This window comes from Dysgonomonas sp. ZJ279 (assembly GCF_011039205.1).
Classification (GTDB): domain Bacteria; phylum Bacteroidota; class Bacteroidia; order Bacteroidales; family Dysgonomonadaceae; genus Dysgonomonas.
The window spans coordinates 1-57,671 of sequence record NZ_JAAKEL010000020.1; the positions used below are offsets into that span (position 1 = coordinate 1).

56 protein-coding genes, 1 tRNA gene and 1 other RNA gene (1 of these 58 running past the window's edge) are annotated in these 57,671 nt (G+C 36.3%); 27 read left to right on the forward strand and 31 right to left on the reverse strand.

What is annotated here, in order from left to right; genetic code table 11:
* Positions 1 to 149 precede the first annotated feature (149 nt).
* The 7 genes from G7Y57_RS14715 to G7Y57_RS14745 all read right to left on the reverse strand — a co-directional run bounded on the left by G7Y57_RS14715 (position 150) and on the right by G7Y57_RS14745 (position 6,592).
* A tRNA-Gly gene (locus tag G7Y57_RS14715) sits at positions 150 to 222 on the reverse strand.
* Between the two features lie 114 nt (positions 223 to 336).
* Entirely contained in the window at positions 337 to 819 is a 483-nt protein-coding gene (locus tag G7Y57_RS14720) for a hypothetical protein (protein ID WP_165025779.1), read from the reverse strand.
* 76 nt (positions 820 to 895) lie between these two features.
* Positions 896 to 1,816 (reverse strand): tRNA epoxyqueuosine(34) reductase QueG, encoded by a 921-nt coding sequence (gene queG / locus G7Y57_RS14725; RefSeq protein WP_165025782.1) that lies wholly within the window; start codon positions 1,814 to 1,816, stop codon positions 896 to 898.
* Positions 1,813 to 2,388, reverse strand: a complete 576-nt coding sequence (locus G7Y57_RS14730; RefSeq protein WP_165025784.1) for a hypothetical protein — start codon at positions 2,386 to 2,388, stop codon at positions 1,813 to 1,815. The genes queG and G7Y57_RS14730 overlap by 4 nt, the downstream gene beginning before the upstream one ends.
* 14 nt (positions 2,389 to 2,402) lie before the next feature.
* Positions 2,403 to 3,308 carry a glycosyltransferase gene (locus G7Y57_RS14735; protein ID WP_165025787.1) on the reverse strand — a complete coding sequence of 302 codons (906 nt, stop codon included), beginning with the start codon at positions 3,306 to 3,308 and terminating at the stop codon, positions 2,403 to 2,405.
* A complete protein-coding gene (locus G7Y57_RS14740; RefSeq protein ID WP_165025789.1) occupies positions 3,308 to 5,902 on the reverse strand; it encodes a YfhO family protein in 2,595 nt (864 codons plus the stop codon). The genes G7Y57_RS14735 and G7Y57_RS14740 overlap by 1 nt, the downstream gene beginning before the upstream one ends.
* Before the next feature lie 30 nt (positions 5,903 to 5,932).
* Positions 5,933 to 6,592: an HAD family hydrolase gene (locus G7Y57_RS14745; RefSeq protein WP_165025791.1), complete on the reverse strand. Its 660-nt coding sequence runs from the start codon at positions 6,590 to 6,592 to the stop codon at positions 5,933 to 5,935.
* Between the two features lie 173 nt (positions 6,593 to 6,765).
* Between G7Y57_RS14745 and G7Y57_RS14750 the strand changes: the two genes are divergently transcribed.
* The 3 genes from G7Y57_RS14750 to G7Y57_RS14760 all read left to right on the forward strand — a co-directional run bounded on the left by G7Y57_RS14750 (position 6,766) and on the right by G7Y57_RS14760 (position 9,212).
* Positions 6,766 to 7,365, forward strand: coding sequence for a nitroreductase family protein (locus tag G7Y57_RS14750; protein ID WP_165025794.1), 600 nt, complete (start codon positions 6,766 to 6,768; stop codon positions 7,363 to 7,365).
* A gap of 220 nt (positions 7,366 to 7,585) precedes the next feature.
* Positions 7,586 to 8,359: a LiaF transmembrane domain-containing protein gene (locus tag G7Y57_RS14755; protein WP_165025796.1), complete on the forward strand. Its 774-nt coding sequence runs from the start codon at positions 7,586 to 7,588 to the stop codon at positions 8,357 to 8,359.
* Positions 8,360 to 8,375: 16 nt separating this feature from the next.
* Positions 8,376 to 9,212 (forward strand): LytR/AlgR family response regulator transcription factor, encoded by an 837-nt coding sequence (locus G7Y57_RS14760; RefSeq protein ID WP_165025799.1) that lies wholly within the window; start codon positions 8,376 to 8,378, stop codon positions 9,210 to 9,212.
* Positions 9,213 to 9,266: 54 nt separating this feature from the next.
* On the opposite strand, the gene G7Y57_RS14765 is transcribed toward G7Y57_RS14760, so the two are convergent.
* The 3 genes from G7Y57_RS14765 to G7Y57_RS14775 all read right to left on the reverse strand — a co-directional run bounded on the left by G7Y57_RS14765 (position 9,267) and on the right by G7Y57_RS14775 (position 13,436).
* Positions 9,267 to 10,805 carry a hypothetical protein gene (locus tag G7Y57_RS14765; RefSeq protein ID WP_165025801.1) on the reverse strand — a complete coding sequence of 513 codons (1,539 nt, stop codon included), beginning with the start codon at positions 10,803 to 10,805 and terminating at the stop codon, positions 9,267 to 9,269.
* A gap of 164 nt (positions 10,806 to 10,969) precedes the next feature.
* Positions 10,970 to 13,012 (reverse strand): methionine--tRNA ligase, encoded by a 2,043-nt coding sequence (metG, locus tag G7Y57_RS14770; RefSeq protein ID WP_165025823.1) that lies wholly within the window; start codon positions 13,010 to 13,012, stop codon positions 10,970 to 10,972.
* Between the two features lie 118 nt (positions 13,013 to 13,130).
* Entirely contained in the window at positions 13,131 to 13,436 is a 306-nt protein-coding gene (locus tag G7Y57_RS14775; RefSeq protein ID WP_165025826.1) for a MerR family transcriptional regulator, read from the reverse strand.
* Between the two features lie 118 nt (positions 13,437 to 13,554).
* Between G7Y57_RS14775 and G7Y57_RS14780 the strand changes: the two genes are divergently transcribed.
* The 7 genes from G7Y57_RS14780 to G7Y57_RS14810 all read left to right on the forward strand — a co-directional run bounded on the left by G7Y57_RS14780 (position 13,555) and on the right by G7Y57_RS14810 (position 19,011).
* Positions 13,555 to 13,845 carry a putative quinol monooxygenase gene (locus G7Y57_RS14780; protein ID WP_165025829.1) on the forward strand — a complete coding sequence of 97 codons (291 nt, stop codon included), beginning with the start codon at positions 13,555 to 13,557 and terminating at the stop codon, positions 13,843 to 13,845.
* A gap of 63 nt (positions 13,846 to 13,908) precedes the next feature.
* Positions 13,909 to 14,676, forward strand: coding sequence for an SDR family NAD(P)-dependent oxidoreductase (locus G7Y57_RS14785; protein WP_255491477.1), 768 nt, complete (start codon positions 13,909 to 13,911; stop codon positions 14,674 to 14,676).
* Between the two features lie 10 nt (positions 14,677 to 14,686).
* Positions 14,687 to 15,172 (forward strand): nuclear transport factor 2 family protein, encoded by a 486-nt coding sequence (locus tag G7Y57_RS14790; protein WP_165025832.1) that lies wholly within the window; start codon positions 14,687 to 14,689, stop codon positions 15,170 to 15,172.
* Between the two features lie 202 nt (positions 15,173 to 15,374).
* On the forward strand, positions 15,375 to 16,646 hold the full coding sequence (gene serS, locus G7Y57_RS14795) for a serine--tRNA ligase (protein ID WP_165025835.1): 1,272 nt from the start codon (positions 15,375 to 15,377) through the stop codon (positions 16,644 to 16,646).
* A 100-nt stretch (positions 16,647 to 16,746) separates the two neighbouring features.
* Positions 16,747 to 17,265, forward strand: coding sequence for an SPOR domain-containing protein (locus G7Y57_RS14800; protein ID WP_165025838.1), 519 nt, complete (start codon positions 16,747 to 16,749; stop codon positions 17,263 to 17,265).
* 149 nt (positions 17,266 to 17,414) lie between these two features.
* Positions 17,415 to 18,242 (forward strand): hypothetical protein, encoded by an 828-nt coding sequence (locus G7Y57_RS14805; protein ID WP_165025841.1) that lies wholly within the window; start codon positions 17,415 to 17,417, stop codon positions 18,240 to 18,242.
* 10 nt (positions 18,243 to 18,252) lie between these two features.
* Complete coding sequence (locus G7Y57_RS14810) at positions 18,253 to 19,011, forward strand: MBL fold metallo-hydrolase (RefSeq protein WP_165025844.1); 759 nt, start codon at positions 18,253 to 18,255, stop codon at positions 19,009 to 19,011.
* Here G7Y57_RS14810 and G7Y57_RS14815 read toward each other — a convergent pair whose 3' ends face one another.
* The 4 genes from G7Y57_RS14815 to pyrB are packed head-to-tail and all read right to left on the reverse strand — an operon-like array spanning position 19,012 to position 21,564.
* Positions 19,012 to 19,578: a flavin reductase family protein gene (locus G7Y57_RS14815; protein WP_165025846.1), complete on the reverse strand. Its 567-nt coding sequence runs from the start codon at positions 19,576 to 19,578 to the stop codon at positions 19,012 to 19,014.
* A 3-nt stretch (positions 19,579 to 19,581) separates the two neighbouring features.
* Positions 19,582 to 20,151, reverse strand: a complete 570-nt coding sequence (locus tag G7Y57_RS14820) for a hypothetical protein (RefSeq protein WP_165025849.1) — start codon at positions 20,149 to 20,151, stop codon at positions 19,582 to 19,584.
* Positions 20,152 to 20,159: 8 nt separating this feature from the next.
* Positions 20,160 to 20,621 carry an aspartate carbamoyltransferase regulatory subunit gene (pyrI, locus tag G7Y57_RS14825; RefSeq protein ID WP_165025852.1) on the reverse strand — a complete coding sequence of 154 codons (462 nt, stop codon included), beginning with the start codon at positions 20,619 to 20,621 and terminating at the stop codon, positions 20,160 to 20,162.
* 25 nt (positions 20,622 to 20,646) lie between these two features.
* Positions 20,647 to 21,564, reverse strand: coding sequence for an aspartate carbamoyltransferase (pyrB, locus tag G7Y57_RS14830; protein ID WP_165025855.1), 918 nt, complete (start codon positions 21,562 to 21,564; stop codon positions 20,647 to 20,649).
* Between the two features lie 509 nt (positions 21,565 to 22,073).
* On the opposite strand from pyrB, the gene G7Y57_RS14835 reads away from it, so the two are divergent.
* Positions 22,074 to 23,717 (forward strand): fimbrillin family protein, encoded by a 1,644-nt coding sequence (locus G7Y57_RS14835; protein ID WP_165025858.1) that lies wholly within the window; start codon positions 22,074 to 22,076, stop codon positions 23,715 to 23,717.
* Positions 23,718 to 23,819: 102 nt separating this feature from the next.
* On the opposite strand, the gene G7Y57_RS14840 is transcribed toward G7Y57_RS14835, so the two are convergent.
* Positions 23,820 to 25,013: a saccharopine dehydrogenase family protein gene (locus G7Y57_RS14840; protein ID WP_165025860.1), complete on the reverse strand. Its 1,194-nt coding sequence runs from the start codon at positions 25,011 to 25,013 to the stop codon at positions 23,820 to 23,822.
* Positions 25,014 to 25,370: 357 nt separating this feature from the next.
* Here G7Y57_RS14840 and atpD point away from each other — a divergent pair, with 357 nt between their 5' ends.
* The 9 genes from atpD (at position 25,371) to G7Y57_RS14885 (ending at position 32,594) form a co-directional block, all read left to right on the forward strand.
* Entirely contained in the window at positions 25,371 to 26,885 is a 1,515-nt protein-coding gene (atpD, locus tag G7Y57_RS14845; protein WP_165025862.1) for a F0F1 ATP synthase subunit beta, read from the forward strand.
* Positions 26,886 to 26,895: 10 nt separating this feature from the next.
* Positions 26,896 to 27,144, forward strand: coding sequence for an ATP synthase F1 subunit epsilon (atpC, locus tag G7Y57_RS14850; RefSeq protein WP_165025864.1), 249 nt, complete (start codon positions 26,896 to 26,898; stop codon positions 27,142 to 27,144).
* Positions 27,145 to 27,147: 3 nt separating this feature from the next.
* Complete coding sequence (locus G7Y57_RS14855; protein ID WP_165025867.1) at positions 27,148 to 27,549, forward strand: hypothetical protein; 402 nt, start codon at positions 27,148 to 27,150, stop codon at positions 27,547 to 27,549.
* Between the two features lies 1 nt (position 27,550).
* The gene (atpB, locus tag G7Y57_RS14860; RefSeq protein WP_165025870.1) at positions 27,551 to 28,663 is read left to right on the forward strand and encodes a F0F1 ATP synthase subunit A; all 1,113 of its coding nucleotides are present in this window, start codon (positions 27,551 to 27,553) and stop codon (positions 28,661 to 28,663) included.
* Between the two features lie 62 nt (positions 28,664 to 28,725).
* On the forward strand, positions 28,726 to 28,974 hold the full coding sequence (gene atpE, locus G7Y57_RS14865; RefSeq protein ID WP_165025872.1) for an ATP synthase F0 subunit C: 249 nt from the start codon (positions 28,726 to 28,728) through the stop codon (positions 28,972 to 28,974).
* 22 nt (positions 28,975 to 28,996) lie between these two features.
* Positions 28,997 to 29,494 carry a F0F1 ATP synthase subunit B gene (gene atpF, locus G7Y57_RS14870; RefSeq protein ID WP_165025875.1) on the forward strand — a complete coding sequence of 166 codons (498 nt, stop codon included), beginning with the start codon at positions 28,997 to 28,999 and terminating at the stop codon, positions 29,492 to 29,494.
* 5 nt (positions 29,495 to 29,499) lie between these two features.
* Positions 29,500 to 30,054 (forward strand): F0F1 ATP synthase subunit delta, encoded by a 555-nt coding sequence (locus G7Y57_RS14875; protein ID WP_165025878.1) that lies wholly within the window; start codon positions 29,500 to 29,502, stop codon positions 30,052 to 30,054.
* Positions 30,055 to 30,118: 64 nt separating this feature from the next.
* Entirely contained in the window at positions 30,119 to 31,705 is a 1,587-nt protein-coding gene (gene atpA / locus G7Y57_RS14880; protein WP_165025881.1) for a F0F1 ATP synthase subunit alpha, read from the forward strand.
* 7 nt (positions 31,706 to 31,712) lie between these two features.
* Positions 31,713 to 32,594: a F0F1 ATP synthase subunit gamma gene (locus G7Y57_RS14885; protein WP_165025884.1), complete on the forward strand. Its 882-nt coding sequence runs from the start codon at positions 31,713 to 31,715 to the stop codon at positions 32,592 to 32,594.
* A gap of 271 nt (positions 32,595 to 32,865) precedes the next feature.
* Here G7Y57_RS14885 and G7Y57_RS14890 read toward each other — a convergent pair whose 3' ends face one another.
* From G7Y57_RS14890 to G7Y57_RS14915, 6 genes are all read right to left on the reverse strand, one after another.
* Complete coding sequence (locus G7Y57_RS14890; RefSeq protein WP_165025886.1) at positions 32,866 to 33,297, reverse strand: helix-turn-helix domain-containing protein; 432 nt, start codon at positions 33,295 to 33,297, stop codon at positions 32,866 to 32,868.
* Positions 33,298 to 33,375: 78 nt separating this feature from the next.
* The gene (locus tag G7Y57_RS14895) at positions 33,376 to 34,926 is read right to left on the reverse strand and encodes a hypothetical protein (protein WP_221412139.1); all 1,551 of its coding nucleotides are present in this window, start codon (positions 34,924 to 34,926) and stop codon (positions 33,376 to 33,378) included.
* Between the two features lie 12 nt (positions 34,927 to 34,938).
* The gene (locus G7Y57_RS14900; protein ID WP_165025892.1) at positions 34,939 to 36,105 is read right to left on the reverse strand and encodes an ATP-binding cassette domain-containing protein; all 1,167 of its coding nucleotides are present in this window, start codon (positions 36,103 to 36,105) and stop codon (positions 34,939 to 34,941) included.
* Positions 36,106 to 36,246: 141 nt separating this feature from the next.
* Entirely contained in the window at positions 36,247 to 37,542 is a 1,296-nt protein-coding gene (locus G7Y57_RS14905) for a TonB-dependent receptor (RefSeq protein WP_165025896.1), read from the reverse strand.
* A 95-nt stretch (positions 37,543 to 37,637) separates the two neighbouring features.
* Complete coding sequence (locus tag G7Y57_RS14910; RefSeq protein WP_165025898.1) at positions 37,638 to 37,988, reverse strand: hypothetical protein; 351 nt, start codon at positions 37,986 to 37,988, stop codon at positions 37,638 to 37,640.
* Between the two features lie 55 nt (positions 37,989 to 38,043).
* Positions 38,044 to 38,952, reverse strand: coding sequence for a hypothetical protein (locus G7Y57_RS14915; RefSeq protein WP_165025901.1), 909 nt, complete (start codon positions 38,950 to 38,952; stop codon positions 38,044 to 38,046).
* Between the two features lie 207 nt (positions 38,953 to 39,159).
* On the opposite strand from G7Y57_RS14915, the gene ssrA reads away from it, so the two are divergent.
* Positions 39,160 to 39,556: a transfer-messenger RNA gene (ssrA, locus tag G7Y57_RS14920) on the forward strand.
* Positions 39,557 to 39,660: 104 nt separating this feature from the next.
* Here ssrA and G7Y57_RS14925 read toward each other — a convergent pair.
* Positions 39,661 to 42,645: an ATP-binding protein gene (locus G7Y57_RS14925; protein ID WP_165025904.1), complete on the reverse strand. Its 2,985-nt coding sequence runs from the start codon at positions 42,643 to 42,645 to the stop codon at positions 39,661 to 39,663.
* Positions 42,646 to 42,694: 49 nt separating this feature from the next.
* Positions 42,695 to 43,591, reverse strand: a complete 897-nt coding sequence (locus G7Y57_RS14930) for a HEPN domain-containing protein (protein ID WP_165025907.1) — start codon at positions 43,589 to 43,591, stop codon at positions 42,695 to 42,697.
* Positions 43,592 to 43,815: 224 nt separating this feature from the next.
* Here G7Y57_RS14930 and G7Y57_RS14935 point away from each other — a divergent pair, with 224 nt between their 5' ends.
* Entirely contained in the window at positions 43,816 to 44,208 is a 393-nt protein-coding gene (locus G7Y57_RS14935; protein WP_165025910.1) for a hypothetical protein, read from the forward strand.
* Between the two features lie 86 nt (positions 44,209 to 44,294).
* On the opposite strand, the gene mobV is transcribed toward G7Y57_RS14935, so the two are convergent.
* The 8 genes from mobV to G7Y57_RS14975 all read right to left on the reverse strand — a co-directional run bounded on the left by mobV (position 44,295) and on the right by G7Y57_RS14975 (position 52,768).
* Positions 44,295 to 45,728 carry a MobV family relaxase gene (gene mobV / locus G7Y57_RS14940; protein ID WP_165025914.1) on the reverse strand — a complete coding sequence of 478 codons (1,434 nt, stop codon included), beginning with the start codon at positions 45,726 to 45,728 and terminating at the stop codon, positions 44,295 to 44,297.
* Between the two features lie 257 nt (positions 45,729 to 45,985).
* A complete protein-coding gene (locus tag G7Y57_RS14945; RefSeq protein WP_165025918.1) occupies positions 45,986 to 46,927 on the reverse strand; it encodes a toprim domain-containing protein in 942 nt (313 codons plus the stop codon).
* 148 nt (positions 46,928 to 47,075) lie between these two features.
* Positions 47,076 to 48,128: an AAA family ATPase gene (locus G7Y57_RS14950; RefSeq protein WP_165025920.1), complete on the reverse strand. Its 1,053-nt coding sequence runs from the start codon at positions 48,126 to 48,128 to the stop codon at positions 47,076 to 47,078.
* On the reverse strand, positions 48,128 to 48,430 hold the full coding sequence (locus G7Y57_RS14955) for a DUF3853 family protein (RefSeq protein ID WP_165025922.1): 303 nt from the start codon (positions 48,428 to 48,430) through the stop codon (positions 48,128 to 48,130). Before G7Y57_RS14955 ends, G7Y57_RS14950 begins: the two co-directional genes overlap by 1 nt.
* Positions 48,431 to 48,686: 256 nt before the next feature.
* A complete protein-coding gene (locus tag G7Y57_RS14960) occupies positions 48,687 to 49,229 on the reverse strand; it encodes a signal peptidase II (protein WP_165025924.1) in 543 nt (180 codons plus the stop codon).
* A gap of 26 nt (positions 49,230 to 49,255) precedes the next feature.
* On the reverse strand, positions 49,256 to 50,323 hold the full coding sequence (locus G7Y57_RS14965; protein ID WP_165025926.1) for a hypothetical protein: 1,068 nt from the start codon (positions 50,321 to 50,323) through the stop codon (positions 49,256 to 49,258).
* 21 nt (positions 50,324 to 50,344) lie between these two features.
* Positions 50,345 to 51,409, reverse strand: a complete 1,065-nt coding sequence (locus G7Y57_RS14970) for a YhcG family protein (RefSeq protein WP_165025928.1) — start codon at positions 51,407 to 51,409, stop codon at positions 50,345 to 50,347.
* Positions 51,410 to 51,475: 66 nt separating this feature from the next.
* Positions 51,476 to 52,768 (reverse strand): site-specific integrase, encoded by a 1,293-nt coding sequence (locus tag G7Y57_RS14975; RefSeq protein ID WP_165025930.1) that lies wholly within the window; start codon positions 52,766 to 52,768, stop codon positions 51,476 to 51,478.
* 618 nt (positions 52,769 to 53,386) lie between these two features.
* On the opposite strand from G7Y57_RS14975, the gene G7Y57_RS14980 reads away from it, so the two are divergent.
* The 5 genes from G7Y57_RS14980 to G7Y57_RS15000 all read left to right on the forward strand — a co-directional run.
* Positions 53,387 to 54,592, forward strand: coding sequence for a site-specific integrase (locus tag G7Y57_RS14980; protein ID WP_165025932.1), 1,206 nt, complete (start codon positions 53,387 to 53,389; stop codon positions 54,590 to 54,592).
* 212 nt (positions 54,593 to 54,804) lie between these two features.
* A complete protein-coding gene (locus G7Y57_RS14985) occupies positions 54,805 to 56,118 on the forward strand; it encodes an ATP-binding protein (RefSeq protein ID WP_165025934.1) in 1,314 nt (437 codons plus the stop codon).
* Between the two features lie 6 nt (positions 56,119 to 56,124).
* Entirely contained in the window at positions 56,125 to 56,712 is a 588-nt protein-coding gene (locus G7Y57_RS14990; RefSeq protein WP_165025935.1) for a phosphoglycerate mutase family protein, read from the forward strand.
* 70 nt (positions 56,713 to 56,782) lie between these two features.
* Positions 56,783 to 57,520, forward strand: coding sequence for a hypothetical protein (locus G7Y57_RS14995; protein WP_165025937.1), 738 nt, complete (start codon positions 56,783 to 56,785; stop codon positions 57,518 to 57,520).
* Between the two features lie 114 nt (positions 57,521 to 57,634).
* A protein-coding gene (locus G7Y57_RS15000) for a helix-turn-helix domain-containing protein (RefSeq protein ID WP_165025938.1) crosses the window boundary here: on the forward strand, positions 57,635 to 57,671 show its beginning. 233 nt of this gene lie beyond the right edge of the window; only the first 37 of its 270 coding nucleotides appear in the window; the start codon lies at positions 57,635 to 57,637; its stop codon lies beyond the right edge, outside the window.

Consider the following 57,671-nt stretch of genomic DNA (forward strand, 5'->3'; position numbering starts at 1 on the left):
AAAACAGGTACCGATTTAGTACCTATTTCTTGTCTGCCGTTGGCTTTTTGTAGTCTTTAAATTGGAATAGATATTAAAAAAATAGCTTCCAATCTATTGATTTGGAAGCTATTATCTATATATTTCTTTCTGATGTCTCTCAGAGACAGAGCGAAAGACGGGACTCGAACCCGCGACCCCGACCTTGGCAAGGTCGTGCTCTACCAACTGAGCTACTTTCGCAAGATGTGATGCTTGGGAATCTTTTATTGGACTAACACTTTAGTCTTAATTCCTGTTTAGCGAGTGCAAATGTAGAAAATGTTTTTGCTTTCTGCAAAGTTTAAGCAACTAATTTTAACGGGTGATGTAAAAAATACTTGGTTCTAACTGTGAATACCTAGTTTGATAGCGCTTGAGACCATGTTTTGATGGACCGGAGATCTTTCGACCTGAACCATCCAAAATATAATATACACTTTCGCATTTGGCACACTTCGCTGTTCCATCGCTTTGTGCTTTTACAATTACATTTTTTTGTACCTCATTAGGGCAACAAAGATCATAAGCATATAATCCATATATGCTACCTGTGATTGAAGTAGTGCTACAAATAACGAGAAGTCCAGAAAACCCGATACTTTCACCTTTTAGTATTGACGTGGATTCAGTATATGACACCGTGTTTAATGGTGTCACTAGGTTATGATCACGCGGGCTGATCAAATTAATCTTAAGGTTTACAGGCCAATCAGGGATAGGGTTTTCCTCTTCCTCTTTTCCACAAGCCAGAAAGGTGACGCAAACGCATATAATAAATGCACGAAATAATATTTTCATTATTCTTTTGATATAAATAGAGACTATAAAGTTAGTAAATAAACGTTATCGGATAATAGAATATTATTGTAAGTCTTTATTTTAACGCTTCTATGTTTCTTTTCAATCCGCTATATTTTGCTCGTTTTACGGCAGAGCCTTTAAATATCTGTTGGTAATTTTCTACAGACAGGTTGTCTAATTTGTCGAAATCCAAGTCCATAAAGGCCTCTGATGGCTTGAATGCAGATGTATTGTGTGGGCGGGCATATTTGTTCCATGGACAAACTTGCTGACAGATGTCGCAACCGTAAAAACGATTATTAAGAAGTGGTTTTATTGTTTCGTCAATCTCTCCCTTATTTTCTATTGTCTGATAAGAAATACACCGATTGGCATTTATCACTTTTGGTTTTACGATCGCTTTTGTAGGACAAGCATCTATACAACGAGTGCAATTTCCACAAGAGAGCGAAAGCGGATTGTCGTAGTCCAATTCAGTGTTTATAATCAGTTCTCCTAAAAAAAAGAAAGAGCCTTTCTTCGGAATGATCAGTAATGAGTTTTTGCCGATGAATCCAATTCCTGCTTTAGCAGCCCAGTAGCGTTCCAAAATAGGAGCAGTGTCGCAGAATAAACGTCCTTCGAGTGTAGGGATGAGTGTTTTGATATAATCGAAAAGCTGTTGTAGCTTTTCTTTCATTACCACATGATAATCTTTGCCATAAGCATAATAAGCAAATTGCGGAGCTTCGGGCGATTGCTTTACATCCGGATAATAATTGAGAGCTAAACTGATAATAGAGTGGGAGCCTTCTACTAATAATGTAGGATCGCATCGTTTATCGAAATGATCAGCCATATAATCCATATCGGCATTATATGATTTATCTAACCAATCTCTAACATGCAGTTTCTCCTCCTCAATACTTCCGGCTTTACAAAAACCGCAAGCATCGAAACCAAGATTATAGGCATAATCTTTTATTCGTCGGGAAAGAGAAACCTCCGCTGTCATTTTAAGTATTTACTAACCCTGTTTATCTTGAAATAATCATGTATAGACGGATCGACATATATTTCTTCTTTGGTCTGCTTATTGGTGAAGATAACAAAATCATGGTTTTTAAAATACGACTTTTTTGCTTTCGTCGTCAATTCACTACCGAACAAATACAGCTTACCTTTAACAGGCTTAGCATCCCAATCGTCCATCTTGTACTTGTCGAGCAGATAGTTCCCTACAGCCGCTGCAAATGCTGCATACCCTTCGCAATTGGCTTCGCCTGTCGGGAATAGCTTCTTTGGATCCTTTTCTTTCGATTCAAGAGAGAAACTAAGGGTATTGCTCGTTATAGCTAATGATAGATCTACTATTGCCTCTATATTTGTTAGTTTCTCATCCGGAAGATATTCATCTATATACGCAGCCAGCTTGTCATCTTTCACCTTATAGGTTTTACGACCGCCTGCATCTTTATATTCCATTGTTGTTTGATAGATGCAGCTTCTACAAAATATAACAACTATAAGTAAAACCAGAAGGCCAAGACCAAATCTTGTTAAATTCTTTTTTAATCCTTTATTCATAGGTAAATTCTTTTTTATTTTCCGAGTAGTCCTTTACTAACGTTCCATCTGAATTGTATTAATTTCCATCCTTTCGATGGTGATAGTGCTAGCGTATAGCCAAGACAGAGAACGATTGATGCTGACCATTTTATCATTTCTGAGTATAGGCGTTTTCTGTATGTTTTTTCTGAAATGGATTTAGTGCGAATCCGTTCGCTCTTTCCTATCGAGTAGGTGAGTCGATGGAAAAAATAATTCGTCAGTTTACTATCGGGTATATGATGGTATATGGGGATATCGGGGAAGTAATAACAATCTATATTGTTTTCTATCAAGCGCAGGAACATATCTTTGTCTTCTGCTCCTAATAGTGATGATCCTTTGCGTCCCAATTGGGTATTAAAGTCGCCGAAAAGAGTGAACAATTCTTTTTTTATAATTGCATGCCCCGTTCCTGGATAGTCTTTGCCCCCAAGCGTCTTCACCTCTGATCCTTTGTTGTAATAACCGGTAATAAGACGCATGGTATAGTGCGACAGCCATTTAGGTTTTTCTGTTTCATAAACAGGAACGACAGATGTTGCACATAATCTGGCATCCGGATATTGTGTGAGGTACGAATCGAGTTTTTCCAGATAAAAATTATCAATAGTCTCGTCATCATCTATAAATACGATGAATTCACCTTTAGCCTCTTTTATACCTCTGTTTCGTGCAAAGGAAATGCCTTGTTCTGTTTCCAGAATATATCGTAACTGCACTTGGCTATACTGCTCGATATATGCTCGGCATATATCAGCAGTTTTGTCAGGGCTATTGTTATCGATTACAATAATTTCGAAATTATCGTTTGCAAAAGTTTGCCGGCAGACCGAATCTAAACTTGCTCCGATATACTTCTCCCTATTATATGTGCAAATAACAATTGAGAATCTCATCAGACAACACTATCTTTTCTCTCTTTTCTGAAAAAGAGAGTACCAAGACCAATCAACAGCAAAAGAACCAGAATACCGCTACTAGCGGTGGCTATCATACGTGAGTTGTTATAACCTTTTGGTTCAAATTTGAATTCTATTTCGTGTTCTCCCGCTGGTATTCGCATAGCTCTAAGAGTCCAGTCGGCACGGAAGTGCGACGTTGGTGTACCATCAATATAAGCTTGCCATCCATTGGCGTAATATATTTCAGACAAAACGGCTAATTGTTCACGGCTCGTTTTCGTTTTATATTTCAGATAATTCGGTTTGTATTCAGTCAACTCCATTGTCGCCGTAGAATCAACTTTGAGAGTCAGTCCTGTAAGTTCACTCTCGAATCTTTTATCTACAATAGCTGTTTGATGCGGATTCATATCATTAATTGCTGCAATCTCTTCATCCGCATTGTTTACCAACTTGTATTCGGAAACAAACCACGCATTACCCAAAGCGTATGGATTAACAACCGGAGGAAGTTCAGGATGATAAATCACGTATTTAGCGTTCAATAGATTAAGAGCTGTTGTGACACCAAGTAAAGGCGATACACTATCTTGTATAGTTACAGCGATGTTTAGAGGATTAACCTCTTTGCCATCTTGTTGAGCAGCATTTAAATTTTCTATTTCTTTATTTAATTGATTGTTCGCTTTATTTTGAAGAAATGCTACTTCTTGTTGCAGACGGTTGTCGATCAATTCTTGATAACGTTTTAGTTTTGCAGCATGATAACCCCCTATAGATTTGTGGTAGTAAGATGTCGCTGTTTCCTGAAATGGATTATTTAGATTTAATACCCTGTATGAAGGATGTGTATCTTGCAAAATAGCTTTGTCAGCAACTGTCTCTTTAAATGCAGATGCTTGATATTCTGTTTTTTGTACAAAATTGTCGTTGTTCAGATAACGTTTGTCTACAGACCAAAGGTCGATTAATACTAGTACGGCTATACCAAATGTAGCAAGTGCGGCAATAAGTTGCTTACTCGTTTTCGAACGAAGACCTATCCATAGTATAGCTGCTGATAATATAATAAATATTAGGGAGCGTAAAGCATCAGATGATAGTAATTCTTTACGATCGAGTATCAGTGCATTGTAGTACCAATCCGGCATTTGAGATTTCCAAGCAGCATCCGATTCGGAAACAAAATTGAAGAAGAAACCCGGTGCAACCCAGAAAAATAAGGCCAGTCCGCCAACTATTCCGGCTGATGTGTATAGCGCCCTTGTCAGTTTCTTTCTATCTATTTCGCTAGTCAGAAATTCATGTATACCCCATACAGCGACCATAATCATAGTCAGTGCAGGAATGACCAGAGCCATCGAAACGGTTCTGAATTTGTTGTACATAGGGAAATGGTAGAAGAAGAAATCATTAAACCATTCGAAATTTCGACCCCACGAAAGGAATATAAAGAATATGGTTGCTGCAAATAAAACCCATTTCATTCGGTCTTGAATCACAATCATTCCCAAAACAAAAAGGAAACATATAATAGCCCCGAAATATACAGGTCCTTGTGTAAATGGTTGGTCGCCCCAATAAGTATATGATTGTACTCCTTTAGGAGTTACTTGCGATCCATATCCTTGTTTTACCAATTCTTTATATAGATTCGACGATTTATCTAATGTGCCACCCGAAACACCACCATGTATATCGGGAATCATTAAAGAGAAAGTTTCGGCTTTACCATAGCTCCATGCAAAAGCATAATCTTTATCCAATCCCGAAGATTGTTTTTCGGATGTTGTAGGAGTCGAAAGTTCCGATTTTCCACGTGTACTTTCTTTCGACATTTCATAATTGGAGTATATATTACCCATATTACAGAATGCAGCCATAACAACAGCGATAGCCAGAATTGCCGTAGCCTTGAATATACCTTTTATCTCTTTTGCTTTTATAAAATCAATAATAAGACCAATATATATAAATACACAAAGCAATGCTGTATAGTATGTTATCTGTAAGTGATTGTTTTTAATTTGCAATGCCAATCCTAAAGCCATAAGCAATCCTCCGAGTAGATACTTTCGTTTAAACAACACCATCATACCTGCTATGATCAGCGGCATATAAGCGATAGCCCAGGCTTTGGTAACGTGTCCTGCTTCGAGGATGACAATATTGTAAGATGACAGAGAATAAGCAATCGCACCCAATGCTGCAGTAACGGGTTTGAGACCCATAAGCGAAAATAAGAGGTAAGCCATCAGCATACCTGCAAATACCGCACCGGCATTGCTGCCCAGAGCTTTGAATGGTTTTTCCACATAATCGAGAAAATTGGGACTACCTCCCCACACACCTATCTGATAAGCGGGCATACCCGAAAACATGGCTCCTGTCCAAGCCGAACTTTCGCCTTCTTGGTTGTAGTATTCTCTCAATTCCTGCGAACCTCCGGTATATTGCTTCACATCTCCTTGCGGAAGTATTTTTCCTCCCAATTGAGGGCTGAAATAGATCAGTGTAATTGCCAGAAACACTATAATAGCAGCGATATGCGACAGGACTTTGATTAGTGGTATTTCCTTATTAGTCATCTTATATTTTATTATATTATATTCTACTTTTTATATTGTGAATAGTTTTCTATCTACTTCATCGAAATTCTTGATTATTTGATAGTCTGCCCAATTGTTATAGTTATCATCATTCGAATTAACTACAATGATATTTCCGGCTTTGGCATTTTTTGCTGATTGCAATCCCGCAATAGCGTCTTCGAAAACAATCACGTCTTCGGGTTTTTTATCGATAACAGACATTGCTATCTGGTATATCTCCGGATCGGGTTTACCTTTTATCTCCCCGTTATTATATACTACTTTATCATAGTCGAACCAGTTGGATATAGTTAGATGTTCGAAAAAGAAATCGAGGTTTTCTTTTCCCGATGCAGTAGCAATAGTATAAGGAATATTGTTGTTTTTGAGAAAATCCAGAAAGTTTTCTACTCCCGGTGCGAGAGCCAAATCGGTTTGCAGGCAAAGTTCTTGATAGAGGCCTTCTTTTTCGTTGATGAATTGTTTAATCTCTTCTTCGGTCAGTGGACGCTGAAACAAAGAGATGAATATATCCCTGTTGTTTTTACCGTGAATCAGGCGAAAAAACTCGTCATCGGAAAACCGCAGATCATACTTTTTCAGGAATATGTTCCATGCTTTGTTATGCAACGGTGTGTCCCAAAACAGTGTTCCATTAAAATCGAATATAACTCCGGAATAGGTCATATATAATTAAACTTTGAGTACAAATGTACAAAATACTTGGATATAAATTCATTCGGTTTATACGAACTGCGTATATTTACATTTTTTAATTTAACAAATGAAGAACTTTTTTCGAACCGGAAGCGTTAAATATACATGTGTGTAAACATAGACTAATATAAAAACTAATTGTTATGACTAGAAATTTTAAGGAAGCGATTAAACATCGTAGAACGTATTATTCATTGAGTAATAAAAGTACTCTTACAGACAAAGAATTAAAAGAACTTATTGAGTTTGCAGTACTAAACATTCCATCATCTTTCAATTCACAATCTACGCGTATTGTTCTTCTTTTAGGAGAAAATCATGCGAAGTTGTGGAACATTACAAAAGAAATATTAAGGAAAAAAGTGTCTGCTGAAGCTTTTCCTGCAACGAAATCAAAAATAGACGGTTGTTTTGCAGCCGGCTACGGAACAGTTCTTTATTTCGAAGATCAGGAAGTTGTGGAAGGTTTACAGAAAGGTTTTCCTTCATATAGCGACAAATTCCCTCAGTGGTCTGATCATACATCGGCTATGCATCAGTTAGCTATATGGACAATGCTCGAAGATGCCGGAATGGCTGCTTCATTGCAACATTACAATCCATTGATTGATGAAGAAGTTGCGAAGACATGGAAACTTAGCCCTAAATGGAGGCTGATTGCTCAAATGCCATTCGGCGTACCTGCAGGTGAGCCGGGTGAGAAAGAGTTTTCACCATTAGATAAACGAGTGCTGGTTTTCTAAAATAAAAGAAATAGATAAAATGAAAGGAGATTGTTGGATAAACAATCTCCTTTTTTGTGTTGTCTGTAATAATCTTTTTTGAAAAATGGTCGTACATACGCTGTGTCTCCTGCTTTCGTCGATAATTTAATGTGTTTTGTCGATTTATAGTATGTCTATACTCTACTCGATTATATCTTTGTGTCAAATGAAATGAATAACAATTTAAAATGAATAGATTATGAATGCAAATTTAAAAAAGAGTAGACCAGCAGGAATGGGCTGGGCGGTATTACTCATATGTGCAGGCGCTGTCTTTTTACTATTAAATCTGGGAATTATACCGGCTATATATAAACCGATACTTATATCGTGGCAAATGCTTTTAATAGCGTTGGGATTATGGTCTCTTATCCAAAGGCATTATCTGGGGGGGATATTATTGATTGTTGTAGGAGGTATATTTATTTATCCCCAACTCTATACTATTTTCCCTGATTATTTTTTAGATATAGATATTAGTTTTAAAACTTATTGGCCTGTATTGCTAATCGTTGTCGGTTTATTTATTGTATTTGGCAAGAATAAGTTCTGTAAGCAACTAACCGTATCCGGTAGCTGTTGCAGTAATAAATCATATACCGGCGATTCTGGTTCCGCAACGCAAAAAGGAGCAGACTATCTGGAAAAGAACATAATGTTTGGTAGTGCCGAACAAATTGTGCTGTCTCCCAACTTTAAAGGAGGTGAAGCAAACGTTATGTTTGGTGAGTTGATTCTAGATCTTCGGAAAGCAAAGTTAGCTGACGGATCAACTAATCTGGAGGTTAATATTCTGTTTGGTTCGGCCATCCTGTATGTTCCTTCCGATTGGGTGGTCGATGTGCAGAATAGTACTGTATTTGGTGGATTTCAAGACAATCGTAATGTAAAAGACGGTGAAGATATGCAAGGGAATCCACATCTGATAATTAGAGGGGGTTGTATGTTTGGTAGCGGAGAAATAAGAAATTAATTTACCTGCAAAGAAAATGGAAAACAAACGTATAATAGCCATTTATCTTATCGGTGTATTACTGATTGCAGCTATTATTTACTTAATTACACGACCTTTGATGTCATCGGCTTCCGAATCGATGCTGATTACAGATGCAATCATGTGTGGAGTATTATTGGCTGGAGTATTGACATTGTTGAAAATTATAGTAAAATATAGCAATTTATCTTCACTTTATCTTTATCAGAAATTGACTGTTTATATAGCTTTGGCTGTATTATTTGTACTTTGTTGGTTCGGAATTGAGTTTCTTCTGTTATATCTTATCTTTCCCACAGACGATTGGTTATTATTCTCTCCATCTGTTCCAGTGCGGATTCTGGTTGGTGTTTTGACGTATGGTTTTGCAATTCAGTTGTATTTGTCTTTCTACAAGAAAGAAAGGCAAGCGGTTGAAGATAATTATCAGGGAAACAATTTGGCTGAAGAGTCGGACTCAGCATTAATCAGTGAGAATGAAAGTAATCAGTCAGAGAAATTGCAGGAGCGTATCGCTGTTAAGAATGGACAGAAAATAGATGTGATAATGGTTTCCGAAATAGTCTATTTGCAGGCAGAAGGCGACTATGTGATGATACATTCGGTAAAAGGTAAGTATTTAAAAGAGCAAACAATGAAGTCCTTCGAAGAATTTTTACCTTCTTCCCAATTTGTCCGTGTACACCGGTCAAGCATAGTTAATGTCGATTTTATTGCGCAGATAGAACTCTATGACAAGCAAAATCAATTGTTGAAAATGCAGAATGGGGCACAGGTAAAAGTCAGTATAAGCGGATACCGAATTTTAAAGAAAACCCTTGGGTTGAAATAATAATACAATACTCGTTAAGAAAAAAGCACAAATATTTAATTTGTGCTTTTATTATTATCTCTTCCGATATAAATAGTAAGTTGAAAATTCATCTCCAAATACTATCCTTTTATTTACGAAAGTGTCCATGAGTATATAATTCTCTTTGAACGCCTGAAGGTTTCGGAAATGTTGATAGTTGAACGAAAAGTTGTCGACTACTATAAAGTCTACTTCTTTGTTTTCTATATATTTAGTTTGTTCGTCACGCATTTGCGGATACATATTGTAATATATATTGGGCGTGAGAAAATACTTCACATTGGGTGTGATATTACATATAGTAAAAATACTATTTCCATATCCGGAACCAAGATTAAGCAGTGTCGGATTTTTCTCTGTTTCTATTATTCTAGAGAACTGAAATTCAGGACTGTTCGGGTCTATTTGACGGGTTATTTCATATCCTCCTAAGCCGAAAAAGTTCTTGCTGCTAATTCCTACTAGAAGTGCGAGTGTGGCAAATAGGCAAAGTAATTTACCGGAATAGCTGATATATACATATCTCTTTATAAATAATGATATTGAAATTAATCCGGGAATAATGAATATATAAAATGATAGGGGATAATAGAAATGAAAAGTACGTGGAGTGAATAATATAAAGAATAATGACAGCGCACAGAGTATCATTGACACTTTGCCGATTTTATTCTTGATGTGTTTTATTGGAAAATAAAGCGCTCCAATAGACATAATAATAAATCCTACAATGTCGTTACGGAAAAAAGAGTAAGTTCTCATGAATGTATGGTTCATAGTATCAGATGCTGATAGCGGACTGCCATACTTCATATTCAATAGTATGTATACATTGAACGCTTCGGTCAATGCATTATTTATATATAGATATAAGCAGATTGGTACAGCAATCACAAATACACCAAGTATAAATGAAAGTATATTGTGCAGCAGATTCTTATATTCTTTATGTATTAATATGCAGATCAATATACCTAGGATGGGGAACACCCAAAATATAACCAAATTAAGCTTAATGAAGAATACCATCGAGAACAGTATTCCATGCAAAAACATATACTTAGGATTATGAACTGTTGTATTTTCATCCATGAAAAAGCGGTAAAAGAAATATAGGCTGACAACAGACATAATGAGGATAAACTCTTCGGCAGACCCTCCTGTATGGGTATATTTGATTAAGAATGCAGGGACTATAAGTGAAATAATAAACGAAAACTCTCTTTGAAGGTATATTCTGGCTGTAAGAAATATTGTGTATATAAGAATCAGCCATCCTATCAACTCGATAATGAAAACCCCTAAGAAAGTGCTATTCGATATAAGATAACCAATCCCATAAATAATAAATATAAGTGGTCCTTTGTGGTCAAAAGATTCGGTATATAAGGTTCTTCCTTCCATCGCTGCTTTACCAATGTTGAAATAGACATTTATGTCAGACCATTCGTTGATAGGATACAGTGGTGACATCTTTGAGGTAAAGAATAAAAAAAAGAAAGTAAATATAGATAGTATGATGATGTACTTCTTATCAGAGGCAAGCTCTTGGAAAATAGTCTTCTCTTTCATTGGAATGTGTATTTACTTTTTGAATTATATGAACGGACTATCATAATAAACAAAATTTGTTTGTGTAAAGTTTATGGTGTTTCCTTTATTAAGTAGTAGAAGCGCATAAAAGTGATATGCCAATTACTCTCATATTTGTATATTGGCATATCATGATATTTTTATTAGCCTATTTGGCTGCCCGGATTCACTATTGAGGAAGGTTGGATCAGCGATAAACTTCCATCTGCATTCTCGGCAGAAAGGAGCATTCCTTGCGATTCTATTCCTTTCAGTTTCCGCGGCTCTAGATTAGCAATAAAGCATACTTGTTTCCCTATCAGATCTTCGGGTTTGTACCATGCTGCAATGCCCGATATAATAGTGCGTTTTGCCATGCCGTCGTCTATCAGGAATTGAAGTAGCTTATCTGTTTTAGGTACTTTAGTACATTCAAGTATAGTTCCTACTCGGAGATCAAGTTTACCAAAATCGTCGAAAGCTACATTTGTTTTTTGAGGAGCAACCTTTATTTCGGCTTGTTCTTCATTTGCTTTCTTCGTGTCAAGAAGTTTCTGTACTTGTTTTTCAATTGTTTCGTCTTCTATCTTCGCAAATAGTAATTCCGACGGATTCAATTGATGTCCTACGGGTAACAAGTCAGTTCTTCCCAACTGATTCCATGTAAGGTTGTCCATATTTATAAATTGACGGATTTTCTTTACGCTGAATGGTAAGAATGGTTCGAACGCAATCGACAGATTAGCTGTTATTTGTAACGATATATTCATGATTGTAGCTACACGATCCATATCTGTTTTAGCAATCTTCCAAGGTTCTGTGTCTGCCAGATATTTGTTTCCGATACGAGCCAGATTCATAGCCTCTTTCTGCGCATCACGAAAACGATATATATCGAGTAACGATTCTACTTTACTTTTCGCATCGGCAAACTCAGCAAGGGTTTCTTTATCGTAAGCAGTCAACTCGTTTAGTTGAGGAACTTTATTGTCGAAATATTTTTGAGTCAATACCAGCGCACGGTTCACAAAATTACCAAATATAGCTACCAGTTCGTTGTTATTACGAGCTTGGAAGTCTTTCCAAGTGAAGTCGTTATCTTTAGTTTCGGGTGCGTTGGCTGTCAACACATAACGAAGTATATCCTGTTGCCCAGGAAAATCTTCAAGATATTCGTGCAACCATACAGCCCAGTTGCGTGAGGTAGATATCTTATCACCTTCCAGATTCAGGAATTCATTTGCAGGAACATTTTCCGGCAATATGTAAGAACCTTCGGCTTTAAGCATGGCAGGAAATACAATACAATGAAACACGATATTGTCTTTACCTATGAAGTGAAGCAATTTAGTATCTTCATCTTTCCACCATTTCTCCCAGCTGTCGGGCAATAATTCTTTTGTGTTCGATATATAACCGATTGGTGCATCGAACCAGACATAAAGCACTTTACCTTCCGCATTCGGTAGGGGGATAGGCACGCCCCAGTCTAAGTCACGGCTTACGGCACGGGGCTGTAAACCCATGTCGAGCCACGATTTACATTGTCCGTATACATTGCTTTTCCACTCCTTATGATCTTCCAGTATCCATTGGCGCAACCATCCTTCATGTTTGTCAAGCGGTAGATACCAGTGTTTGGTTTCACGCATGACAGGCGTAGAGCCGGATATAGTAGAATGAGGATTTTTCAGGTCTGTAGGGCTTAGAGAAGTTCCGCACGATTCGCATTGGTCTCCGTAAGCATTCGGATTACCACAGTGCGGACATTCGCCCATAATATAGCGGTCGGCAAGAAACATCTGGGCCTCTTCGTCGTAATACTGCTCATTTGTTTTTTCTTCGAACTCGCCTTTATTATAGAGTTCGAGAAAGAAATCGGAAGCTGTTTTTTTGTGTACATCCGAGCTTGTGCGTGAATATATATCGAAGGTGATACCAAAATCCTCGAACGATTTCTTGATAATGCCATGATACTTGTCAACGATATCCTGCGGTGTAACGCCTTCTTTCTTAGCACGTATAGTAATAGGAACACCATGTTCATCCGACCCTCCGATGAAAAGTACTTCTTCGCCTTTCAATCTCAGATAGCGTACATAAATATCCGCAGGGATATACACTCCGGCCATATGACCGATATGTACAGGGCCATTTGCATAAGGCAACGCCGATGTGACAAGGGTTCTATTGAATTTTTTAGTCATATAAATGATTCTCTTTATATTTCGATTTTTAGGTGAAATTCATTTTGGAAAACAAAGATAGAAACTAAAGTAATAAATAGCACAGATGTTTATTAGTTTTTACCTGATTGTTTCAAACTTATTTGCGTAACTTCTTTAAAGTTTCTTCGATCATTTCTAATCTGTTCTTGACTTTTTCGGCAGCTGCGTCCAAGGTGTAGCCTTCATCTAATAGTTCTTTTATCAATAGCATTTTTTTGATATTAGGATAATCATATCGCCTATTCTTCCCTTCTTCTTCGGTTAGGCTTGTGATGATTCCTTTTTCTTCCCAATAGCGGATTTGGCGTGTAGGAATACCTGTTATCAAGGATACCTCGCCAATACCAACCATTAGCTTATCAAGAAATTCCATATCGGAATATAGTCTATTAATGTCGCTCATTTTGAAAGTAATTTACAATTATTGTTGCAAATGTAACAAAAATTATTTTACTTTGCAATTGTAAATTATTTACAATTGTTGTATTTAATGTAAATTTAAAGAAATTAATCGACAAAAAATGAAAAGTCAAAAAGTAGAATCAACAGTAATTCTGAGATGTAAAAAAGGTAAAACAGCAGAATTTAAAAATGCTGTAATTAAATTGGTAAAAGAAACAGAAAAGGAACTTGGTTGTGAGTTATTCAGAATATTTGAAAACAAAGATAACAGCGAAGAGTTTGTTCTGTGGGAAATATTTAAAAACGAAGAAGCGCTGGAAGCACATATGCAGGCTGCTCACACGAAAGAATGTTTTGCATTGGGTTTATTCGAACCTATCTCTTTTATCCATCATATTGAAGTGAAATAATAAAAACTTTACAACCTCCATTCTTAAACAAATAGAGGTTGTAAGTCTAAAATTGATATTAAAATGCTAAAAAACAAAAATGCTGTAATAACGGGAGGTAGTGATGGTATAGGACTAGCTATCGCTAAAGAATTTGCAAAAAATGGAGCCAATGTGTGTCTGATTGGACGTGATGAGAATAAGCTGATTGCTGCGAAAAAGGAGCTCGATCTATTGGGTTCAGAAGTATTCTTTATAAAAGCAGATTTATCTGAACTATCGCAAATAGAAAGTGTGTCGAAGCACATTCTGAAGCTTTTTCCAAAGCTCGATGTTTTAGTGAATAATGCTGGAATCGGAAGATTTATACCTTTTACTGAAATGAATTTGAGCGATTTAGATATGCATATCGATTTGAATGTGAGAGCTCCTTATATGTTGACTAAACATTTGTTTGCATCACTAAGCGAGAATAAAGGAAATGTGATTAATATCTCGTCCTATTTCTCTCATCGTATGCTCCCGGGCAGGAGTACCACAGCTTATTCATTGACAAAAGGAGCTATCGATTCCTTTACTAAGGCATTAGCTTTTGAAGCAGGGGCAAAAGGTGTGAGAGTAAATGGTATAGCCCCCGGAAGTATTGATACGCCACAGTTACGTTACAATCTGACAAAGCTAAACTCGAACGAATTAAAAGAATTTGAAGATTTAATACAAACTATTTATCCTTTAGGTAGGATAGGGCAGCCCGAAGATGTTGCACAAATGGCTGTATTTTTGGCTTCAGATAGAGCAAATTGGATAACCGGAGCTATATATTCGGTGGATGGTGGATTAACAACAAATTGAAAAAGAGGATATGAGAAAGTTTCTATATACAACTATTATTTTATTCGTATTTATATTGGCTTCGTCTCAACAAGCTAAAAGTAATAATCCTAAAACAAAAGATAAAATGGAAGAACAAAAAATCGAGAAATTACTGGAAGAAAAATATATTAATGCTGTTGCTAATGAGTTGAATACAGATAAGATGCTGGAGTTGTTTCATCCCGATTTTGCTATTTTTTCAGCTGACGGAAATAATCTGGCTAAATTTCCACTTCTCGAATGGAAAAAGGTTATAGATGATTATAAAGTGGATAATAAAGGTAATGCTGATTTGCGCAATCTGACACATGAGTTCGTATTTATAGATATAACCGGAACGGCAGCTATCGCAAAAGTGCAGTTGTATAGGAGAGGGGAATTGATAGCAACGGATTATATTTCTTTATTGAAATTTAATAATGATTGGAAGATTGTAGCAAAAGTACCGTATGCCCACATCGAAAAACCTTTTTGAGAGCATAGCATCATTAGTTGAAACTAGTATAATATATAGAAAAAGGTTGCTAATGAAAGCAACCTTTTTTCTATAAATATCAATTAATCGAATACTATAGAGATGTACAGTACAGAATAAAATGATTTTTGAAACATGTTTCTTAAAATATTTATAACTTTGTACACATAAAATATTCACTTTGTCACTTAAATAAATAATAATGCTGACTCTTAAGACAATAAGCGAAAATCCGCAAGAGGTAATCAAACGATTAGCGAAGAAGCACTTCGATGCAAAAGAAATAGTTGCTCGGGTATTAGAAATAGATCAAATCAGACGTCAGAGTCAGACAACACTAGATGCTTCGCAATCCGAATTGAATACCTTGTCGAAGCAGATCGGCATGCTGATGAAAGACGGCAAAAAAGAAGAGGCAGAGGCTGCTAAAAACAGAGTAGCCGAAATAAAAGCAGAGAATAAAGTAATAGAAGACGCTTTACGTCAGGCTGAAATAGACCTGCAAGAGTTGCTGTATCTTATTCCCAATCTTCCTGCTGACGAAGTGCCCGAAGGTAGAACACCCGAAGAGAATGTTGTTGAAAAAACGGGTGGTACTATCCCTACATTAGATAAAGATGCTGTTCCTCATTGGGACTTAGCGAAAAAGTACGATTTGATAGACTTCGAATTAGGAGTGAAAATTGCAGGTGCAGGCTTCCCTGTATATAAAGGAAAAGGTGCTCGTTTACAACGTGCCCTTATTAATTTCTTCCTCGATAAAGCGCGTGACGCAGGTTATATGGAGGTGCAACCACCGTATGTAGTTAATGCCGCTTCGGGTTATGGAACAGGTAATTTGCCCGACAAAGAAGGGCAAATGTATCATGCTACGGTAGACGACCTATATTTGATCCCTACGGCAGAAATACCTGTAACTAATATATACCGAGATGTGATTCTCGAAGAAAGAGACCTGCCTATCAAAAATACCGCCTATTCGGCATGTTTCCGTCGCGAAGCCGGTTCGTATGGTAAAGATGTACGAGGATTGAATCGCCTACATCAGTTCGATAAAGTAGAGATTGTACGTATCGACAAACCCGAAAATTCGTACCAATCGCTCAAAGAAATGGTCGATTATGTGCAATCATTGGTCGAAGACTTAGAACTACCTTGGCGTATCCTTCGCCTCTGTGGAGGTGATATGAGTTTTACATCGGCTCTTACATTCGATTTTGAGGTTTATTCTGCCGCACAGGAACGTTGGTTAGAGGTCAGCTCTGTATCCAATTTCGAAAGTTTTCAGGCCAATCGCTTGAAATGTCGCTATCGTGATGCTGATAAGAAAATGCAACTGGTACATACATTAAATGGTAGTGCACTGGCACTTCCTCGCATTGTAGCCGCATTGTTGGAGAATAATCAGACGCCCGAAGGTATTCGTATTCCGAAAGCTTTGGTTCCTTATACAGGATTTGAATTTATTAATTAAAGTGAAAAGCGAACGTTTTTGCTTCCGTAGCTGTTATATATAAAGGTAATATACTATATTTGTGTTAAATAAAATAACTTAGGATAATTAAAAATTACTTATGAATAAGAAATTAATTGGAATCGGATTGGCTATAGTTTGCCTCGTTTCATTTGGCTCTTGTAAACCAAAACAAAGTGCATACAAATCGGTGTATGAAGCTGCTAAAGAAAGAGAAGTAGAGGAAAATACACCTGCTACTGTAACTACGCCTGCAACTACAACTCCTACGTATCCAACTTCATCTGAGTCGGTTCGTAAAGAAAAAATCACTCCTGTATATGATGCTGATGCATCTGGATTAAAAGCTTATAGCGTAGTAATTGCGGCTATGGGTATGAAACCAAACGCAGAATCGTTGAAACAAAGAATAGAAAACGATGGTTATAAAGTTATCCTTGCTCAAAACGAACAAGGTATGTATCGCGTTATTATTGCCAGCTTCGATTCTAAAGATCAGGCTTCTGCAAGAAAAAGCGAGATTTTAGCAGAGTATGCTGCTAAAGGCGATGCAACGACATTGAAAAGTAAATATGGTATTCCTTTCAATGATTGGTGGATTTTGCAACGTGAATACTAAGAATCCAAATTAGTAATATAATATATAAGAGGAGTCTAGATGTAGGCTCCTCTTGTATTTTGTCTGGGTATGATGTGCAATATTCAGACTGCTTTTTATATCTTTGTCGTATATATTTCTATAATATTAAAAACTTTACTATCACGCGTATGAGGACTTTAAGCTACACAACTTTATTTTTATTATTTATAACAATCTTTACTTCTTGTAAAACAGATAGTTCTGGTGGATATCGAACGTTTTATACAACTGCCAATAAGGAGTATGCCGCGGCAATATCCATTGGTCAGGCACGCGTTGCAGAAGAAGCAGAACTACTTAGAAAAGAAAATGAGAGGATAGAGCGAAAGGAAAGAAAAGAGGCTAAGAAAAAACAGAAAGATGAATCTGTTCAACAAAATAGTGTAGTATCGGCGGTATCTACAGATCCTTTGCCTGTTGTTACAGATAAAGTGGGCGCAGGGTCGGTACAAACAGTTCGAGGAGGTCTGTCTCAACAATCAGCGCAATTCGAGGAGTCGTCTGTTTCACCTGTTTCATCGGTGCCGATGACAGAAATTAGAACAGGAGAATCAAAGTCAGAGACAAAATCAGAGACGAAATCGAAAGAACCTGTTGTATTGGATAAAACGAAGGCAGATGGGGATAAGGTGGTGTTTAGAAAAGCAAAGATTACAGCAGAAGAGGGCTATGAAGGCCAATTGAAAAAGTATAGCGTTGTTATTGCTTCTTTATCTAAAAAAGAAGGAGTTGAACGACTCAAGTTGGCATTTGAAGAAGCAGATGAACCAGTTGTTATCGCCAAAAATAATAAAGGAATTTATTATTTTATATTGGGTAGCTATGATGAGAAAAATGATGCAGTGGAAAAGAGAACTGAAGTCAGAGAGAAATATGTAAATCGTTACTCTAGGGCAGAGCTTCTAAAACAATATGCTATTCCATTTTCAGATGTATGGATAGCAGTGAATGAATGAAATTTAAAATATGAAGGTTAAGTTTTTAGGTACAGGAACATCGACAGGCAATCCCGAAATCGGTTGCCGATGCGAAGTTTGTACCTCTAATGATAAAAGAGACAGACGCTTGAGGGCGTCTGTTTTAATTGTAGTAGATGATAAAAGAATTTTGATAGACTGTGGTCCCGATTTCAGGGAGCAGATATTAGGTGAGGAGTTTACAAAAATTCATGGTGTGCTTATTACTCACGAGCATTACGATCATGTGGGTGGATTAGACGATCTTCGTCCGTATTGTAAGCTTGGTGATATTGAGATTTATTCGAACAGGATAGCGTTAGATTCTCTTCGTACTAGAATTCCATACTGCTTTAATAATCATCCTTATCCCGGTATCCCTGTGTTGCATCTCAATGAAGTGGCGTCTGATAAGCCTTTTTTAATAGAAGGTGTAGAAGTCCTTCCTATAAACATTATACACTATAAGCTTCCTATCTATGGTTATCGCATACAGGATTTTGCTTACCTCACAGATGTGAAACACATTCCTGAAGAAGAATATGATAAATTGAAGAATCTGGAAGTGCTCGTTATCGATGCCTTGCGGATAAAAGAGCATCTATCTCACGAAAATTTGGAACAAGCGCTGGAAAATATTCGTCGTATAGCTCCCCAAAAGGCATATCTGATCCATATGAGCCATCAAATAGGATTGCATGCCGAAGTGCAAAAGGATTTACCCGAAAATGTATTCTTGTCTTACGATGGATTGGAACTGGAATTCTGATTATTTTTTTTTCTTGACAGACCAGCCGAAACCTCCTAGTTTGTTTCCTAACTCGTAATACTGACCATGTGAATAGGCAATTGGTTTTGCCTCCTCCAAACTGAATTTACCTGTCTCGGGGTTGATATATTTTTCGTCTGCTTTCACATTTACAACATCGGCAATAAACATGTCGTGCGATCCCAAGCTCATTATTTCTCTCACCCTGCATTCTATGTTTAAAGGGGATTCTTCTATTGTGGGTGCTTGCACTATACTTGCTTTTCCTGCAGTGAGACCCATTTCGTCGAACTTATTATAATCTTTGCCCGATTTCACCCCACACCAATCGGTGGCAAAGGCTAAATCTTCGGTCGTGATATTAATAATAAATTCCATATTCTTTTTGATAATATCGTAAGAATAGCGTTCGGGGCGAACAGATATATAGCACATAGGAGGATTGGTACAAATAGTTCCAAGCCAGCTCAGTGTTATTATATTATATTCCTCTGGAGTATTTCCGCAACTAATCATTGCAGCAGGGAGAGGATATATCAGAGTTCCCGGTTTCCAGTCTTGTTTCATGGTTTATGCCTCGCTAATTTTAAATACAAGCAAGCAGGTTGCTTTATCTATTTTATTATATAATACCTCTTCTTGCTCTTGTATATCATCAGGATATACAAATCCCTCTTCGGTAGTAAGCTTACTTGTCGACAGTAAATTTCTGTGTTGCGTACAAAGATCATTGATTTCTATAATCTCGTTTTCAAAAGATGTCTTCATCTTGGCAAAGTCCAGCAGAGTTGTTATGGTATCTAATCTATATTGACATAGGTCAAGCGTATTTCGGATCGACATATTGTCCTTCATCGACTTACTCTCTTGTTGCACCAATAGATTTATTCTGCGGTAGAAGGCTTGTAGCTCTTCTATACGTTTCTCTATCAGATCTTTCTTGTCTTTTTGTACCTGGAGCTGCCTGTCTAGAACTTCAGGTATATAGACAGCTAAGAAAATAGTAGTAACTAAGGTTGCTAAATCGATAAGATTAATAGCTTCTGCCGTTTGGAATCGGTGATAATGGGTAACAATAAGTCCAATTACGATACCGATAATAATCAGAAATACATAAAGGGAATATTTAAGTATCTTCATATCTTTATTTATTTTAGAACAATATCTTCCTTGTCTATTTTAACTCCGCAATAATGACATTTCAATTCGATATTGGCGTAATCAATTACTTCAAATCGGGTATGCATAGGTTCATTATTGGTGATACACTTAGGATTGTTACATTTCACAATTCCCAGAATAGTTTGTGGTAACTCAACTCTTTTCTTTTCTACCACCTCGTAGTTCCTAATAATATTCAGTACGACATTAGGTGCTACAACTGCTATCCTGTTTATTTCGTTTTCTTCAAAAAACTTGTCAGCTATTTTTATAATACCCTTGGTGCCCATCTTTTTACTTTCGAGTTTGTTGCCAATAGTAATCGGATTGTCTAATCCTTCCAAGCCTAAGAGAGAGACAACTTTGAATACAACATCTGATGGTATATGATCTATTGCTGTTCCATTACAAAGGGCAGCTACTTGTAATTCTGTTCTTTTTTCTTTCATATCGATAGATATTTTTCCTGAATTATTATTCTATTGGAATATTCAATGCATCACAAATTACAGCTTCGCGTGTGAACATGCCATTTTTTGCTTGCTCAAAATAATAAGCCTTAGGGCTGTCGTCTACATCTTGCTGTATTTCGTTTACACGTGGCAGCGGATGTAATATTTTGAGATTATCCTTAGTATCGTTTAGCATATCTTTGCGGAGAATATAGACATTCTTTACCTTTTCGTACTCCATCAAGTCAGTAAAGCGTTCACGCTGAACACGTGTCATGTAAAGAATATCCGCTTTATTTATAACCTCAGGCGAGAAATCGATATGCTCTTCGTATTTTATATTATTCTCGTCGCAGAAATTCTTATAAACCTCCGGTACTCGCAATTCTTCCGGTGCAACAAAAAGGAATGTCGGATTGAAGTGCGACATGCCTATAATCAGAGAATGTACGGTGCGTCCGTATTTCAAATCGCCTACAATCGTAATCGTCAGATTTTCTAATGTTCCCTGTGTTTTATATATCGAGTATATATCGAGCATCGTTTGTGTCGGATGCTGGTTTGCACCATCGCCCGCATTGATGATTGGTACACTCGAGATTTCGGATGCATATCGTGCAGCACCTTCCAGATGATGGCGCATAATAATGATATCAGCGTAGTTGTTTACCATCAGGATTGTATCTTTCAATGTCTCACCTTTGGATGAGCTGGTGGTAGAAGCATCAGTAAAACCGATAATTCGCCCCCCAAGTCTGTTTACTGCCGTTTCGAAACTAAGACGAGTACGGGTCGATGGCTCGAAAAAGAGAGTTGCACAGACCTTGCCTTCAAGCAGCCGTCTGTTAGGGTTTTCATCAAACTTTTTAGTTAAACTCAGTATTCTGAGAATGTCTTCTTTCGAATAATCTGTAATGGATACTAAACTCTTGTTACTCATATGTCTTTAATTTGAAGAACGATAATGTATCTGGTCAAAAAAAATCCCCGAAAAAGGTAACTTCTTCGAGGATAAATATATCTAAATTTTAATAAAATCAATAATAAAACAGCTACCTCTATGCAGAAAATGTATATCAAATAAAAATATTCTTTTCATAACAGATTTTTGTTTCATCAAAGATAAATACTTTTTCTGATATTAGTTGTTGTGATATAATAAATAATGAAGTCTTCTCGACTTTTTCTCTGTGGTTAAAAGTCAAGATTAACTCAATGTCATTTCGTTACGATAAAAAATATTAAATATTTTTTATCGTTCTGGTAACACCTTTATAATCAGAATTAACTATATTTGTACATATTAGCCTTTTTAACTAAACAAACATTACAAACTATTTTCTTCTCTTTTTTGAATTTGCGATATGTAAATACTTAATTAGTCCCAGTTCTTCAAACACAAACAATATTTGAAAAATCAACAAACTTTATTTACTTAACCCCTTAATTATGAAAAAACTTTTAACTTTACTTACTGCGGTTCTATTTTTTGTCTCATGTAGTAATGATGATGAAACATCTGTATCGGGACAAAAAGAAATCAGATTTTCTACCGAAGTCGTTTCCACAAAATCCGGGTATGAAAGTACTCTGATTGCTAAGGACCAACAAATTGGAGTGTTGATTGCAGAGAATTCTGCAACTCCGGCAACAATCTATGAGCAAAATCTGGCTTATACAGCCGATGGCGCTGGTAGCTTGGCAGGAATCACCCAGTACTTTCCAACTAACGGTAATAGTCTGAAAATATCAGCTTATCACCCTTACTCGGCAACCGAAAATGCGACTTATGCATTTACTGTGTTAGCAGATCAAACAGATGCTTCGAGTATTCATGCTTCGGATCTTTTGCATTGTGCAGAATTTGTACAATCAGCTACCACAGCACAAATTGTATTGAATTTCAAGCACAAACTATCCCAGATAACTTACACGCTAAGTGCAGGTAATGGCTCTCCTGACCTTGCAGGAGCTAAAGTAAGCGTTATGAATGCTTTTTCTGCAATAGAATTTAATCGTTTGACGGGTGTTTTGGGTTCAACATCTAAAATGCAAGAAGTACAACTTGGTGAAGGTGTCGGAATAATCGTACCACAAGAAGTTGCTGCCGGAACTAAATTCCTGAAAATAACATTGGCTTCGGGTAAGCAGCTGTATTACACTACACCTAGCAATATAACATTGGTTTCGGGTAAGAAATACAATTTCGATCTTCAGGTTAATCTGAGCGATGCGTCATCTATAGGCACATCGGTAGAAGAGTGGGAGACTGGCGGGACAATAACGGGAGGTGCTGAAGAGGAAATTTCGGAGAAATTGTTACCTGCACAGATTAATTATGAATTTCCAGAGGCTACATGTAAATATGTATTTACTTACGATGATTCAAACCGTTTGTCAGTACTGGAGATGTATAATAAGCCATACCCAGCTTCGAAGCCGAACATGATAGAATATAGCCACATTACCTTCGAATATGATGATGAAGGTAATGTTATCGGTTATCGTGGTAATCTGCCGAACGAAAATAATCCTGCCAGTTCAGCTACATCAAATGCGACTTTCATATATAATGACGTTGCTAAGCAGGTAACATTAAAAGAAGATTTTACTATGTATGGTTCGACAAACACAAACACATATATATTTGATGTGGATGAAGAAGGAAGATTTTTATCTGGCGATAAATCTAATTACACAGTGGTTCCAGAGCATGAATATGATGAAAAGGGTAATTTGGTAAAACGCACCGAAAATTATTCAGATAATTCCGGAAATGTATTTAAGAATGTGACTGTTTATCAATATGATTCTAAAAATAGTATTCTTAAGAATCTGAATATACCGGCATGGCTTATCAACTATTTTTCAAACCAAATAAATTCAAAGAGTTTGAACAATGTTAATGACCGTAGTATCGCAATTTATAAGAATGGTAATTTGCTACCAGAAGATGATACAGTATATGCTTGGGCATATACATACAACGCTCAAGATTATCCGACAGCATTAGTATATACTTTAACTGATAAAATCACAAATAAGGTATGGACATATACGACAACTGTTACATACAAAGCGTGGAAGAAGTAACAACAGGATTAATATATGTTTGAGCCTTTTAGCATGTGTCTAAAATAAGAAAAGCTCGTAGAAGACTATTCTACGAGCTTTTTTATTATGTTATCTGACTGATCACATTTCCAAATCAATATCGAACAATTCGTGCCAAGGCAATCCTTGTTTGTTTAATTGTTCCATAAACGGATCAGGGTTAAATTCTTCTACATTATATACACCCGGTTTGCGCCATAGACCTTTCATAAACATGATAGCACCGATAGTAGCAGGAACGCCGGTCGTATAGCTTACACCCTGTGCGCCTGTTTCTTTATAGGCAGCTTCGTGCGAACAGTTATTATATACATAATAAGTACGCTCTTTACCATCTTTCACACCTTTGATACGGCATCCGATTGAAGTTTCGCCGGTATAGTTCTCTCCTAGTTCACCCGGATCGGGAAGCACAGCTTTTAAGAATTGGATAGGAACGATTTCTACACCATTATATATAACAGGGTCGATACGAGCCATACCTATATTTTGTATCACACGTAGATGTGTAAGATATTCTTGTCCGAATGTCATCCAGAAACGGGCACGTTTAAGAGTCGGGAAGTTTTTCACCAACGATTCTAATTCTTCGTGATAAATTACGTAAGACTCTTTCGGTCCGATATTAGGATAATTCAGTGGTTTATGTATTTCGTGCGGTTCGGTTTCTATCCATTCGCCATTTTCCCAATACTTTCCTTTTTGAGTAACCTCACGTATATTGATTTCAGGATTGAAATTTGTAGCAAAAGCTTTTCCGTGATCACCTGCATTGCAATCTACGATATCAAGATAGTGAATTTCATCGAAATGATGTTTCGCTGCATAAGCAGTAAATACACTTGTAACGCCCGGGTCGAATCCGCAACCTAAGATAGCAGTCAATCCGGCTTCTTTGAATCTGTCTTGATAAGCCCATTGCCATCCATACTCATATTTAGCTTCATCTTTAGGCTCATAGTTTGCAGTGTCGAGATAGTTAACACCACAAGCCAGACAAGCATCCATTATTGTAAGATCCTGGTATGGAAGAGCTACATTAATCACCAACTCTGGTTTAAACGAATTGAATAATCTTTTCAAATCTTCCACATCGTCAGCATCCACTTTGGCTGTTTGTATCTTATTTCCACCAATAGCTTGAGCTATTGCATCGCATTTCGATTTTGTGCGGCTGGCTAGCATGATTTCTGTGAAAACATCAGAGTTCTGTGCAACTTTATGAGCTACAACGGTTCCAACTCCACCGGCACCTATAATTAAAATTTTTCCCATTTTAAATTTCTTTGATTATTCCAATAACTAATGTTAACTAATCCTTAAAATAATAAGTCTACTTACTTTTTTTTATACAAAAGTAGCACTAAAAAATGAATAATGATTATATTTGCTATGACATTAACAGGGTATGTCAGCGACCATGAACAGATAAACACAAGTTCTTAGACATTTTTTAGACTTAGAAATTGTTATAAATTTTAACTAATTTAGGGATATTATGTACCTGATACTTAGGGTTGTTTAAACAACTTTGACGAGTTGGTACTTTTATTTCATTTTATAATTTAAAACAGGGTTTATCGTATTTATAGAAATAGAAAAGGAATAAATAATATAATAAATAAATAGCTTATGTCACAGAAGATTGGGCATATCTCACAAATAATCGGTCCGGTAGTGGACGTTTGTTTTGAGACAGGTGATCCAGCATTGAATTTGCCAAAAATTAATGAAGCTCTTGAAGTAAAAAGACCCGACGGTCGTTCTTTAATCCTCGAAGTTAAGCAGCATATCGGTGAAGATACAGTTCGTACTGTTGCAATGGACAGTACAGACGGACTTCGTCGTGGGTTGGATGCTTTGGCTTTAGGCTCACCGATAACAATGCCAATAGGTGATCAGGTAAAAGGGCGTTTAATGAATGTAGTAGGTGATGCTATCGATGGTATGTCTTCCCTTGATAAAACGGGAGGCTCACCTATTCATAGAGAACCGCCGAAATTTGAAGAGTTGCAAACAAGCCGCGAAGTCCTTTTTACGGGTATTAAGGTTGTAGACCTTTTAGCTCCGTATGCAAAGGGAGGTAAAGTAGGTTTGTTTGGTGGTGCCGGAGTTGGAAAGACCGTATTAATTATGGAGCTTATCAACAATATTGCTAAGAAACACAACGGATATTCGGTATTTGCCGGAGTAGGAGAGCGTACCCGTGAGGGTAATGACCTGCTTCGCGAAATGATCGAATCGGAAGTAGTTCGCTATGGCGATGAATTTAAGAAAAGCATGGACGAAGGAAATTGGGATTTGTCGAAAGTAGACCCTAAAGAGGTCGAAAAATCGCAAATCTCACTTGTGTTCGGACAGATGAACGAACCTCCCGGAGCACGTGCCGATGTGGCACTATCAGGGTTGACAATTGCGGAAGCTTTCCGTGATGCAAAATCAGACGGTCCGAAAGATATCCTGTTGTTTATTGATAATATATTCCGTTTTACACAAGCGGGTTCAGAGGTGTCTGCTCTACTTGGACGTATGCCATCGGCTGTGGGTTATCAACCTACACTGGCTACAGAGATGGGAGCGATGCAAGAGCGTATCACATCGACTAAAGATGGTTCTATTACATCGGTGCAAGCTGTGTATGTACCTGCCGATGACTTGACCGACCCTGCTCCGGCTACAACGTTCTCGCATTTGGATGCGACAACAGTACTTAGCCGTAAGATTACAGAGATGGGTATTTATCCTGCTGTGGATCCTCTGGATTCATCATCACGAAGCCTTGATCCTAATGTTGTAGGACAAGACCACTATGATACAGCACAGCGTGTAAAACAAATTCTTCAACGTAACAAAGAGCTTCAGGATATTATTTCTATCTTAGGTATGGAAGAGCTTTCGGACGAAGACAGAGAGACTGTAAACAGAGCGAGACGTATTCAACGTTTCCTTTCGCAACCATTTAACGTTGCCGAGCAGTTTACCGGTGTTCCCGGAGTGATTGTTGACATTCAAGATACTATCCGCGGATTCAAAATGATATTGGACGGCGAAGTGGATCACTTGCCCGAACAAGCATTCCTGAATGTGGGTACAATTGAAGATGCAATAGCAAAAGGCGAAAAACTATTAGCTCAGGCAGCTGACTAAAAAATAGATTATGAGAAGTTCAGAACTCCAATTAAATATTATATCGCCCGAAAAAAGATTGTTTTCGGGGGCAGTGTCGTCTGTCATTATTCCCGGTATAGCCGGTAGCTTCGGTGTTCACCCCGACCATGCTCCGTTGATCTCACCTCTCAAAGAAGGTGTTATCACATATAGCGTAAAAGGAAACGATAAGACACTGGACGTAAAAGGCGGAATTGCCGAAGTGAATAATGGTGTGGTAACTATTTGCGTAGTATAATATATGGATTTTTTTAGAGCTAAATTGGTAACCATTATTCTCGCATTCGGATTAATCGTAGGAGGACTTATAGGTGCGTTGTTGTACTTTCAGTTACCCGATTATTACCCCAACTGGTTCGAAGGTATTTTGCTCTTCTTCTTGGTGCTGGAATCTTCGGTAGTAGCCTATGTTGAGGCGCAAAGCCGAAAAGCGACGCAGAGACAGTTGCTTAATACATACATGCTGACGAAGATAGTTAAGATATTTGCCTCTATTATATTCGTAGGCATATATGCTTTGGTTATCAAAGAAGGGATAAAAAACTTTATTCTTATTTTTATGTTGTTTTATCTTCTTTACTTATTTGTGGAAACACTTATATTTACGAGGATAGAAAAACGGTTGAAGGAAAAAAAACAATAGAATGAAACACTATTTGAAATACATCTTGACATTTCTCTTTATCTTTTCCCTAGCGGGTATTCAGCCTGCCATGTCGCAAGACGGGACAGAAGGGCATGAAGCACAAGCGGAGGAAAAGGAACTGAATGTTAAAGAATTGATTCTCGATCACTTGGCCGATGCTTATGAATGGCATCTGACTACTATCGGCGAAACACATGTTTCTATTCCTTTACCTATTATTGTAATAGGTGAGGAGAGTGGCTTGAATGTGTTTATGTCTTCCAAGTTCCATCATGGGCACGAGGCTTACAAAGGCTTTTATATTGCTCAATCGGGAGACCACAGAGGAAAGATAGTAGAAAAAAATGCAGCCGGAGAAGAAATTCGCCCATGGGATTTTTCGTTGACAAAGATCGCTGTCAGTTTGATTATCAGTTCTATTCTGCTTATCATTATTGTAATGAGTGTTGCCGGATGGTATAAGAAACAAGCTAAGAGCGGAGAACATAAAGCCCCGAAAGGTTTTGTAGGCTTTATGGAAATGTTTGTAATGAGCGTTCAGGACGATATTATTAAACCCTGCGTAGGCAAGAACTATAAGAAATTCTCTCCATACTTGTTGACGGTATTTTTCTTTATCTTCTTCAACAATATTATGGGCTTAATCCCAATCTTCCCGGGAGGTGCAACCGTAACAGGTAATATCTCGGTAACATTGATATTGGCATTATTCACATTTGTGATAGTCAATTTCTTTGGAACAAGAGAATACTGGCGGGAAGTGTTCTGGCCCGATGTGCCAACATGGTTGAAAGTGCCGATTCCTATTATGCCCGCTATCGAGTTGGTTGGAGTATTTACCAAGCCTTTTGCATTGATGATTCGTCTGTTTGCAAATATATTGGCAGGTCACTCTATCGTACTCGGATTAACATGTTTGATATTCGTTACAGCTAATATGGGTCCTGCGATAAGCGGCTCTATGACATTTGTGTCTGTACTCTTAAACGTGTTTATCAGTCTGGTAGAAATATTGGTTGCCTACATTCAGGCTTATGTGTTTACTATGCTGTCGGCTGTGTTCATCGGTCTGGCACAGATAGAGCCTCACCATCATAAAGCAGAGGATTAATAAAACGATAAAATACAATACATTTAAAACAAATAATTAATTAACTATAAAATAAAAAGATTATGTTACTATCAACTTTATTACAAGCAGCAGATGCTGCAAGCTTAACAGGTTTTGGTGCTGCACTAGGAGCAGGATTAGCTGTAATCGGAGCAGGTCTGGGTATCGGTAAAATCGGTGCTTCTGCTATGGAAGGTATTGCACGCCAGCCGGATGCTGCGGGAGATATCCGTACATCGATGATTATTGCGGCAGCTCTGGTTGAGGGTGTTGCTCTATTCGCTGTGGTAGTATGTGGATTTATTCTATAATTGACCCCTAAAACAAGAAACTATGTTATTATTACCTGAATCTGGGCTTCTGTTTTGGATGCTTCTATCTTTCGGTATTGTATTCTTCATTTTGGCAAAATTCGGTTTTCCCGTAATTACCAAAATGGTTGACGAACGCAAAACATATATCGAAAACTCTTTAGATGCAGCCAAAAAAGCTAATGAACAATTGGCTACAATCAAGCAAAAAAGCGATGAAATATTGTCGTCGGCTAAAGCAGAGCAGGTGCAAATCTTAAAAGACGCAGCCGAAACACGCGATCGTATAGTAAACGAGGCTCGTGATCAGGCTAAAGTTGCAGGGATGAAAGAATTGGAAGAAATCAGAAAGCAAATACAAGCAGAAAAAGATCAGGCTATCCGCGACATTCGTCGTCAGGTAGCAGAACTATCTGTGGATGTTGCCGAAAAAGTGCTTCGCAATTCGTTGAAAGATCCTAAAGAACAAATGTCAATGATTGATCGCCTGGTTGATGAGGCTTTAGTTTCTAAATCTTAAATGTTATGAATGAAGGGATGATCTCAAAGCGATATGCTAAAGCTCTATTGCTATATGCGGTGGAACAGAAATCTGAAGATGTAATTTTTTCGGAAATGAAAAAACTTGCTTCGGCATTTGCCGGTGAGCCGAAATTGCGTATGGCAATGGATAATCCTATGGTGACTGCTACAGATAAAATGGAGCTTGTTAAAGCAGCCGTGGGAGGTAAAGCCAGCCCGGCGCTTGTACAATTTATGCATCTGGTGTTGAAAAACAAACGTGAAGCGTATCTGCAAGTGATTGCTTTATGCTACTGCGATTTGTATCGCGACTCCAAGCATATAAATATAAGCAGGCTTGTAACCGCTACATCTGTAGACAATACTGTGATAGAGAAGATGAAAGGTTTGTTGCAAACTATCAAACCCGGAACGCTCGAATTCGAAACAAGTGTTGATCCGAGTATCGAAGGAGGATTCGTTCTCTATATAGATACCTATCGACTTGATGCCAGTGTGGCTTCTCAATTGAAACGAATCAAGCAGAGATTTGTCACCGAAAACAGTAAGATTGCATAAACAAAGCTCTCAGTAAGAGCCGAGAAGTGAATTATATCACTAAATTTTAATAAAAAGAAGTTTTATGTCTGAAAATATAAAAGCAAGCGAAGTCTCCGAGATATTGAAGATGCAACTCGCAAACATCGACAGCCGTGTGCAGTTTGACGAGATTGGTACTGTTCTTGAAGTAGGGGATGGTGTTGTTCGTGTATATGGACTTAAAAATGCAGAATCGAACGAGCTTTTGGAGTTCGACAATGGCATAATGGCTGTTGTGATGAACTTGGAAGAAGACAACGTTGGTGCTGTATTGTTAGGCCCGTCTGACCAGATAAAAGAAGGATTTACAGTAAAACGTACCGGCCGTATTGCCTCTATCAATGTGGGGATGGGAATGCTCGGACGTGTAATAAATCCGCTTGGTGTGCCTATCGATGGAAAGGGACCTATTACCGGCGAATTGTTGGAATTGCCATTGGAGCGTAAAGCACCGGGGGTAATCTACCGCCAACCGGTAACTCAACCTTTACAAACCGGGCTTAAGGCTGTGGATGCGATGATTCCTATCGGTCGCGGACAGCGTGAGCTTATCATCGGTGACCGTCAAACAGGAAAAACTGCAATTGCTATTGATACTATTATCAATCAAAAGTCTAATTATGAGGCAGGCGATCCGGTATATTGTATCTATGTAGCTATCGGTCAGAAAGCATCGACAGTAGCAAATATTGTTGAAACATTAAAAGAAAAAGGTGCGCTTGATTATACGGTTATTGTATCGGCAACAGCGGCCGAACCGGCAGCTGTGCAGTACTTCTCGGCATTTGCCGGAGCTACTATCGGAGAGTTTTTCCGCGATACTGGTCGTCATGCATTAGTAGTATATGATGATTTATCGAAACAGGCTGTAGCATACCGTGAAGTTTCGTTGATTCTTCGCCGTCCTCCGGGTCGTGAGGCTTATCCGGGCGATATTTTCTACCTGCATTCTCGCTTGCTGGAACGTGCGGCTAAGATTATCAATCAACAGGAGGTGGCCGAGCAAATGAACGACTTGCCGGAGAGTCTTAAAGGTAAGGTTGTTGCAGGAGGTTCGCTTACTGCATTGCCTATCATCGAGACACAGGCTGGTGACGTATCGGCATATATCCCGACTAACGTAATTTCGATTACCGACGGACAGATATTCCTCGATGTTGACTTGTTTAATGCTGGTATGCGTCCTGCTATTGATGTAGGTATTTCGGTTTCGCGTGTTGGTGGTTCAGCTCAGGTAAAAGCCATGAAAAAAGTGGCAGGTACGTTGAAGATTGATCAGGCTCAGTATCGTGAATTGGAAGCATTTACTAAATTCGGTGGTGATCTGGATGCTGTTACAGCAATGACTATCGACAAAGGAAAGAAAAATACAACATTGTTGGTTCAGCCTCAATATGCGCCGATGCCTGTTGAAAGACAAATCGCTATTCTGTACTGTGGTACAAACGGTTTGTTGAGACAAGTACCGACCGAAAAAGTACATGATTTTGAAACTGAATTTCTGAGAACATTGGAAATGCAACATCAAGCAACTGTACTAGATGTGTTGAAAGCCGGAAAGATCAACGAAGAAGTAGAAGGTATTATAAAGAAGGTGGCTAAAGATGTAGCCTCTCAATATAAAAAATGATTGAATTATGGCATCTCTTAAAGAAATAAAAACCAGAATAAGTTCTGTAAATAGTACCAAGAAGATTACCTCTGCCATGAAGATGATTGCATCGTCTAAGCTGCATAGGGCTCAGTCGGCAATTTCCAACTTCTTGCCTTATCAGCAGAAACTGGATGCCATACTGACTAATCTTTTATCGTCGGATGCTACTTACGATTCTCCTTTTATTCAGGAAAGAGAAGTTAAGAGAGTGGGCATAGTTGTTTTTGCTTCCAACTCGTCGCTTTGTGGTGCTTACAATGCCAATGTTATTAAGGATTTCACAGCTACTTACAATAAGTTTAAGCCTCTGGGTAAGGAAAATATACTGATATACCCTGTGGGTAAGAAAATAGCTGATGCTGTAAAGAAACAGGGGTTGAAGTCGCAAGGTGATTATAAAGAGATGGCCGACAAACCGGCTTTTCAGGATGTACAGGCTTTAGCGAAAAACCTGATCGGTAAATTTGTTAACAAGGAATTGGATGAAGTGGTGTTGATATATCATCATTTCGTTTCCACCGGTTCGCAAAAATTACAAAATAAGGTTTATCTGCCATTCGACTTGTCTCGTCCCGAAGCTAAAGAGGGAGCAAGCAATAGTTATGGTGTGGATTATATCTTCGAGCCATCGAAGGAAGAAATTCTGGAGAGCTTGATTCCGACTGTTCTTTATTCCCGCCTCTATGCTGCGCTATTGGATGCTACGGCATCTGAACATGCTGCACGTACGGTAGCTATGCAGATAGCAACTGATAACGCAGAGGAGTTGAATCAGGAATTGACGATAGTATATAATAAAACACGTCAACAGGCTGTTACTAACGAATTACTTGATATTATCGGTGGAGCTTCGGCTTTACAATAATGTGGTAAGGATAGATTGAAATAGAAAAAAGACTAACCAAACGGTTAGTCTTTTTTTATGATGTTTTGAAAAAAAATATCTGTTTTGCCTTTGTCATTCCGAAACGTAGTGAGAAATCTGTCATTATTATATCAAAGTAAATTAAGGAATAGATTCCTTACTGTGTGTCGGGATGACAGAAAATACAAAGGATAATGGCATAAAAAAGTGGAGAAGCTATGATCAGCTTCTCCACGTATGGTTTCTCCATGTACATTTTTACATGTACATATTATTTCTTTTCATTCAATAGCTTTTCTAACCAAGCTATTTTTTCTTTTTCCAGTTCTAACATGCGTTCGTAAAGTGCCGCTTTTTCGTTGGCCAGTTCTATAATTTTATCTAGCGGATTATAGATTGTATCACAATTATCTACAGATTGTCCTATAATACTACTGCTTTCAAATGTATTATTTTCAATATAAATGGCAGCAGGGTCTTCTTCGAGTAGTTTAATAATATCGACAGGAACGGATAGGATAACGGCCAGTTTTTGTAATGTTTCATCGTCGATCACTTCTTTTTGCTCGAGTCGTGCAACACTAGGCTGTGCCATATCTAATTCGTTGGCTATTACCTCCTGTTTTATACCACGTGCTTCGCGCAGACGCTTAACATTGTGCCCGTGGTGTATTTTTTTCTTTTCGATATTATCTGTTCTCATCCGTGCTGTTATTATAGTTTAAACAAATATACAAATCAATTTCAGACTTGGGAAAAAATGTATAAAAAAAGCGGGTATTTATTCCTCGGGAATACTTTTCCATTTACGGATTAGCATAGAGATCGGGAACATTATTACGATCGTAATTAATATGTTTACCCAGAAAACGCATTCTAATACTTCATTGTCATTAATGTTATAGTAATATTCACTTTCAACTACATCTAAGAAAAAGTAGTGTCCAAAGTATATAAGTGGGCAAATAAATGGTAACAACCACATAAATAAATTTACGAATATGTTTGATTTCCCTTTATTTCCTGTATTCTTGATCTTAGCTATAATAATGGACATTAAAATAAAGAAAAGAATAATCCAGAACGAGCACAGGAATAATCCATATATTTCGCCTCTTCTATAGTCTGCAATTTCGGATAAAACGACTCCTATAAAAGCTGATAAAAACAGAAGGACGCCACATGCCACGAATGCTATAAGCCAGCTTTTGCCTGTAGTCGCTCTGAAAGAAAATATAAAAACCGATAGAATTGTCGAGATGCATATACAGACTAGTGTTATTATGCGTATAACATCATTGTCGTTATAGCTTCTGATAATCTTATCATATCCGGATGATAATTCTTGATATTGGAGATAGGTTTGCTGTCTACTTGTATCATGATCATAGTCATAATAATAAGCGTCGCTGCTGCTACTTGCTATAATTGTATTTTCATTTACGGCAAAATAAGGTGGATTGTATATCTTTTTCAACCATTCATTTGCTGTTAATGTAGCAGGCATATTATGTTTTTCCTGTAATTTAAGATAGTCGGTCATCAGTGCAAGAATGGCTTCTTTGTTACCATCTCTGAACCACTGTTTTATTTCTTCAATTTTTTTGACCCTTTCTTTTGCTTCTTTTTTCTCTTTCAATTCGTCAGCACTGTACTCGTAATTTGTATAGTAGTTAGTGTCATAGTAGTTGTAGTCGTAATTATGATAAAACAGAATTGACGGGCCTGTGTATCCTTTTATTACGATGTTTCCATCTCTGTTGTAGTCGAAAGCATAAAGGTCAAGATCTAAAGTATCTATGCGCAATGCCATGCCGCTGGGGATGGGAATTGGTTTGTTGTTATCAGAGTCGTACCTGTAGTTGTCCTTATCATCAGGAATCAATATTCTGACTTTGTCTAGCAGATCCATAACCTTAGTCGCTTCGGAGAGCGAGGCGGCAGAGTTCCATTTGTAGATACTGCCTCGCGTAAGTGTTGCGGGAATTAGTGTTATGCTCGTAGTGATCACTAAAATGAGTATCCATTCTAAGAAGAGATAGGGTGATTTTCGTGGGTAGAAATTCTTAAAGCTATTGTTGCGGCTATAGAAAATAAGCCATCCGATAAACAAGAGTATTCCGACCAGTATGCTGCCGAAATAGATAAGCCCCAAGTCGTCGGCAGGTGAATAATAGTAATTACTGCTATCGAAAACGGTATCGGTAGCTATGTAACCTATGGCAAAGAATATGATGTGTATAGCTATTAATATAAGTAACATAGGTATTAGCCTTATATTCCAAATAATCGGATAGTGTAATAGCAAATGTTTTTGTATGTTTTTTATCATTTTGTTTTTGTTTTATGAAAGGAAAAATCTACGGGTCGAATTTGATATATTTCTGAAGTAAGATATTGGAACTTGTTTATCCAGTATTAGTCTCAGAAAGTTTTCTTGTGTTATGGTGCTAGGGAAACTGGCAACGTATGTACCTCCATTGATCTGCATTTTTTCAAGTTGGAGAGTCTCAAATACTAGTCGTAACTGCTCTTGCGACCAATCGGACTCGAACTCTACAATGAATTTTGTTATTTCGGTAAACACAGCATCAGTGTCTTGTGTTAGATTGCGAGGTGTTCCGTTTTTCAAGAAGATTACGAAATCCGAAGCCTTTTCTACTTCATAAAGTTGTTGTGAACTTAGTATTATACCCAAAGGTCGGAATGGAGAGCGTGCAATGTCTCTGAAATCGTCCAGCACTATTTGTTGAGCTAGTATGTCGAGATTGGCAAGAGGTTCGTCTATCAATAATAGCTTTGGCTTGCGCAAGAGCGCTCTTGCTAATTCGAATCGCATTTTATATCCCGACGATAGATTTTTCCAGCTATAATCTCTATACTTACGCAATCCCATGCGTGCAATAATAAGTTGCACCATTAATTCGTTTTCTTCTCCTTGGATGCCGTAGTATGCTGCTGTGAATTGCAGATTGGATAGCAGTGAGCCTTGCCACGAATTTGTACGCTGGGGTATGTATATCAGATGCGATCGAAGATCGTAGCTGTCTTTGTGTGGAAAGAGATATTTAACTTCTCCGTTGGTAGGTTGTAATTCTCCGCATAACGAGCGGAGCAGGGTTGTTTTTCCATTTCCGTTTTCGCCAACCAGCCCTAATATTTGTCCTTCTTTTACTTCGAAACTAATGGGTCCTAGTGCAAACGAAGATCTTTTATATGATCTTATCAGGTTGTATACTGATAGTAATGGAACGCCGTTTTCGGTAGCTTGTAGCGGCTTGTCCTTGAGTGTTTCATAGAGATGGTCGAGTATATTGGAGAATTTTGCTTTCTTCTCGGGGATATTATCATGATTGTGATCCAGCCAATCCAGAAAACTGACAGTCTCTTTATAATGATTAGTATCTTCGGTGTCGAGTGTTAAATCTATTACCCGCTTAATCAGTAATGAATAATCATCATAATCGATAAGTTGTCTGATCTCTTCAAACTGGATTTGAAATATGTTCATAAGCACAATGTGTTTTTATTATATTTTGTGTTTTTTATCGTTTTGTAAACTAGAGACAAATATATCTCTTTTTCCATAAAGAGATTCATTTATTTGAAAAAACTGATATCGGTTTATCCGGAGCGGGTTTTGTCCCCCGGTTTATTCGACACTTATTTTATCTACTTTGTAGAATGGAATTCCATTGTCTGTTATTCCTTCTACAACAATAGAGTATTCTGTTGTTGCATCTGATGTGTAAAATTGAATTTCTGCTTCTCCATCTTTAAATTCAATATTAGGCTCCCAGTGGATTGTGGTTCTCAAGTCAGGAATAGTAGATTCTATATCTTGAATCGTTGTGTATTTGGGTGAGTAAAATTTCATTTCGTTTTGGTATCCTAAGGGTATAAATTGTGATTGGTTCGGTTTATATTTAGGTGCTGAGTCTCCTTTTTTAGTCGTAATCATGATGGCTCCGTTACTGGCTCTAGGACCAAATAGTGCACTTGCTGTAGTCATTTCGGCAACTTCTATATTATCTATATCTTCTACAAGAAATCCGGAAGTCATAAAATATGGATTTTCTACGTTATCTACAATTATTAATGCCGGTATATGTGGATATGGGCTTCTATTGGCACCCCGGTTAATATACAGATTACCGGTTGGTCCTCCTTCTCCATATTCAACAAATATCCCAAGATGACGGAGCATAACACCAATGTCAGATGTCTTCGTTTCAGAAAGATCTTTAGAAGTGTAAATTTTACTGTAAGCCGAAGTCATTAGAGATTTTCCTTTCTTTTTGCCAAAGACTTCAACATCTTTTAGGTGTATGATCCGTTGCCCGTTTTCGTATGTATATTTTAAATTTGCTTTAGAAAAGTAGTTATCAAGATCCTCGCTTACGATCGGCTGTTTCCATTTATAATTATGTGTTAATGGTTTTCTGTATTTTACAAAATTATCCTGATTTATTATTAGTTCTAAACGCTCTCCTCCTTGTTTAGTGACGGCATTAATAGAATATATGGTGCTGTCGGGGAGGTCATACCCTCCGATTGCGAAGTACCCGTTCTCATCAGTTTCAACGGTTTTGAATGAATATGGATTTAGGGTTAATACTGTAATGTCTATGTTATTGGCTTTTCTATTTAAAAGGATTCCGCTTTTCACATTTCCGGTTAAAATATTTGTATATTCCATACCGATACTGGGTTTGGCAATTTCTCCCCGCAAAATATTTTTCATATTGTATCGTCGCCACCCGTGAGTAAGCATTAACAGGTCTAACAATGATTCTGACCTATGGTTCTCTTGCATGTAATAAGATGGTTCTTCTATTGTTCCTTTCAACTCGGAAGTTAAAAATAAGGATGATAAGATATTTTGTGTGCTATCGACTTTTACATCTTTATTGTCTATTATGCTTACAGAAGCATTGCCTGTCAGCATAATATTCGATTTGTCAGATAAAACAATCTTCGTTTTAACCAGATGTCTTGGTTTATAATGTAATTTATCTGTCTCTATTTTAATATTTGGCTCTGCTAGTTCATTTTTGTTTCTGCTAGTTCATTTTTGTTATAAATGAGGCGTTCACTGATTGGATTCATTTTAGAATCTAATAATTGAAAGCTAATTATTCCCGAAGGGAATTCCTTATTTCGGAAAACGACAGAAGTTTTATCTATAGTATTAATATAGAATACTTCCCTTTTGCTATGTACTAAAAGGAATAAGGAATCGGATATTTGTGAATTTGTCGAATTGATAGTTGCTGATATGTATCCGTTTGCAGAATATAGAGATAATCCATAACCGTTTTCTATCATGGCTGATAAATCTATCTTTTTTAAGATGTTATCTGAATTCAGGCAGTGGACAGTATATTTACTCATATCTGTGGGGGTAAAAGAGAATAAGCCCATCCCTTTATGTGTCGATTTTGAAGTTTTAAATAGTATCTCCCTTCTCGTTAATAACAGCCAGCGTCACATCTTCGCCCAGACCGTTCGAATCTACGGCTTTAAATGCCACTCTACTTGTTATGTCTTTTAGTAAATTACCGCCCTCGGGTAATATTTGAATGTCATAGTCTTGGCTAATGGATGGAACTTGTATGTATTGTTTTCTGATTTTTTTATCAAATTTGTATTCCAAATATATATGAGTTAATGGATTATCTTTAGAACTCGGATAATCTAAAGATAATAATCCATTTGGATCTGTATGATATTCTTGTAATTGACCTTTTTTATTTCTGATACGTAATTCTTCTGGTACAAAAGTTTTATTTGATTGTGTTTCAATAAAGTTTAAATTTATTTCTATTTTATCATTTTCATATTGGAAAGTGGGTTCTATATGGCATAGGTTCGATAATCCACCGCCAACTATTATATTTCGTTTAAAAAAATAGTCTTCACCTAAGTTTTTCATGTATTTTGTGTAAAAGGACATGGTGTATACTGCATCGGCTAACTCTTCATCAATTTTGAAGTGACCAGTATAAATTCCATTTCTCCTTATTATTTTTACACTGTCTACTACATTCCCTATCGGGTCGATGAGTTCGCCGTAGACATATAGACTGGTAGTATTGTGTCGATGGCTAAGGGCATTCACTAAATGTATTCGAAACCATATATTTTCGCCTGTAACGTAGAGGGGTTTATCATTATGTACATAAATTTTTTCTTGTGGATAGGTCTCCAACTGTCTATTGATTCTTGCTTGTATAGAGTCAATCAGAGTATTTGAGTTTTGTGCGTAAATATTAGTAGAGACTAATTGCAGTGTGAAGAAGATTAAATTAATCCATAATAACCTACCAGTATACCATGATTGTTTTATATTTTTCATAATGTATTTTGGTTAATTGGACGTAAGATTTTCATGACTAAGATAATACTTTCCTGTTATAATAATAAAATAAGAATAATACTTTTTTGTATAATGCCTACGAATAGAAGTAATAAATCTAAAAAATAACTATCTTTGTTATCGAATATCTGGGCAAACACTTACTGATATTTGTGTTAGATGTTCAGAATTTCGTATTAAACTCATGGGGCTGACCGGTTTTGACAGCGAGATGAAGTGATTTGTAAGCATGCAGTGCGTAGTCGGCTAGCACTATAATCTCAGACGTCAAAATTTTAACTGGCGAAAATAATTACGCTCTTGCTGCTTAATCGAATTACAGTAGATAAAGCTTAATCTCTGCACAGGTGTAGAGACAAGACATCACCCGGAAGCTGTGGCTTCGAAGCATTCCGATATGGTGGTGTAGGTAAATCGGAGATAGGATAGGGAAGGCTTCGGTCTCTATCTGAAATAAAGAAGCTAAGGTTTGGGTTGGTGGCTTCGGTCTTGCCCACTCCCTACAATTAAAGCGAAGATAAGCATGTAGAAAGCAAGTTAATTCCTTGTTTGGACGAGGGTTCGAATCCCTCCAGCTCCACAAATAACACTGGTTATCAGCGAGTTAAAAAGATTACACCCAATTTTACACCCTGAAATGTAAAGTTGGGTGTTTTTATTTTAAATTATTAGATGTAGCTCTATATTTTATTCGTTATATTTTAAGTTTAACACTTTATCATCAAAGAAATCTGTAAATTGCTTATAGGCTTCAATTATTTCTTCTTTTGTTACATCCTTGTTGTATCTATTTTTGTAAGTCCAATCATATAACGATTCTGTTACCGATTTTTCTACAATTAGTTTAACTATTTGATCTGATTCATCATTTATTTGATCACCAGAGGAGCTTGATTTTAATGAATATGGAGACATCATCATGGGGAAATGGTCTGAAATAAATTCTCTAATATAATGCTTATCAAAATAAGAAATCTTTAAATCTTGTCTTAGTCTCAATTTAATATACTTTGTATCACAAGGCAAAATATATCTTTCTAATGACGGAGAGAACCAATCACAGAATTTTCCAGTTATATATTTTATTACTGCATCTTGATTAAATAATTGTGATTCTGTTTTTGATCTGATAAATCTTCTTATATAGCTTCTATTATTTTCATCTAATTCTTCCTTAATATACGGATAATTCTTTTTTATAATGTGAAGAATAAAAGCCATTATATCATCGGTACTCTCGAATGTCAATTCTAAGTTAGAACCTTCCATTTCAAAAGTTGGTAATTTGTAAAAAATATCATTTGCTTCATTTGCTTCATCTTCATCTATTAGATTTATAATTATATTTTCAGTTTTATCGAATATTTCCTTAAGAGAGATTTTACCTTTTCCATTTATTAGAATTTGATAATTTTGCCACTCTTGGTATTCTTCTTTTTTAAAATACTTAGCAAAATCTTCTTCCCAGTAAAAATGAATAAACATGCTAACTTTTTGTTTCTGCAAGTCATTCAACTTATTACTTTTTACATATTCTGGTATTATTTTGAATATGCATTCTAACCTTTCTTTATCGAAATCTTTGACATACGAAGGCAATATGTAATTTCTGTTAATGGAAATAATATTCGACGTATCATTCTTCAATATATTTACTTGGCTACCTAAAAATCTAAGATCGTTAGAACTATTGTTAATTAGCTGATTCTTATAATAAACTTCATTGGGGTTGTTTGGTTTTCCACTATTTACAATATTGAAATGAAGATTATGTTCCTTATTGAAATATTCAAAGCCGAAAGAAATATCTTTCTTATTTTCTTCACTGACTGTTTTCCCATCAATAATCAATCTGATATGAAAATAATTTTGTTTTGCAAAATCTTGTATTTCTTTTATTATTACTTTCATCTCTATTGACCCTTTACTTATATTAAATGGATCAACATCTTCAATCATGTATCTGCGTCCTAGCCTGTAGTAATATTTACCTGAAGATTCATTTGTATCCAATTTACTGTATTCTGTATTGAATGATAAAAAGGTTCCAGGCTTAGTTTTGTAAGATGGGGGAAGCTTTTTAATTAATATTTCGCCCTTTCTTTTCGATTCGGGATTTGTCAGTTCGATCATTAATTCCGTTTGTTCTATAAGGCTTTTTGTCTTTATAGAAACGACATCTGCTAGCATAAAAATACTTTGAAAGCCTATGCCAAATGCACCAGAAGGTCTTAACCATTCTGGCATTTCTTCAATTATCTGTTTCTTTTTTTTGTTTTTAGAACTACTCCCTGTTGTTGATATAAATTTTAAATCATCTAAAGAAATACCAATACCCAGATCTTCAATAGTAATTTTCCATTTAGGATTGTCTTCCTCTGTTGTAATATCACTAATTGTATCTAACTTGATTGTAATAGGGTATTCCTTACACCACTCCTGAAATATCGGGTTGTTTGGAGTAAGATCTTTAGCCTGTTCATCTGTATGATGCTCTAACCAAAGTCTTATCAATGAAGCATCCACTGAATTTTGCAATAGTTCACGAATACTTTGTCCAGAATGGCTATATAGTCCTGTTCCTTTTAGTAACTCCAAGGCTTTTTCGGTATCAACATTAAATACAGGTTTTTCTTTATCATTAATATATTCCCATTCTTCAAGTTCTACTTTCAGATTTTTTATTGTAGGCAGATATCCATAATTAAGATTGGGTACAATATTATTCCAGTTGAGCATCTGATTAACAACCTCTTTTCGTATATAAGAAAACCAGTGTTGAGTTATTGTAGCAACATCATAACTTATACATTTAGCTGTTATATCAATTTCTTTTTGATCTACACTAAAGTGAATAATTGAAAAATGTTTATCTCTATGTAATAAAGAATCATACGGTATGGTTTTTACAGTACGCAAAAAAACATCAGAGAATCTATTATTGTCTAAATCAAGCAAATCTCCTAATCTTAAGAGACATGCAATATATCGTGGATGTGCATCATAGGTGTCAATTCCCACTTCCTTGATTGGTAGCTTCATTACCTTTTCAAAGTCTTCTGTATGAACAGAACATATTTCTCCCAATATTTTAATAATTCGTTGAGGAATAATACCTCTCGGAGAATTCAATGAAATCTCTTTCATCGGATCAATAATTATTTCCTCCGAACGCTTTGCGTGATATTTTCTAAAGTAATCAGCTAAAAGGAATTTAACACTGTCATATACCTCTATTGAAAAATCTCTATTTTCTAAAACTAACTGTTTACCTTCTTTATGGAAATGGCTTGCATATATATTTAGGTAGTGAGTATTATCATTTTTTATATCAATAATATGGTTTATGAAAGCTTCACTTTTTAAGGCTTTTTCTAATTTTTCCGCATCAATAGCCATACCAATATCATGATAGTAGGCTGAGGTTAAAAGAAACCAAATGTCAATAGCCGTAAATTGTTCAATTGTATCAACTCCAACTAGCCTTACAATATTGTTAATAATCGTCTCCGAATGAGATTGATCATGCATACTATAATGAGGGAATATGCTTGATATTAAACTTAAAGCTTTAGGTACTAATCTTTTATCATAAATCCATTGAGTATATAATATATCACTTTGAGAACCTTCAGTCTTTTCAAATAATAATCTTTCTAATTTTTTAATCATGATTGATTTTAAGATTTATGTATTTTGTTTTGTGTTTACTATATAATTATTATTTCCTATACTCCATCTCCCCATACTCCCCAATCTTCTCCTCACAAATCCTCTTCGTAATATCCCTCAACAATTCCACTTTCGGCACAAGGGCATCAATATCTTCTTTTGTAACAACAAAATCAGGATCATAGCGTCCATTTACATAAGCAGCTTTAATAAGCTCGAATAATCGTTTTTCTTCTGCTGTATCCTGTGGAAAGACTTTGATAAACTCGTTAGAATATTTCTTTACGGAGTTTAATAATTTTGTGAGATTATGTTGTTTTGGGTTTTCGAGTGTATTCACTAGGCGAATAGCATAAATAAGATTTTCACAAGTTTGATGTAAGTTGAATGATGCTAATTTATATTTCTCTTTTTCATAATAGAATTTAGCTCCTTCTAAGAAATCGTTTGCGTAATTAAACTTATCAATAAAATATTCCTGAGCCTGTTGTTTTATTTCATCAAAGCTGAGTTTGCGTCTTCGTGCTAATTTGTGTTTTCCGCTATCATATAATACAACACCCTCTTGCTTTATCTGTGTATAGAAATATCGCCCATCATTCAGGTACTTGTTCAGTTTCTTCATGTCTTCACTGATAAACTGAACAGGAGGCTGTCTGTCAGGGTCTTTTGCCCTGTCATAATACAAATCTTCTACATTACTGAGTGACCTGATTGCTCCTCCATCCGATACTCCGCTTGTGACAACTAATATATCATAATCGCTTACATAAAACTGTAGTTTGCCAAACTCATATTTTTCATCATATACCACATAGTCATTTCTGGCATAGCTACCGAAGAGGATTATCATTTCGGTTTGTTTCAGCCGTTGTAAAACAGCCTCGACAATAAAATGTAAGTCTCTCTGGTTGGTTGAAGGTAAATATGATATGGATTTCTTCATCGGGTTTTATTTATGATCTTAAAATTAAGAATATAAAGATATTGAAAAAAGGAAAACAAAGATTAACTTTTTGTTTGTTAATTGTATATTTGTATTTACATCCTGCTTCTTGTCAGTTTGACTAAAGATTATGGCTGACGACTCAATACCGCAGAGATATAAATTAATCACTTAATATTTATATCGGCTTGATTAACTAATCAGGCTTAAAAGCGGACATATATATGGCAACACAACAAACAATCTCAAACGAATATTGTGCAATACTAATAAATTGTTCTTCTCTGGTATTAAGGCTATCCCATGACAAAATCAAAGAAAGCTACTCCGACAATCCCATGTATGTGAAGGAATACATTGCAAAAGGAGTAAAGGAAAATATAATCGATATTCTGTTCGATGACCAGAGGGCGACTTTATCCTGTACTTTTGATGAGAATAATATCTGCAACACTTCTTATATATTCCTTGACAATCTGGACGAGTTGGGTTACTATATTATTTATCTCAATGGTAAGTATGATTATGACTATATTCGGAACCGATGGACATTACCCAATTCATTCATATCCATAGAAAAGACGAAAGACGATATCTACTTTAAGTCTTTCTATTGATAATCGGGTTTTCTATGATAATTCAGGCAAGATCTTAAATCTTGCCTGAATATTAACAAAATGGTAGCTTTATACCATATTCTTATTTACCTTCTCTGTCCCTGCTGATTCTTCGGTTGATTCACCTTTATGCCCAAATACTCAAAGAATTTCTGTTTCTGCTCCCTGAACCAACCGCTATACTCTTTTCCCTCAATAGCCAGAAACGGTGTATTGTCTTTTGAGTTTTTGTCAATCGTTATTTTGGCATTATCAGCCTCAAAATGCTGACTGTGTTCGGGAGAGAACAATTTACCTGTATAAAAGGCATCTTTACCAGAGAACGCTTGCTTGGCTATATGATAAGGTAATTTGATGGTCTCGCACAGCCTCAATATAAAATCATATTCTTTTAATGCAGGTATGCAGTCAAACAGCTTATCCAATTTACCCTTTAGGATATTGATGGTACTATCCTTTTCAAGAATAGACCTGTCTTTTTCAGCAATGTCTTTTTTTGCCTGTTTATTGACAGCTTCCTTCTCTTCCTGTAAGGCTTCAATTTCTCGTCTTAGCTCATCGTTTTGAGCTTCGAGCCTTTTGGCTTTGGGGTTTCCCATCAATGATCCTATACCATCCGAAATATTTTTAGCTGTTTTCTTCAAAGATTTTTCCACACCCAACATTTTTACTTCGGTTTTAGCTTCTTGAACTAGTTTTTGGTTTTCCTTCAGTTCACTCTGCTTTTTGTCAGCCTGTTCTTGCAGGGCAGACAAGCGGAGTTGTTCTTGTGCTTCTTTCTGCTGTAAGAGCTTGACGGCTTGTTGTTCCTGTTCTTTCTCCTGCTGCAACGAACCTATTTCCTCTTTGATGGTTTCGGTTTGTAGAAATATATTCCTGTAATACTCATACGTCTCCGTATGCTTCGCTTTCGACCCATCAACACCTCGTTCCAGTCCGTAGGGTTTCATCCATTCCGCATACGAGTTCTGATATTCTTTAAGTTTGTTCCTTGCCATTACATCATCTGCACACAATCGGGAGGTATCTTTGCTTTTCTTCTTATATGCTTTTTTATTAGCCTCTTGTTTCTTGCTGTCCTTTACCTTTCTTCTCTCACCGGTAACAATAGGTACAACAGTTGCATGAATATGAGGTGTCTTCTCATCCATATGTAAGACGGCAGATACAAGGTTCTTTTCTCCATAAGTCTGTTTTAACCAATCGATATTATCGGTACACCAGTTATCGAGGTTTCCTGATTCTTCGATGTCTTTCATATCCTCATGTGTACCTGAGAGCATAATGCGGATAGCATGTACCTGATCTTTGGATATCTTCCTTTTGATATCCGCATTCTCTATTCTATGCTGTATGGCTTCTGTCCGGCTATTGACTCCTTCGGGAAAGTATATTAATTCCTTATTGAGGTGTGTACGGTTTTTATCGACATTATGGGGATCGATTGTCCGTTCGATATGTGCCGACATGGGGGCATCGTTCCCCTTGGCTTTCTGTAAATGAAGTACTACATATCCCATATCTTGAATAATTATCGGTTTATATTTTACTGATTATCCTTATATAAATCGGGAATATTCCCGATCTTTATTTCTACCTTTAGCCCTTCTTCAGGTCGCTAAAGCGACTGCGGTCAACAGACCGCCAAGGGGATTTCAAAGGGGTGAAACCCCTTGACTCAGGAGGGCTTTTTTAGTGAGAGTGCAACGAAGCGTTAAGAAAATGCCCTAATGAGCTATGGCTTTTCTTTAAAAGCCCGTTGGGTAGCTGACGAAGATTACCGCCTGAAACCTCTGGAGGGTTTGCGTATCTGCTCTTGTTTTTGTACTTGCTGTTCTTTCTCGATTAGCTTGGTTTTACAGAGCCACTCGTTTAGGTCTTTGTAGTTGGCATAGTCTGTTGACTTGTCTATGACTGCTTTGCAAGTTTTACTTATCTGCTGGGTTGCGTTTTTTCCTGCTTGGTCATTGTCCAGATAGGTATAGACTTTTTGATGGGATGTTATAAAATCGATGGCTTTGGAGAGATTGGATATGGAGTTTAATATAACTGTATCTGCTTTTGAGTGTTGGATGTTTTTCATGGTCAGGTAAGAGAGGTAGTCCATAAAGCCTTCGAAAACGATACAGGTGTCCTTGCTATTTCGGATCGTTGTTATATGCTTCGGAGATACCGAGGCTTTGAAAGTAGATTCGTTATTGGATTTATGGCTTAATTCATATCCTCCTTTATCATTGGGGAATCCTACGGCGAAATAGTTCTTACCCTGTACTTGGTAATGTATTTCCTTACAATAGAGCTGAGCCACTGTCAAATCTATATGACGGGATTGGATATAATCTATTAATGCCGGGTGTGAAATGGGTATTTCCTTTATTACCTGTATAGCTTTATCTTCCTGATCTCGTTTATCAGAACTACTTAAGATATCTTGCTGTTGAAAGGAAAAAGAATTGCTTTCCTTACTCAAATGGCTTAGTGCTGCTGATATATTAGGTAGGTTATGTATTGCCATAACAAGGTCTAAGATATTACCTCCTTTACCTGATCCGTGATCGTACCAGACATTTAGTAGGCAGTCCACTTTAAAAGAAGGGGTTTCTTCTTTTCGTAAGGGTGAGCTATACCAGTAGTTATTCCCTTGTATCTTCTTTGGTTCAATTCCCTGTGAATAAAGGTAATCTACTATCTTGATTGTTTTTGCTTGTATTGAGTTCATAACTAATTTTGTGTTTGAGTGATTAATAGGATAATTGAATAATCTTTTTTCTTTCACCAGCAAAGAGTTTGCAAATGAAAGAAGTAGGAAGTAGGTTAGTATGGTTTATTATATATATACCCAAACTAACCTAAACCTGTGTTTGAGATCAATAATAGAAGTTTGGATTGTAGCGATACTGTTTATCTTCGCTTTGAATAACCATACGCTTATTGGTCAGAAACTGCTTCAGTTGTTTCGCCTTACTTACCCCGAAGGCATAGCCTGCATCCGTATAGCATAACCGCAACCTTTCTATGAGCGAAGCATAGGAAAGACTTTCTCCGATAGAAAATACCGCTTCCAATGCTTCCTGGTGTTTTGCTTCCGATACTTCCTTATAATCGAATGCTTTCTTTTTCAGGGGTTGCTGCGGTTGGTAGTTTTCTATCAGTTCGGGCAAACTGTCTTCGTTGATGCGAAAAGCGAAAGGCTCAAAATCCCTGTCACGGATATACATAGAGGCAACAGAACTGATATCCTTGTCCATATCGTCTTTCGTGACTTGCAGAACGGTTTCAGCTTTGTTGTTCAACTCCGTACCTAAATGTCCTCGGGTATTATCGTCGCCTTTATTCAGATGCAAAACGGTATGGATATGTATTTGCCGTTCATCCGTCCACTGCATCAGTTTGGTTATAAGGCTTGTCGATTCACTCGGACTGTTAATATCATAGACCAGATCCCGAATACCATCTATAATGACTAACCCCAGATGAGGAATATTATAAATAGCATATTCGATTATAGATAATCGAGTTTTCGGGTCACTGCCTCTTAGGCACAGGAATTCCAGTGCATCAGGTTGTTTCTCGGTCGATAAGTCAGCCAATGATAGAATCCGCTTTAATACCCTTTGACAGTGGAACGGGCTTTGTTCAGTATCCACATACAGGACTTTCCGCTTAGCATGGGGGAAATCGGAACGGTAATTCAATACCGTGCCATTTGTTAAAGCCGAAGCTACAATGACACAGATATTGAATGTCTTTTTGCTCTTGGCTTTCCCTGTGGACGCACTGAAGTTACCCAGAGTACCGATGATGGAATCATCGACTCTAAGTACGACAGGCGGTTGCAAAAACTGATCTGTAACATACAAACGTGATTTTTGCCACAATTCGCAAACAGGGATTGCCTCATTGGCTTTTGACTGTTGCATTACCTCCGTCCTCCGCTCTTGCGTCCTGCCAGTTCAATAGCCAGTTCCGAATCGACAATAATCTTTCTGCCGATTTGTGTAATGGCTTTATCTATCTTCCCGCTCTTTTTGATACGGCAAGCGGTGGGAATACTGCACCCAAATAGTTTAGAGATACCCGGTATCCCATATACATACTTTTTGGATGTGTCGATTACAGGAGATACAGGAGCATCTTTTACTCCTTCACTTTTTAACAGGCATAACAATTCTTCCCCTGTCATTTGCCAGATTGGTTTTTCTTTTAACTCATTAATATTCATAACACCTGAAATTTAGAAATTCATGCAATAGGATAGCCGGCCGGTCTATCGTCATGCGATGTCACGAAGGTAATATGAGTTTTTAGGGGAGATTGGAAATCGTAGTTAAGTCGATTTTTAAGAAATGATAATGAGTGATTTACGATAATAATCCCTGATACGATTCCGTAATCTGGTCGTAGTGGGCTTGTATAAAATAGGATATCAGGGGAAATAGTATAATTTTAAGATAATATATACAACTTGTTTCTGTAATTTAACCCTTAGTTATCCTTAATCGCTTTTTTATTTGTAGCATGAAATCACTCATTTTTACACCTTTTATTTTAGACCTATTTTGAATTAAAGCTAGAAGGAGTAGAAACGTAAAACTATTAATGTATATGTCCTTCAAATCAAAAATAAATAATGGCTTTAAATAAATATAATCAAGAATTCCTTTTGTCCATATCAGATTTCCAATTAATGCACAAGACCACCCAGCTACATATAACATAAATGCAAAATCTAATAACTTACTGTTGATAATATTTTTATAAAAATCGTATACAAAAGCGATTATACTTATTGCGAATAGAAATAAAATAAGGTGAGGAAATAATCCGAAGTTTATATTAAGTTTTTCATTCAATAAAACATTTAGATAACTATATTTTTGATTAAATACAGGTTTAAATTCTAATATAGAGGGAATTATTTCAAAATTGTAATCTAAGAAAAAAGCGTTTATTATAATTTTAACAACTTGATCTATAATTATCAAAATGAGTATCCATAAAATAATTGTCTGTGTTTTCATCTTATGCTTGGTCTTCTATTTTCTAATTAAAATTTATACTCAAAAAACACTGTTTGATATTCGTTTAAATATTTTATTCTCCTTTGTCTTTCAAAGTTCTGACCGATCGTAACAGTATAGCGTGTTTCAAAGAAGATTTTGATTTTAGGGTCTTTGTTTGGAAGGAAATACCTGCTTTCTACTAACCCGACTAGGAAAGTAACAAGGCTTTTTATGTCTACTGTACTATTATCGTGTCTGGAAATCCATTTCAGATTCTCATCTAAATATCTGTCTGCGATTAGCTTTTGTTCTAATTTCTGAAATTTGTTATACATTTCGTCCGATCTGAAAATCATATCGGCTTCTATGGTTGGTTTTACTGTTATCGGTGGCTCATTATTTTCTTCCAACTGTTCAGTAATCGGGTTTTCTTCTGGTTCTATATCAGGAGTAGGACTCTCAACCGTTTCTTGTTGTACAGGAAAGTAGCTGTTGATTATTGTCTGAAAGGTGGTGCTTAATTGGTGTATCTTGGCGAATAGATTCTCGGCATACTTGGATGCGTTACTATCAGCTTTTTTCTTCTTCTGATAAAGGATATTGAGTTTCTTTTGTTCTGCTTTGTATCGTTTATTCAGTTCTTCTTCCTCTTTGAATAATCGATCTGTAGCTGCTTGGTTTCCCTTCCAGCTTTCTGCTTCTAAATTACCTCTTAGCTCTTTTAGTTTTTGCCATACGCTATTTGTTTCTTGTAACTGTATTTTAATTTCATGTGGGAACGGATCGGGTCTTTCTGCACAGATATTTGATGTATCCAATTTATCAAAGAAAGCATTGTTGTTGATATATGCTTCAATATTCCTGCCTATTTCTACTCTAAAGCTTTCTATAATCTGTAATTGTTTTTCTTTATCAGTTGTAAGGATAAAGTTTAGAATTGTTTTATCAAAGGTAAGGGTGTCTTTAAACCCGTTATAAAAATCTGTGATAAGGCATTGATTATGAAAGTTCAATTTAGACTCATTTATTGTGTCCCAATATAAAGAGTTAACTAATCTGTATTGAGGTAACAGTTCTATCAATACGGATAAAGGTCTTTCAAGTTTTTCCATGCCTGATTGTATTATGGGATTTTACTTAAATAGTTCATGTAATTTTCTTTGTAATAACTTCTTGTCGGGTAGTTGTGTTTTGTACTCCGAAACCATTGTCGGGGATAAGTATCGGCTTAAAGAGTATTCAACAACCTCATTATCTTTGCCTTTACATAGCAGTATCCCTATGCTTGGGTTTTCATTCTCCTTCTTCACATCTCGGTCTAATGCTTCTAAATAGAAATTCAGTTGTCCTAAATGTTCCGGTTTAAATTTCTCGGCTTTCAGTTCGAAGGCGACCAGACATTGTAGTCCCCGATGATAAAAAAGCAAATCAATATAAAAATCGCTATTACCAACCTGAACCCTGTATTCATCTCCTATAAACAAAAAATCTTTTCCCAATTCGAGTATGAAATTTTTCATTTTGCTTATTAGCCCTTTTTGCAAATCTCCCTCATCGTGGGAGTCGGGCAAGCCTAAGAACTCAAAAACATAGTCGTCTTTAAGATTATTCCTAATATCAGGATATTCATTCTTTATCTTTTGGGGTATGTTTGTATTACTTATCATTACCCGTTCAAATGTACTGCTGTCTATTTGGCGGTCTAATTCCTTTACCGTATATCTTTCTTTAATACAAAGCTGCAAGTAGAATTCTCTTTCTTCATCTGATTTTGCTCGGGATATTAACGCCAAATGATGTGTCCAACTGACTTTTGTTAAAATAGTTTCTTTTATATTATCGAATTGTGTCATCGCCGATGACACAATTTTTACATCTTGATTTTCAGCGATTTGATTTTGTGTCATTGGCGATGTCACAAATGACATGGAACTGTATGTTTCATAAAACTGTTTCATCCGATAAAGACCTCTCCGATTAAAGCCTTTTATTTCCGGGTGCTCTTTTTGTATAAAGGATGCTAACTCATCTACAGTTTTATCTCCCCAACTAGCATTGGTCAATTGTTTATTAATATACTTACCAACATTCCAATATAGATTAATCAATTCTGTGTTTACAGCCATTAACGCATCGTTCCTAGATTGTTTAATCAACTGGATAATGTCGGAGAATTGTTTTTGCTTATCTAATTGCATATAGTTAAATTGGTTGAATTCAGGCAGCAACCTCCTGCCCAAATTGTTCTTGTTTTACAAAAATAATCACAATTGATCGAATTTACTCATTGCATTGGCTTTTATATCATCTGCGATATCTATATAAGGCTTCATCGCCTTATAATCACTATGCCCTGTCCATTTCATAACAACCTGTGCAGGAATACCCAATGATAAAGCATTACATATAAATGTCCTACGACCAGCATGGGTACTTAATAAAGCATATTTAGGAGTAACTTCATCAATTCGTCTGTTTCCTTTATAATAAGTTTCACGAACGGGTTCGTCTATTCCGGCTAGTTCTCCCAATTCTTTCAAATAATCGTTTACTTTTTGAGTTGTGATTACCGGCAGAACTTTGTTGTGCTCGAAGTGAACATCCTTGTACTTTTCAAGTATACCTTTGCTATGGTTATTTAATTCAATAATCAGACTATCTGCTGTTTTCACTGTTGTAACCTCAATATAATTTTCCTTTACATCCGTCCGTTTTAAGTTAAACACATCAGAATATCGAAGTCCGGTAAAACAGCAAAATAAAAATATATCGCGTACTCGTTCCAGATACTTCTTAGTTTCAGGAATAGTATATTCCCTCAGTTTAGAAAGTTCGTTCCATGTTAGGAAAATAACTTTCTTCTGGGTGGTTTTTAGTTTAGGTTTGAATGCATCAAAAGCATTGTTGTTATTGTATTCTTTCTTTATAGACCATCGAAGAAACCATTTAACAAATTTAAGTTGTTTCTCTATTGAACTGTTTCTAAAGTCTTTTTTATTTCTAAGATAATTGACATAATCTGTTAATCGGGATTCATCCAGAGATTCAAATGTGAGTTCTGCATCAAATTGGGTTAAATGATTTTTTACAGTTTTAAATTTTTTATATGTTGACTCAGTCCAGTTGTTTTGTATCCCACATTCTTTAACAAATTCATCAAAAATTGAGAAGAAAGTAAAAGTTGGTATATCCTCTTTTGATCCTTCTTCATTTTGATTCTTCTTATATTTTTTATTGAAAGCATCTTTGATTTGTGTAGTTTCAGGGGTAATTTCTAAAACTTCAAACTCCTTAAATATATTCTGAATACATGTACTATATTCATTAAGATCAGAGTTAATTTCAGATGCCGTTTGTCTAAGTTTGTTTGTGCAACCATTCTTTACTCGTTGTAATTTCTCATCCCATTTGGAGGCATCAATACGATATCCTGTTGTGAATTCTATTCGATTCCCAGCATATACTACTCTCATTCGTATAGGCACATTTTCTATAAGGGGAAGACCATTCTTTTTTCTACTTTCTAATGAGAAAATGACATTGCGTTTTATATTCATGGTTGAGTTTAATTAAAGAAAAACAACACCCAAATATACACCCATTTTTTGAGATAACAAACGATTATTTAAGACAATTTACTGAAAGATTATATTTTATATTTATCTAATAATAAGACAAATAACTCAATATGATAATTAGATAGGGATCAGGAGATAGAACCTCCAGCTCCACTTTTTAACAATTCAAAAGGGTTCAATTCCGTATAAATCAATGATTTATACGGTTTTTCTTTTAGGTGTACAATCTAAAATAATCCGTTTAAATTCATATTTCAGGTGTACTATTCGGTGTACATTTCCATTTTGAAAAAATGACACCGAATACGCCTATATTTATTTAGCTATCAAATAATTATGAATTTTTAAGTTTCATAACGAATGGATTACTTTTGACTGATTTAGTGCTGATATTTGATGTACACCTCCAAATTTCAATGTTCTTTAGTCCAATTCAATCTTATTCTCTGTATCTCCTTTTTGTTGAGATGTGGCTTATAAATATCAGATTTTTTGATTGCTAAATACAAGTTTGTAGATTTAATAAAGTCAAATCTTTGATTTTTATTGAAATAAATCACAATAAACTATTTAGTATTAATTTAAACTGATTTACACATGAAAACAATGAGTGTAGCCTTTTTTACAAGAAAAGAACGTATTAACGAAGGCAATGAAGTTCCTATTTTTATGAGAATTACTATTGATGGAAAACGTGCTGAGTTTTCTATTAAAGAAAAGATAGAAGAAGAAAAATGGCTAAACGGAAGAGCTGTTGGAGCTTCTAACAAAAGTAAAAACCTGAATGATTTATTAGATTCTTATACAGCAAAGGCTAAGGAATATTACCGCTATTTGTATGATAGAAATGAATCTGTTACTGCTCTAAAAGTTTCAGATTTAATGAAAGGTAAAAACACAAGCGATAAGACTCTGTTGTGGCTTTGTGATAAATACATATCGAAAATATCAAACTTAATAGATAACGGATACGCTGATGCAACCCTTACACGCTATCAAACAACAAAAAGGCATATAGAAGCTTTTTTAAAGAAGAAATATAAGAAAAGCGATATTCTTATTACTGACCTGAATTATGAGTTTATCTCCGAATTTGAGACCTATTTTAAGCGGACTCGTGATTGTAATCACAATACATCAATGAAGTATCTCAAAAATTTAAAGGCTATTGTTAATCTAGCTTTAAAGAATGATTGGCTGGATAAAGATCCTTTCAGAAACTTTGCCTGTAAAGTACAACCAGTAGAAAGAGACTTCTTGACAGAAGAGGAAATTCTCAAAGTAAAAAGTAAGAAGATATCAATTGAGCGGTTAGATATAGTCAGGGATGCTTTTGTCTTAGCTTGTTATACAGGATTATCTTATATTGATATCAAAGGATTGACCAAAGGGCATATTATTAAAGGCGTGGATGGAGAGCAATGGATATATGCAAATCGAGAGAAGACAAACGTAATGTCAAAGATTCCTATTTTGCCTGAAGCTGAAAGGATTATTATAAAATATAGCTCAGGTCAGCATTATAAAGATACAGGGTGTGTTATCCCTGTTCCATCGAATCAGAAAGTAAATGCTTATTTGAAGGAAATTGCAGATATGGCAAAAATTAACAAGAATTTAACTTTTCACGTTGCGAGACACTCGTTCGCAACCCTAATGCTCAGTTATGGTATGTCCATCGAATCAGTGAGTAAAATGCTAGGACATAATCAGATTAGAACAACACAGATATATGCTAAGGTCACAGAAGAGAAAATAGCAAAAGAAATGATTGCTTTCAAAAATAGAAATATAAAACGATAATGTACAGTAATTCAAACACATCCTATTATCTGATCTATGTAAAAGCAATTGTCAAGTAATTCTTGACAATTGCTTTTACACCATAAAGAGCAGAGATATTTATCTAAAAATATAAAAAGTGCACAATTACACATAAAGTCATAGGGTAAAAATGTATCTTTACACGTAAAGTCGTAGGGTATTTATGTAAATGATAAAAAACAACCAAATATATGAGAAGAACAGCATTAAGTTTCTTACAGAAATGGAAACAAAAAAATACACGAAAGCCTCTTATAATCAGAGGGGCTCGCCAAGTCGGTAAAACTTGGTTGATGAAGGAATTTGCTAAAACCGAATATGAAAATTTCGCCTATATAAACTTTGAAGACAATCAACAGCTAAAAACACTGTTCTTAAATGATTTCGATATACCTCGTATTCTATTAGCTATTCAGATCGCAACAGGAATAAAACCAGAGCCAAACAAAACGTTGATTATATTCGATGAGATTCAGGAAGCAGAGAGAGCTATAACCTCATTGAAATATTTTCGGGAAAATGCTCCCGAATACCATATTGTAGCAGCGGGCTCTTTACTGGGAATCGCATTACATGAGAATACATCTTTTCCTGTGGGTAAAGTTGAATTCCTCGATTTATATCCTCTTAGCTTCACTGAGTTTTTAGAAGCATTGGGAGAACACAATTTGACCGATTTAATTCAGAAGCAGCAATGGGAAATGATAAATACCTTTAAAACAAAGTATATAGAGCTATTAAAGCAATATTACTATGTTGGAGGGATGCCCGAAGTTGTTGCCAATTTTGCTTCGAATCAGGATTTTACCGAAGTACGCCAGATTCAGCAACAAATACTCGATTCTTACGAACAGGATTTCTCAAAGCATGCTCCCACAGATGTCGTTCCACGCATTCGTATGGTGTGGAATTCCGTTCCTGCTCAGTTATCAAAAGAGAACCGTAAATTCATTTACGGCTTGATAAAACAAGGAGCTAGAGCCAAAGAATTTGAATTAGCCTTATCTTGGCTAATGGATTGCGGTTTAATACACAAGGTTAATAGGATATCCAAGCCTGCCTTACCATTGAAAGCCTATGAAGATATGGGAGCATTTAAACTGTATCTGCTTGATATAGGCTTGTTGGGAGCGATGGCAAATCTTGATGTAAAAACCTTACTCGATGGTAATCTTATTTTTACTGAATTTAAAGGAGCTTTGACCGAACAGTATGTTTTACAACAATTGGTTACAGACAGAGAAATTTCCATTTTCTATTGGTCGTCGGATAAATCGGATGGAGAAATAGATTTACTTATACAATATAAGAACGAGCTTGTACCCATAGAAGTAAAAGCTGCCGAAAATTTACAGGCAAAAAGCTTACGTGCTTTTGTGGAAAAGAATAAACCTAAGATGGCAATACGGACTTCCATGTCAGATTTCAGAGAAGAAACATGGTTGACAAACTTACCTCTATATGCTATCAATGAGCTGACAGGTTATCTTGAATCAAAAAACTAATCAAAAATGAGAAACTATTTAGAGACAGCAGAAAAAAATCAGGCAAAAGCAGAAAAGATAGTAGAAAGTCTGGATATAGTAAATATATGGGAATCAGTCGGAGCTACAATTAATCGTGTCGGTTCAACCAGAATGGGCTTACTGATGAAGCACAGAGATATTGATTTCCATATCTATACCGATTCATTAGATATTGCCGATAGCTTTAAAGCGATCTCCAAACTGGCACTTAATCCCTATATAAAAAAAGTAGAATATACCAACCTGATAGATACAGACGAGAAATGTATAGAATGGCACGCATGGTATCAGGACACTGATAGTGAAACGTGGCAAATAGATATGATACATATCCTAAGAGGTTCACAATACGACGGTTATTTTGAAAACGTTGCCGATCGGATAATAGCAGTGCTAACCCCTCAAACAAAGGAAACCATTTTAAAACTAAAATACCTGACACCCGACACTACTAAAATTATGGGTATAGAATACTATCAGGCAGTCATCGGATATGGTATAACAGATTATGACAATTTTATAAAATGGAAACAAGAACAACCCGATAATAGAATTATTGATTGGATACCATAATTACAACGAAAATTATCGTAAATTAGCTTCTTGCAGCTATTTATTATTAGTCACGATTATTACATAGACTATGAAAACAAGTTTCAAATATCAATGGGGTAGCTTTTTTGATTACTTAGGAGCTTTTGATAACTCCTTTAGTGGGAAACAGAAGATTTTCTATCAGCGAATTAAAGATAATCCTAAGAGCAAAGATGAAAAATACTTTATTCATGTTTGGGCTGATGAAAAAGAGAAAACTAAAAGACGAATATCAAGATACTCTCGACTAATAAATCTCCGCACAATATCACTACCCCTTATAATAGTAGCCAATATTGTTGCTACTATTTGCTTTCTGTTACAGAGTTGGTTATTATTCACTATTTCATGTATATTAACAATCGTATTTTTACCTTATTGGTTAATTAGCAGAGATTTTATATATGATAAAGATACTTGTTTAACCTATTTGCAATGGATGAATAAATCAGAAGCTCAGGGGAGATTCCCTGAAATTTTAGAAGAAGCCTTTTCCTCTGATGAGCAAATTACAACAACGGCAATTGCCGACCTACCTAAAATAACACAAAGTGAACTAACAGCTTTGATCGCTGCTCTGGTTCTGTCAGAGAACCTGAAACTATCCATAGCGGACAAAGACTTTATCAGACGCATATCTTCTCAAATAAATATCTCTGGTAAAGAGATAAATAAGACCTCGTTTTATAAAAGCTATAGCCGATTCAAGAACGATCCTTTCTTAGCTAAATCTGCATATAATGACTTGCTGAATAAACTCAATAATATAGATTTCGATAAAAATTGAGTCATATTTATTCTCCTGATTTACAGTGTAGACTAAAGTAGTTCATTCTGGTCAACAATTTTTCCAAACATATTTTTATTTTTTCGTGGCATGTTTCATTTAAAAATATGAATTATGCCTCAAGTATTAACGTACGAAGACTTCAAAGAGT

Bases quoted from the DNA above. Each gene is read 5' to 3' on its own strand.
- G7Y57_RS14720 (WP_165025779.1), bottom strand. From the start codon at position 819: ATGAAAATATTATTTCGTGCATTTATTATATGCGTTTGCGTCACCTTT.
- queG (WP_165025782.1), bottom strand. From the start codon at position 1,816: ATGACAGCGGAGGTTTCTCTTTCCCGACGAATAAAAGATTATGCCTAT.
- G7Y57_RS14730 (WP_165025784.1), bottom strand. From the start codon at position 2,388: ATGAATAAAGGATTAAAAAAGAATTTAACAAGATTTGGTCTTGGCCTT.
- G7Y57_RS14735 (WP_165025787.1), bottom strand. From the start codon at position 3,308: ATGAGATTCTCAATTGTTATTTGCACATATAATAGGGAGAAGTATATC.
- G7Y57_RS14740 (WP_165025789.1), bottom strand. From the start codon at position 5,902: ATGACTAATAAGGAAATACCACTAATCAAAGTCCTGTCGCATATCGCT.
- G7Y57_RS14745 (WP_165025791.1), bottom strand. From the start codon at position 6,592: ATGACCTATTCCGGAGTTATATTCGATTTTAATGGAACACTGTTTTGG.
- G7Y57_RS14750 (WP_165025794.1), top strand. From the start codon at position 6,766: ATGACTAGAAATTTTAAGGAAGCGATTAAACATCGTAGAACGTATTAT.
- G7Y57_RS14755 (WP_165025796.1), top strand. From the start codon at position 7,586: ATGAATGCAAATTTAAAAAAGAGTAGACCAGCAGGAATGGGCTGGGCG.
- G7Y57_RS14760 (WP_165025799.1), top strand. From the start codon at position 8,376: ATGGAAAACAAACGTATAATAGCCATTTATCTTATCGGTGTATTACTG.
- G7Y57_RS14765 (WP_165025801.1), bottom strand. From the start codon at position 10,805: ATGAAAGAGAAGACTATTTTCCAAGAGCTTGCCTCTGATAAGAAGTAC.
- metG (WP_165025823.1), bottom strand. From the start codon at position 13,012: ATGACTAAAAAATTCAATAGAACCCTTGTCACATCGGCGTTGCCTTAT.
- G7Y57_RS14775 (WP_165025826.1), bottom strand. From the start codon at position 13,436: ATGAGCGACATTAATAGACTATATTCCGATATGGAATTTCTTGATAAG.
- G7Y57_RS14780 (WP_165025829.1), top strand. From the start codon at position 13,555: ATGAAAAGTCAAAAAGTAGAATCAACAGTAATTCTGAGATGTAAAAAA.
- G7Y57_RS14785 (WP_255491477.1), top strand. From the start codon at position 13,909: ATGCTAAAAAACAAAAATGCTGTAATAACGGGAGGTAGTGATGGTATA.
- G7Y57_RS14790 (WP_165025832.1), top strand. From the start codon at position 14,687: ATGAGAAAGTTTCTATATACAACTATTATTTTATTCGTATTTATATTG.
- serS (WP_165025835.1), top strand. From the start codon at position 15,375: ATGCTGACTCTTAAGACAATAAGCGAAAATCCGCAAGAGGTAATCAAA.
- G7Y57_RS14800 (WP_165025838.1), top strand. From the start codon at position 16,747: ATGAATAAGAAATTAATTGGAATCGGATTGGCTATAGTTTGCCTCGTT.
- G7Y57_RS14805 (WP_165025841.1), top strand. From the start codon at position 17,415: ATGAGGACTTTAAGCTACACAACTTTATTTTTATTATTTATAACAATC.
- G7Y57_RS14810 (WP_165025844.1), top strand. From the start codon at position 18,253: ATGAAGGTTAAGTTTTTAGGTACAGGAACATCGACAGGCAATCCCGAA.
- G7Y57_RS14815 (WP_165025846.1), bottom strand. From the start codon at position 19,578: ATGAAACAAGACTGGAAACCGGGAACTCTGATATATCCTCTCCCTGCT.
- G7Y57_RS14820 (WP_165025849.1), bottom strand. From the start codon at position 20,151: ATGAAGATACTTAAATATTCCCTTTATGTATTTCTGATTATTATCGGT.
- pyrI (WP_165025852.1), bottom strand. From the start codon at position 20,621: ATGAAAGAAAAAAGAACAGAATTACAAGTAGCTGCCCTTTGTAATGGA.
- pyrB (WP_165025855.1), bottom strand. From the start codon at position 21,564: ATGAGTAACAAGAGTTTAGTATCCATTACAGATTATTCGAAAGAAGAC.
- G7Y57_RS14835 (WP_165025858.1), top strand. From the start codon at position 22,074: ATGAAAAAACTTTTAACTTTACTTACTGCGGTTCTATTTTTTGTCTCA.
- G7Y57_RS14840 (WP_165025860.1), bottom strand. From the start codon at position 25,013: ATGGGAAAAATTTTAATTATAGGTGCCGGTGGAGTTGGAACCGTTGTA.
- atpD (WP_165025862.1), top strand. From the start codon at position 25,371: ATGTCACAGAAGATTGGGCATATCTCACAAATAATCGGTCCGGTAGTG.
- atpC (WP_165025864.1), top strand. From the start codon at position 26,896: ATGAGAAGTTCAGAACTCCAATTAAATATTATATCGCCCGAAAAAAGA.
- G7Y57_RS14855 (WP_165025867.1), top strand. From the start codon at position 27,148: ATGGATTTTTTTAGAGCTAAATTGGTAACCATTATTCTCGCATTCGGA.
- atpB (WP_165025870.1), top strand. From the start codon at position 27,551: ATGAAACACTATTTGAAATACATCTTGACATTTCTCTTTATCTTTTCC.
- atpE (WP_165025872.1), top strand. From the start codon at position 28,726: ATGTTACTATCAACTTTATTACAAGCAGCAGATGCTGCAAGCTTAACA.
- atpF (WP_165025875.1), top strand. From the start codon at position 28,997: ATGTTATTATTACCTGAATCTGGGCTTCTGTTTTGGATGCTTCTATCT.
- G7Y57_RS14875 (WP_165025878.1), top strand. From the start codon at position 29,500: ATGAATGAAGGGATGATCTCAAAGCGATATGCTAAAGCTCTATTGCTA.
- atpA (WP_165025881.1), top strand. From the start codon at position 30,119: ATGTCTGAAAATATAAAAGCAAGCGAAGTCTCCGAGATATTGAAGATG.
- G7Y57_RS14885 (WP_165025884.1), top strand. From the start codon at position 31,713: ATGGCATCTCTTAAAGAAATAAAAACCAGAATAAGTTCTGTAAATAGT.
- G7Y57_RS14890 (WP_165025886.1), bottom strand. From the start codon at position 33,297: ATGAGAACAGATAATATCGAAAAGAAAAAAATACACCACGGGCACAAT.
- G7Y57_RS14895 (WP_221412139.1), bottom strand. From the start codon at position 34,926: ATGATAAAAAACATACAAAAACATTTGCTATTACACTATCCGATTATT.
- G7Y57_RS14900 (WP_165025892.1), bottom strand. From the start codon at position 36,105: ATGAACATATTTCAAATCCAGTTTGAAGAGATCAGACAACTTATCGAT.
- G7Y57_RS14905 (WP_165025896.1), bottom strand. From the start codon at position 37,542: ATGCTGACAGGCAATGCTTCTGTAAGCATAATAGACAATAAAGATGTA.
- G7Y57_RS14910 (WP_165025898.1), bottom strand. From the start codon at position 37,988: ATGAGTAAATATACTGTCCACTGCCTGAATTCAGATAACATCTTAAAA.
- G7Y57_RS14915 (WP_165025901.1), bottom strand. From the start codon at position 38,952: ATGAAAAATATAAAACAATCATGGTATACTGGTAGGTTATTATGGATT.
- G7Y57_RS14925 (WP_165025904.1), bottom strand. From the start codon at position 42,645: ATGATTAAAAAATTAGAAAGATTATTATTTGAAAAGACTGAAGGTTCT.
- G7Y57_RS14930 (WP_165025907.1), bottom strand. From the start codon at position 43,591: ATGAAGAAATCCATATCATATTTACCTTCAACCAACCAGAGAGACTTA.
- G7Y57_RS14935 (WP_165025910.1), top strand. From the start codon at position 43,816: ATGGCAACACAACAAACAATCTCAAACGAATATTGTGCAATACTAATA.
- mobV (WP_165025914.1), bottom strand. From the start codon at position 45,728: ATGGGATATGTAGTACTTCATTTACAGAAAGCCAAGGGGAACGATGCC.
- G7Y57_RS14945 (WP_165025918.1), bottom strand. From the start codon at position 46,927: ATGAACTCAATACAAGCAAAAACAATCAAGATAGTAGATTACCTTTAT.
- G7Y57_RS14950 (WP_165025920.1), bottom strand. From the start codon at position 48,128: ATGCAACAGTCAAAAGCCAATGAGGCAATCCCTGTTTGCGAATTGTGG.
- G7Y57_RS14955 (WP_165025922.1), bottom strand. From the start codon at position 48,430: ATGAATATTAATGAGTTAAAAGAAAAACCAATCTGGCAAATGACAGGG.
- G7Y57_RS14960 (WP_165025924.1), bottom strand. From the start codon at position 49,229: ATGAAAACACAGACAATTATTTTATGGATACTCATTTTGATAATTATA.
- G7Y57_RS14965 (WP_165025926.1), bottom strand. From the start codon at position 50,323: ATGGAAAAACTTGAAAGACCTTTATCCGTATTGATAGAACTGTTACCT.
- G7Y57_RS14970 (WP_165025928.1), bottom strand. From the start codon at position 51,409: ATGCAATTAGATAAGCAAAAACAATTCTCCGACATTATCCAGTTGATT.
- G7Y57_RS14975 (WP_165025930.1), bottom strand. From the start codon at position 52,768: ATGAATATAAAACGCAATGTCATTTTCTCATTAGAAAGTAGAAAAAAG.
- G7Y57_RS14980 (WP_165025932.1), top strand. From the start codon at position 53,387: ATGAAAACAATGAGTGTAGCCTTTTTTACAAGAAAAGAACGTATTAAC.
- G7Y57_RS14985 (WP_165025934.1), top strand. From the start codon at position 54,805: ATGAGAAGAACAGCATTAAGTTTCTTACAGAAATGGAAACAAAAAAAT.
- G7Y57_RS14990 (WP_165025935.1), top strand. From the start codon at position 56,125: ATGAGAAACTATTTAGAGACAGCAGAAAAAAATCAGGCAAAAGCAGAA.
- G7Y57_RS14995 (WP_165025937.1), top strand. From the start codon at position 56,783: ATGAAAACAAGTTTCAAATATCAATGGGGTAGCTTTTTTGATTACTTA.